Below are 57,239 nucleotides of genomic sequence, written 5' to 3' on the forward strand. Positions count from 1 at the left end.
GCTCGTCGGCCTCGGTGTCGGTGACCACCCCCGGGGTGATCTGCCAGATCCCGCGGAGCTGTTTGCCGTCGGCCGACTCCCAGACCACCTTCCCGGTGACCTCGGGTGTGCCGGAGACGATCTGTGCCGGGTCGAGCGGGTCGGGTTCGAGCTCGGCGTCGGGGATGTGCAGGGCGAAGCTGTGCGTCGTCATGCGGCGACCCTAGCGAGCCCACCGGTGCCCCGGGCGTGGACAGGATGTGCGGCATCCGGCCTGGTGGGAGGACACTTCGTCGTGCCGCGCCCGGTGGCGGCCGGGTCCGGCCCGGGCGATCGTGGAGGACATGGCTGACTCCACGGCGGCCGGGCCGCAGCCGCGCGCGCACGACACCCGCGAGGCCGTCCTGTTCGGCGGGGTCTACGGCGCCGTGCTGGCCTGCTCGATGGTGGCCGCGCTCACCCAGTACGGGCACACCTCCGCGGCCAGCCGCCGCTACGACGCCCTCTGGCTCCTGGTCACCGCCTGCGCCTCCGCCCTGGCCCACGGCTACGCCCACTACATCGCCGAGCGGGCCCCGCACCAGCGCTGGGACGCGCTGCACACCCTGGCCGACGAATGGCCGCTGGTCACCGCCGTCCTGCCCACGGTCTTCCTGCTCGCGGGTGCCGGCTGGGGCTGGTGGCCGCCGAAGGGCGTCGAGTACCCGGCGTTCGTCCTGAACATCGTCATCCTGTTCGGCCTCGGCCTCGTCACCGCCCGCTGGTCGCACCGGAGTTGGCCGGCCTCCGTGCTGATCGGCGCGCTGGACGCGCTGCTCGGGGTGATCGTGGTGGTGGCCAACGCGCTCATCAAGTAGACGGGGGCGGACGCGCGCGTGGATACGGTTCATTGAACGGTGAACGGGATTACGATCACTCAAGGTCACTGTTCCTCCGGGCAAGGAGCCGGCATGACAACCGACGACGCAGTCACCGCGGAGGCCGTCGACAGCCTCCGGGGCACCGGCGACCCCCGGCTGCGCGCACTGCTCACCGCCCTCGTCCGCCATCTGCACGCCTTCACCCGCGAGACCCGGCTGACCCGGCGCGAGTGGGAGGCGGCGATCGCGTTCCTCACCGAGGCCGGGCAGACCTGCACGGACACCCGGCAGGAGTTCATCCTGCTCTCCGACGTCCTGGGCCTTTCGATGCTGGTCGAGACGGTCAACGGGCACAGCGACCCCGGCAGCACCGAGTCGACCGTCCTCGGCCCCTTCCACATGACCGAGTCCCCGGTCCGGGAACTCGGCGCCGACATCGACCTGGTGGGAGGCGGTGAACCCTGTGTGGTCAGCGGCGTCGTCCGCTCCGCCGACGGCACCCCGCTGCCGGGCGCGGTCCTGGACGTGTGGCAGGCCGACCCGCACGGCTTCTACGACGTGCAGCAGCCCGGCGTCCAGCCGCCGGGCAACGGCCGCGGCCTGTTCACCGCCGACGGCGAGGGCCGCTTCCGGTTCCGCACCTGTGTGCCGAGTGCCTACCCGATCCCGACCGACGGCCCGGTGGGCGCCCTCCTGAGGGCCACCGGCCGGCACCCCTACCGCCCCGCTCACATCCACTTCATCGTCTCGGCCGCGGGCCACGCCCCGGTCACCACGCACATCTTCGTCGCCGGCGGGGAGTACCTGGACTCCGACGCGGTGTTCGCCGTCAAGGAGAGCCTCGTCAAGGACTTCACCCCGACCGACGACCCCGCCCTGGCCGCGGAGTACGGCGTGCCGAACCCGTTCCGCCACGCCCGCTTCGACCTCGTCCTGGAGCGTTCGTGAACCCCTTGGACTTCGTGTACGAGACCCGTCCCTCCCGCGTGGTGTTCCGGCCCGGGGCCGCGTTCACCGCACCGGCACAGGAGGCCCGGCACCTCGGTCTGCGGCGGCTCCTCGTGCTCAGCGGCGAGCGGGGCGCGGCGACGGCGCGGGCGGTCGCCGACTCGCTGGGGGACGCCTGCGCCGGCCTCCACACGGGTGCCCGGATGCACGTCCCCGTGGAGGTCGCCGACCGGGGGGTCGAGGCGGCCCGGGCCGCGGGCGCCGACGGCTGCGTGGCCGTCGGCGGCGGCTCGGCCATCGGCCTCGGCAAGGCCGTCGCGCTGCGCACCGGACTCCCGCTGATCGCCGTGCCCTCCACCTACGCGGGCTCCGAGATGACCCCGGTCTGGGGCCTGACCGAGCACGGCGTCAAACGCACCGGCCGCGACCCCGTCGTGCTGCCCCGCAGCGTTGTCTACGACCCCGAACTCACCCTCTCCCTGCCCGTCCCGCTCTCGGTGGTGAGCGGGATCAACGCCGTCGCGCACGCCGTCGAGGCGCTGTACGCTCCCGACGGCTCGCCGCTCGTCGCGCTCATGGCCGAGGAGGGCGTGCGGGCGCTGGCCGGCGCGCTGCCGGAGATCGCCGCGGCCCCGGACGCCGTACCGGCCCGCTCCCGCGCCCTGTACGGCGCCTGGCTGTGCGGGGCCTGCCTCGGCGCCACCACCATGGGCCTGCACCACAAGCTGTGCCATGTCCTCGGCGGTACCTTCGGCCTGCCGCACGCCGAGACCCACACCGTCGTCCTGCCGTACGCCCTCGCCTTCAACGCGCCCGCCGCCCCGGACGCGGCCGCCGCCGTCGCCCGGGCCCTCGGCGCGGACGACGCCCCGGCGGCCCTCAGGGAACTCGCGGCCCGGCTGGGCGCACCCGGCTCCCTGGCCGAACTAGGGCTGAAGGAAGCGGACTTGGCGGTGGCCGCCGCCCAGGTCGCCGGTGAGCCGTACGCCAACCCGAGGCCGGTCACGACGGACGACGCGCTCACCGTGCTGCGGGCGGCGTACGAGGGCGGCGCCCCGGCCCGGGTGTGACGGCGGCTCCTCGGAGCCGGAGCCGGAGACGGCGGTCAGCCGCGGCCGCTCGTGGACATCGGCGGAGCGGACGCGTCGGCCTGGCGCAGTTCGGCGAGGAGGACGTTCTGCCCGTCGAGGAGTTCGGTGAGGATGCGGCGGGCCGCGCGCAGGAGTTCGGCGACGTCCCCGCCGGCCAGTGCGTAGCGGACGGTGGAACCCTCCCGGGTGGAGACCACGATGCCGGAGCGGCGCAGCACGGCCAGTTGCTGGGAGAGGCTGGACGGCTCGATCTCGATGTCGGCGAGCAGGTCCCGTACCGGAACGGGCCCGTGCTGGAGCAGTTCCAGGACCCTGATCCGTACCGGGTGCCCGAGCATGCGGAAGAAGTCCGCCTTGGCCTGGTAGAGGGGGACTTGCATGACCGCTCGCTCTCTGCCGGGACGGGTGGGGGCGCCGAGGTGCGGCGGCGCCTTGCGACACCGCCGCACTGGCCCTGTGCGGCCGATCCTTGCCGTCCGGGGCCGTGCGCAGACATGAGTTGGGATCATGCTGATGTGGTCACTTGAAGAAGTTTTCACATCATGGGCGCACGAAGTCCCGGAACCCGGGGAATCGCTAGACCTCGAGTTCTTCCTCGACCCGCTTCAGCTGGTGGCGGGCCATGGCGAGGTTCGAGCGCCCCTTGTCGAGCACCAGGTAGAGGAACAGGCCGTTCCCGCTGCGGCCGGTGATCAGACGGATGAGGTGATACTGCTTCTCGAGTGTGATCAGGATGTCCTCGATCCGGCTCTTGAGGCCCAGCTCGCCCATCGTGCGCACCTTGGCCCGGATGACATCCGTGTTCCCGGCCGCCGCGACGGTCAGATCGAGGTCCTTGCCCCCGCCGAGTGTCCCCAGGGCCATGCCGCTGGTGTAGTCGACGACCGCGGCTCCCAGCGCCCCCTCAACCCCGGCCATCATTTCCTTCAGCGACACTTCCACGCTCGCCATACTGGCGCCTCCCCTTCGCATGCGGATGGCGACGGACCAGCGGTCGCCGGCCCGCCCGATGCAGGGACCGTAGGTGGGCGGAAGCGGCGCCGGGACGGCGTTCTCCGGGTCTGACGCATGCTGGCCGATCAGCTGCACCGCCAGATCGTCTGAGCGACGGAAACTGGTTCGATGAGGAGCGAAGTTGACTCTGCGCCCCGTGCGGCTGTTGCCGCAACGGCGCATACGGAACTCGCGAGTTGGGCAGAGGTGCCACGGTGAGAGCCGAGACGATCCGCGTTCGGTCCGGGTCCCGGATTCGGGGAGGCTGGGCGCGATGTCCGGTGCGGACCCGATCGGGGCCGTCCTCGGCGTGCGCTCGTGCCGGCAGAGGTGTGAAGATCCCTTGCCGGGGTGCCGTCATCTGCCCGCCCCACCGCCGCAGACCGGTGCTCAACCGACAGGAATCCGCCGAACGGGACGCGAAAGCAGGCCAGTTGGCGGCGCCGGGGCGCTTCGGGTTTTCCGCTGGTACCGATGGCCGGAGAACTCCCGTCTTCGCAGGTCACGCGGAACATCGCCGGTCGCCGAGGTACCCGTGGTCAGTCGCATGTCCGTTGACCCGTCTTCAAATAGCGAGCACAAATTCCACACACCCCTCTCTTCAGACGGGCCCAGATGGTCTAGATTGACCGTGCTTCGCATGCTGGGACACGGGGCGACAAATGATGATCTATGGGTCAGGCGATACGTGCGGCCGGTGGCCGCGTGCGTCCCGCCGGACGCGGCGGTGATCAACTCCTGGGGCCCTGGAGGGACTTCGAGTGCGGGGAGCACTCGCGGTGCCGACGGGTTCCCATGCGCCTCGCAAGCCCGGCAGGGCAGGCGGGTCCGCCGCACGGGCGGGTTGTTCGAGCAGCGCTGAAGTAGCCGGGATGTCAGACGCGGAGGGCGGGGGCCGTCCGTCGGAGGAACAGCGCGGCGCGGGGAGCCGGGGGGCCTCCCGGGGGCGGAAGCGTACGGGAGGCGGGGGCCTCCCGGGGGGAGGAACGGTGTCAGGGCACCATGTCGAACCACTGGGAACCGGGGGGTTTCTGTGCGGCAGGGGGGACTAGTCGGTCCTTTTCCGCCGGCGCACGCGCGTCTGGCGGACGGGGGAACCAACAGGCCGGCGATCGAATGGGAACAGCGGTACCGGCGTACCGTGATCATCAGCGACACCGTCGCCACGGCCATCGTGGTGGCGGGCATCGGAGAGTTCTTCGGGGGCCGCGACGCGGCCAACTGGCATGAGAAGTGGGGGATTCTCGCGTTCGGCACCGAACTGCTGGTGCTGTCCGCGCTCGTGGTCGGCCGCTCGTGGGCGCCGGCCGTGCTCGGCCAGGGCGCCGAGGAATTCCGCCGGCTCGGACGCTCGCTGTTCGCGGCGACCGTCGTCCTGGCGCTCGGCGGGATCGCCCTCACCTCACGCAACATCAAACTCTGGATCTTCGTGGCGATCCCCGCGATCGGGCTCGTCACCATGACCGCGCGGTACCTGCTCCGCCTCGATCTGCACAGACGGCGCAAGGACGGCCGGTGCCTGAGACCGGTGCTCGCCGCCGGGAGCCCGGCCACCGTGGGCGACCTGATCACCCGGACCCGCAAGTTCCCGCACATCGGCTGGCGGGTGGAGGCGGTGTGCACGACGGACGGCCGCGGGCTCGACGGTGACGAACTGGACGGTGTCCCGGTGGTCGGCGGACTGACGGACGTCGCCAAGCACGTCCGCCACGACGGCTACCGCGTCGTCGCGGTCACCCCGGACCCGCACTGGACGCCGGACCGGTTGCAGCGACTGGCCTGGAACCTCGAGGGCAGCGACGCCGAAATGGTCGTGGCCCCCGTGCTGATGGAGGTGGCAGGACCGCGGCTGCACGTCGACGCGGTGCTCGGGATCCCGCTGCTGCGGGTCAGCCTGCCGACCTTCACCGGGGGCCGCCGGGCCATCAAGGAAGTCGTCGACCGGGTGGGCGCGACGGTCCTGCTGGTGCTCTTCGCGCCGCTGATGGCGCTCGTCGCACTGCTCGTGCTGGCCGACAGCCGGGGCGGGGCCTTCTACCGCCAGCGCCGGGTCGGCAAGGACGGCCGCGAGTTCACGATCCTCAAGTTCCGCACCATGGTCGTCGGCGCGCACCGGGCCCGCGCCGAACTCGCCGACCGCGACGAGGGCGCGGGACTGCTGTTCAAGGTCCGCCGGGACCCGCGGGTGACCCGGGTCGGAGCCGTGCTGCGCCGGTACTCGATCGACGAACTCCCGCAGCTCTTCAACGTGCTCACCGGAGCGATGTCGCTCGTCGGCCCGCGACCCCCGCTGCCGGAGGAGTGCGCCGCGTACGACCCGGACATCCGGCGGCGGCTGCTGGTCAAGCCCGGGCTCACCGGCCTGTGGCAGATCAGCGGACGCAGCGACCTGCCGTGGGAGGAGGCGGTCCGCCTCGACCTGCGGTACGTGGAGGACTGGTCGCTCGCCCTCGACACGGTGATCTTGTGGAAGACGATGCGTGCCGTGCTCCACGGGCAGGGGGCCTACTGATGTGCGGGGGATCGCGTCCGGGCGACGTGCGGACCGCAGGCCACCAGGGCCTGCGTGGGGGGAGGGACGAGTCATGAGAGTCAGCGTTTTCGGGCTCGGCTACGTGGGCTGCGTATCAGCCGCGTGCCTGGCCAGCATGGGCCACGAGGTCATCGGGGTGGACGTCAACCAGGTGAAGGTCGACCTGGTCAACGACGGCAAGGCGCCGGTGGTGGAGGAACGTATCGGCGAACTCCTCGCCGAGGTCGTGCGGACCGGGGCCCTGCGTGCCACGGGCGACGTCCGCGAGGCGATCATGAACAGCGAGGTGTCGCTGGTCTGCGTGGGCACCCCGTCGGAGCCCAACGGCAGCCTGTGCACCACCTATCTGGAGCGGGTCACCGAGCAGATCGGCGCCGCACTCGCCGAGCGCGGCGGGCGGCAGACCGTCGTCTTCCGCAGCACCATGCTCCCGGGCACCTGCCTGAACCTGCTGGTGCCGATCCTGGAGAAGAACACCGGCGGCACCGCCGGGGTGGACTTCGGGGTCGCGGTCAACCCGGAGTTCCTGCGCGAGGGCACGAGCGTGCGGGACTTCTTCGACCCGCCCAAGACCGTCATCGGCGAACTCGACCCGGCCAGCGGCGACGCGGTCCTCGAGCTGTACGAGGGCCTGCCCGGCGAGGTGTTCCGGGTGCCGGTGCCGACGGCCGAGGCGATCAAGTACGCGGACAACGCGTTCCACGGCCTCAAGATCGGCTTCGCCAACGAGCTGGGCGCGGTCTGCCAGGCGCTCGGGGTGGACTCGCACCAGGTGATGGACGTGTTCCTGGCCGACCGCAAGCTGAACATCAGCCCCGCCTACCTGCGCCCCGGCTTCGCCTTCGGCGGCTCCTGCCTGCCCAAGGACCTGCGCAGCCTGGTCCACGCGGCCCGGCGGGCCGATGTCTCGGTGCCCATCCTCGCCCACGTGCTGACCTCCAACTCCGACCACCTGCAGCGCGCGGTGGACCTGGTGGAGCGCACCGGGAAACGCCGGGTGGGGATGTTCGGACTGTCCTTCAAACCCGGCACCGACGACCTGCGCGAAAGCCCGCTCGTCGAGCTGGCGGAGCGGCTCTTCGGCAAGGGCTACGACATCAAGATCTATGACGCCAACGTGAGCCTCTCCCGGCTGATCGGCGCGAACCGCGAGTACATCGAGACCCGGCTGCCGCACCTCGCGCAGCTGCTCGCGGACTCCGTCGAGGAGGTGCTCGACCACGCCGAGGTGTGTCTGGTCGGCACCAGGGAGCCCGCCGTGACGGCTGCGCTGCCGCACGGCGAAGGCCCCGTGATCGTCGACCTCGTCCGCCTTCCCGACGCCGAGACGCGCCGGACCGAACCGGGGTACATGGGCCTTGCCTGGTAAAGCGACAGGCGGCGCCGGCTCCGGCCGGCGCGCGCTGATCCTCGTGGAGAACCTGTCGGTGCCGTTCGACCGGCGGGTGTGGCAGGAGTGCACGACGCTGCGCGACGCGGGCTGGACGGTGCACGTCATCTGTCCGCAGGGCAGCAAGCGCGACACCGAGCCGGAGGCCGTGATCGACGGCGTGCGGATCCACCGCTACCCGCTGCGCGCCGCCACCGGAGGACCGTCCGGCTACCTGAAGGAGTACGGGTCGGCGCTCTGGCACACGGCCCGGCTGGCCCGCAGGGTCGGCCCGGTCGACGTCGTCCACGCCTGCAACCCCCCCGACCTGCTGTTCCTGCCCGCGCTGTGGCTCAAGCGGCGCGGCGCACGGTTCGTCTTCGACCAGCACGACCTGGTACCCGAGCTGTACCTCTCCCGGTTCGGCCGCGGCAAGGACCTGCTCTACCGCGCCGTCTGCGCACTGGAACGGCGGACCTACAAGGCCGCGGACATCGTCCTCGCCACCAACGAGAGCTACCGCGACGTCGCGATACGCCGCGGCGGCCGGCGCCCCGAGGACGTCTTCGTGGTGCGCAGCGCACCCGCCGTCGAGCGGTTCCAGCCGGTGCCGCCCGAGCCGGAGCTGAAGCGCGGCAGGCCTCATCTGCTCTGCTACCTCGGCGTCATGGGCCCCCAGGACGGCGTGGACTACGCCCTGCGGGCCCTCGCGAAGCTCCGCGACGACCTCGGCCGGACCGACTGGCACGCGGTGTTCGTCGGCTCCGGCGACGCCTTCGACGCGATGGTGGAGCTGTCCCGGCGGCTCGGGCTCGACGACCAGGTGCAGTTCACCGGACGCATCCCGGACGCCGACCTGGTGCGTTACCTCTCCACCGCGGACGTCTGCCTCTCGCCCGACCCGTGCAACCCGCTCAACGACGTGTCGACCATGAACAAGGTCCTGGAGTACATGGCGATGGGCCGGCCGATCGTCTCGTTCGACCTGAAGGAAGCCCGCGTCTCCGCCGGGGAGGCCGCCGTCTACGCGGCCGCCGACGACGAGAGCGAGTTCGCCGCGCTCGTCGCGAAGCTCCTCGACGACCCGGACCAGCGGGCCCGGATGGGCAGGATCGGCCAGGAGCGGGTCAGCGGGCCGCTCTCCTGGCGCAACTCGCAAGCGTCGCTGCTTGCTGCCTACACCGCCGCCTGCCGTGACCACACCCCGGTGCCGGCGGCCGATCAGGTTCGAACAAGAAAGAAGAGGCAGCGCAGTTGAGCGAGGAATCGATACGTCTGGTCACCATCGGGCGGATATTCCGCCGGCGCTGGCGGTTTCTCGCCGTCATCGCCGTCATGGGCGCGCTCGTCGGCTACGGCGCCTCGGTGGTGTTCCCGCCGCGGTACACGACGTCGGCGTCGGTCCTCCTGCCGGGACAGTGGGAAGAGCGCGAGCTGCTCACCCAGGTGGACATCGCGACCAGTTCGACAGTGGTCGACCGCGCGGCCGCGGTACTGAACTGGCGGGACGTCAGCGCCGCCGAACTTCGGGGCCGGGTGACCGCTTCGGCCGCCGACGGGAACATCATCAAGATCTCCGGCACGGCCGACACTCCCCAGCGTGCGCAGCAGCTCTCCGACCAGGTGGCCGCGCAGTTCGTCAAGTTCGCCGCGCGGGTCGCGGGCGGCGGCACCGACTCCGCGGCGGCCACCGAGGCCGCGGCGCTGCGCAAGCAGGTCGAGGAGACCAACCGCCGTATCACCGAACTGGCCGACGCGTCCGATCCGGGGCAGACCGTCGAGGGTGTGCAGGCCCGGACCGAGCTGGAGAAGCTGAGCACCTCGCTGGAGGAGGCCATGACCAAGCTGGACGAGGCCGACCCGGCGTCCAACAAGGCCGGCATGGTCGTCATGGGCCCGGCGGCCCGGCCGACCGGCGAGGCGCCCCCGACGCGCGTGCAGTTCATCGGCGCCGGAGCGCTGCTGTTCTTCCTGTTCGCGGTCGTCGGCCACCTCGCCGCCGCCCGGACGAACCGCCGGCTGCGCACCGAACCGGAGCTCTCCGCGGCGCTGGGCGCGGCGCTCCTCGGCACGGTGGAGGTGCCCGAGTCGGGCCGCGGCGCGCACCGGCCGGAGGACGGCGCCCGGCGCGGCTGGATCCGCCGCCTCCTCGGGACCGACACCCGGTGGGAACTGCCGACCCCGCCGAGGTCCGACGACGAGGCCGCCCGACGGATCCGCTACCGCCGGGTCTGCACCCGCCTCCGGGACCAACTGCCCTCCCCCCGGCGGCTGCTGGTGGTCGTACCGGACGGCGACGGTCTCGCCCGCCGCGCCGCCGCGCAACTCGCCGCCGAGGCCAAGAGCGATCCGCAGCTGCGGATCGTGGAGGTCTCCGTGGACCGGCCGATCGTGCCGGACCGCGACACCGAGTCCGGCGCGCTGGTCGTCCTCAGCGCCGGCAGCTGGACCGCGGAGGAACTCGCGGGCATCGCCGAGGCATGCGCGGACGGCCGGCACGAGGTCCTCGGCATCGTCGTCGCCGACCCCGTCCGCGCCCGTGAGACACGGCCCGCCGGCCTGCCTCCGGACGACGCCACCCTCGCCCTCGCGGTTCGCGGCCAGGCCACAGGAGGTTCAGCGTGACGACGAGCACGACCGCGGAGTCGTCGGCCGCCACTCCGCTTCTCGACCTGCAGGCCCTGGTGGTGGCGGTGCGCAGGCGCCGCCGCCTCTGGTACGCCACGGCGTTCCTCGGCCTGGTGGCGGGCTCCGGGCTGGCGGTCGCCCTGCCACCGGCGCCGACCGCGGTGACCGAGGTCCTGGTCGCGCACGAAGCGGACCAGCCGAACGACACCGGAACACTGATCCGCACCGACGTCCAGCTGCTGCAGACCACGCAGATCGCCGGCAAGGCCCTGCGGTCCCTCAAGTCCACCGCGAAACCGGAGGACTTCCTGAAGGACTACCGGGGCACCGGCCTGACCAACAACCTGCTGCAGATCACCGTGACCGGCGACACCGACGCCCAGGCGGTGGCCCGCGCCAAGGCACTGGCCGACGCGTTCGTCGCGGACCACGTGCAGCGGATGCAGCGGACCGCGCAGGCCGAGTCCCAGGCCCTGATCGACCAGCGCGACCGCATGCGGGACGAACTCGCCCAGGTCAACAAGGAGATCGGGAACCAGTCGGCGGGCAGCGACCCGAAGGCGTCGGCGACCCTCGAGTCGCTCTTCGCCCGCCGCGCCGAACTCAACTCGCGCATCTCCGACTTCGACCAGCGCGCCGCCGACGCGCGGACCGGCGCGCCCCAGGTCGTCGCCGGCACGCAGATCGTGGACACCCCGCGCGCGCTGCACCAGTCCCTGCCCAAGGCCGTCGCCACCGACGGCGCGATCGGCCTCGTCCTGGGGCTCTTCCTCGGGCTCGCGGGGGCCGCGGTCGGCACGGTGGTGGCGGACCGCCCCGTGCTGCGCCGGGACATCGCGGCGAACCTGGGCGCCTCGGTCGTCGCGGAGCTGCCCCGCCGGCCGGGCAGGCCGTGGCAGCGCCGCCGGACCCGGCTGGCCCGCGAACGGCTCACCGCCTCCCTGGCCCGCACCCTGCGCGGCTCCACGGAACCGGTGTCACTGCTGGAACTGGGCTGTGCGCGCGCCACGGGCGTGATCGCCCTGGACCTCGCCAGGAACCTGGCGGCGGAGGGGCCGGTGACCGTCGTCGACGCCCTGCCCCGCGAGCAGCTGGCCGGCCGCCGCCAGAAGCCGGGCGACCCGCCCGTGGTCGGCGCCGAGCAGGCCGCGACCGTGTCTCCCCAGGAGCGCACCATCGGCGTCGGCTCGGTCGCGCCGGGCACGGCGTGGACCGACCTGCAGTACCTCGGCACCCAGACCGTGCTCGTGGTGCGGGCCGGGCACGGCAGCGCCGCCTGGCTGCACACCGTGGCCAGGCAGCTCGCCGACCAGCGCATCCCGGTGATCGGCGTGGTGCTGATCGACCCCGATCCGCGGGACCGGACCGACGGCACCCTGTGGGACGGGCTGCAGACCGCGCTGCGCGGCCGGAGCGAGCGCCCGGCCCAGCAGTCGGGTGGGGGTACCTCCCACGCCGTTCAGGCAGTGGGGGACGGCCGGCGGCGGGCGGATCGGCAGCCGGTGTGGGCCGTCCGCGGCCCGGACAACGACCAGGAGGCGCGGTAGCACATGTGCGGCATCGCAGGTACCTACCGCTGGCCGGACGGAAAGATCGTGACCGACCGGCTCACCGACACCCTCGCCCACCGCGGTCCGGACGGCTCGGGCCGCTACAGCCACCCCGTGGGCGACGGCGAGGTGCACCTCGGGCACCGCAGGCTGGCCATCATCGACCTGTCCGACACCGGCGCCCAGCCGATGGCCTCGGACGGCCTCGTCCTGACGTACAACGGCGAGCTGTACAACGCGCCGGAACTCCGCGCCGAGCTGGAATCCGGCGGAGTGCGCTTCCGCGGCACCTCCGACACCGAGGTGCTCCTGGAGGCGTGGCGGCGCTGGGGCACGGACTGCCTGCCCCGGCTGCGCGGCATGTTCGCCTTCGGGATCTTCGACGAGCGCACCGGCGACCTGGTGCTCGCCCGCGACCAGCTCGGCATCAAGCCGCTGTTCCTGCTCCGGCGCGGCGGCGGCCTGGTGTTCGCCTCCGAGCTCAAGGCGCTCTCCGTCGCCACCGGCAGGACGTTGCAGGTGGACGACGCGGCGCTGGTGGCCTCGCTGCTGTACTACTGGGTGCCGGACTCGCGGTGCGCGTTCCGCGAGGCCGAGAAGCTGGAGCCGGGGAGCTGGCTGCGGTGCCGGGCCGACGGGCGGGTGGAGCGCGGCCGGTTCTGGAACCTGAAGGACGTCGCCGCCGAGGGCCGGGCGCGGGCCCTGGCCGGCGAACAGCCGGACCTGGCCGCGATCGTCGAGGAGTCGACCCGGCGCCACCTGCTCTCCGACGTGCCCGTGGCGACCTTCCTCTCCGGCGGCCTCGACTCCAGTTACCTGACCGCGCTGGCGGCCCGCCACCAGCCGGGGATCTCCGCGTACACGATCGGGTTCCGCGCCGAGGACGCCAGGTTCGAGGCGATGCCGGACGACCTGCGCTACGCCCGGCAGGTCGCCGAGAGGTTCGGCGTCGACCTGCACGAGATCGAGATCGCGCCGGACGTCCTCGACCTGCTGCCCCGGATGACCTACCACCTGGACGAGCCGATCGGCGACCCCGCCGCGATCAACACCTACCTGATCTGCATGGCCGCACGCGAGGCCGGGGTGAAGGTGATGCTCTCCGGGATGGGCGCGGACGAACTGTTCGCCGGCTACCGCAAGCACCTGGCCAACCTGATCGCGCTGCGCTACCAGCGGGTCCCGCGGCCCCTGCGGCGCGGGGTGTCCGCGGCCGTGGACCGGCTGCCGGTCGCGACGAGCCGCCGCGGGTACCGGTCGGTGCGCTTCGCTAAGCGGTTCCTCTCCTTCGCCGACCTGCCGGAGGAGACCGCCTTCCGGCGCAGCTACACCATGTACGACCGGGACGAGCTGCTCGCCCTGCTCGATCCCGACCTGGCCGGGACGGTCGAGGACGTGCTGACCGAGCACGCGGACGTCTACGCGGACAACGACCTCGACGACTTCGTCAACCGCATGTGCCTCACCGACGCCCGGATGTTCCTGCCGGGCCTGAACCTCACGTACACCGACCGCTCCAGCATGGCCGCCTCCACCGAGGTGCGCGTGCCGTACGTGGACGTCGAGGTGGTCAGGGCCGCGTTCGCCGTGCCCGGCGACCGCAAGATCGTCGGACGGCAGGGCAAGGCCGTCCTGAAGGAGGCGGCCACCTCGGTGCTGCCCCGGGAGATCGTGTACCGGCCCAAGGGCCTGTTCAGCGCCCCGCTGCGGGCCTGGATGAGCCGGGACCTGGCACCCCTGGTGCGCGAGGTGGTCGACGACGGCGAACTCGTCCGCTCCGGGTTCCTGCGCCGCGAGGCACTGCAGCAGCTCGTCGCCGAGGACGCCGCCGGGCAGCGGGACAACTCGAAACATCTGTGGCACGTACTGACCCTCGAGTACTGGTATCGCGACGCGACCTCCGGGTCCGGCCAGCGCACTCGGCTGACGGCTTAGGAATCAGGGGACTTCGGTGAAACAGGTCGTACAGAACTACAAGAGCGGCGAGCTGGCGGTGCTCGACGTTCCGGTCCCGGGGTGCAAGCCGGGCGGGGTGCTGGTCCGCAGCGCCTACTCGCTGATCTCCACCGGCACCGAGCTCATGAAGGTGTCCGAGGCCGGCATGTCGATGCTGGGCAAGGCCCGCTCCCGCCCCGACCAGGTGGCCAAGGTCATGCAGAGCGTGGCCACCAACGGGCTGCCGGCCACCTACCGCAAGGTGATGGGCAAGCTGGACTCCTACACGCCGCTCGGCTACTCGCTGTGCGGGGTGGTCGAGCAGGTCGGCGCCGGTATCGACGACGTGAAGGCCGGCGACCTGGTGGCCTGCGCCGGCAACGAGCACGCGCTGCACGCCGAGTTGAACTGGGTGCCGAAGAACCTCTACACCCCGGTGCCGGACGGCCTCGCACCGCGCCACGCCGCCTTCGGCACCGTCGGGTCGATCGCGATGCAGGGCGTCCGCCAGGGTGAGCCGCAGCTCGGCGAGGTGGCCCTGGTCATCGGCCTCGGCCTGATCGGGCAGCTGGTGGTCCAGCTCCTCGGCGCCTCCGGGGTCCGCGTCGTCGGTGCCGACCCCGACCCGGCGCGCTGCGAACTCGCCGAGCGGCTGGGCGCGGTGGCCTGCGGCGACCCCGCGTCCGCGGCCCTGGAGGCCGCCGTCGCCGAACTCACCGACGGGCACGGCGTGGACCAGGTGTACCTGGCTGCGGGCGGCGGCAGCAACCAGCCCGTCGAGCTGGCCGCCCGGCTCTGCCGGGACCGCGGCCGAGTCGTCGACATCGGCAAGTGCCGCCTGGACCTGCCGTGGAACGCGTACTACGAGAAGGAGCTCGACGTCCGGTTCTCGCGGTCGTACGGCCCCGGGCGCTACGACCCGGAGTACGAACTGGAGGGGCGCGACTACCCGATCGGCTACGTGCGCTGGACCGAGCGCCGCAACCTCGCGTGCTTCCTCGACCTCGTCGCCCGCGGCAGGGTCGACGTGGAGCCGCTGGTCTCCCACATCGCCGACTTCGAGGACGCGGTCGAGACGTACCGGCGCCTGAAGGACGGCGAGTTGAAGGCCGTGGCCGTGCTGTTCCGCTACCCCGAACAGACGGAGGAGGCGCGGGTGGGGGAGACGGCCCAGGCGCCGTCGGTGGCCGTGCCCGCGGTGCGCCGCAGCGGGACCGCACCCGCCCCGGCCCGGTCCGCCGGCTCACCGGTGCGCCTCGCGTTCGTCGGCGCGGGGAACTACGCGACGTCGATGCTGCTGCCGCACCTGGCCCGGCGCGAGGGCGTCGAGCTGTCGACGGTCGTCACCACGACGGCGCTCTCCGCGGCCAACGCGCAGCGCAAGTTCGGCTTCGCCGAGGCGACCACCGACCTCGACGCGGTGCTCGGCGACAAGTCGGTCGACGCGGTGTTCGTGGTCACCCGGCACAGCTCGCACGCCGAGCTGACCCGCAAGGCGCTGCTGGCCGGCAAGACGGTCTTCGTGGAGAAGCCGCTGGCCCTCACCGAGGACGAACTGGCAGGCGTCCTCGCGGCGGTGGAGGAGTCCGGCAACGACCGCCTCCAGGTGGGCTTCAACCGCCGGTTCGCACCGCTGCTGACGGAGGCCAAGGAGCGGTTCGGCGTCCGGACCGGCCCGGCGAGTCTGCGCTACCTGGTCAACGCGGGCCAGTTGCAGCACGGCAGTTGGTATCTCCGCCAGGGCACCGAGGGCTCCCGGTTCGAGGGCGAGGGCGGCCACTTCGTCGACACGGCGAGCTGGCTGCTCGACGCCGACCCGGTCTCGGTGTACGCGGTCGCCCCGTCCGGCAACGAGGACCTGCAGGTCGTACTCCGCTACCCGGACGGGTCCACCGCCACCATCAGCTACGTCACCACCGGCGCGCCGGGCTTCCCCAAGGAGACCCTGGACCTCCTCGCCGACGGCAAGGTGCTCAGGCTCGACGACTTCGTCCGCGCCTCGGTGTACGGCCGCAGCCGCTGGCTGAGTTCGCGGCTGCCCAAGGCCCGGGACAAGGGCCAGAACGCCGAACTGGCCGCGTTCGTCAAGGCCGTTCGGACCGGCGGCCCGATGCCGGTGCCGCTGGAGTCGCTGGTCGCCACGACGGCGGCCACCCTCGCGGTGCGCAGCGCCCTGGCCTCCGGCGCGCCCGTGGAGTTGGAGCGGGCCCGATGAGCATGAGCGCGGGCTGGTACCTGCGACGGCTGTCCCGGATGGGGCCGGGGGAGGTCACGGGCCGGGTGGGCGACACGGTGCGCAGACGGCGGTGGCGGTCCGTCCGGCCGGACTGCCCGGCCGTGACCGGCGCCCGGTTCACCGCGGTCCTGCCCGCCGGGGCGCTCGCGGCGGTGTCACCGGACGCCGCCAAGCGCCTCGTCGCCGAGGCCGACCGGCTGATGTCAGGGCACGCCGAGTTCTTCGGGGTGGTCCGCGACGACCTCACCGACCCCGACTGGTGGTACGACCCGAAGACCGGGCGCCGGGCTCCCCGGGGCTACGCCTTCGACGTGCCGTACCGCGACGAGGACGCGGTCGGGGACATCAAGCAGATCTGGGAGCCGTCGCGGCACCAGTACCTCACCGTGCTCGCCGCGGCCTACGCGGTCACCGGGAACGAGCGGTACGCCGAGCGCGTGGCCGAGCACCTGCGGTCCTGGTGGACGGCCAACCCCCCGTTGCACGGCGTGCACTGGGTCAGCGGCATCGAGCTGGGCATCCGGCTGCTGTCCTGGGTGTGGATCCGCCGGCTGCTCGACGACTGGCCGGGCGCGGCCGGGCTGTTCGAGGACAACCCGGTGGCGCTGAACCAGATCTGGCACCACCAGCGCTGGCTGGCCGCCTTCCCCAGCCGGGGGTCCTCGGCGAACAACCACGTCGTCGCCGAGGCCGCCGGGCAGTTCGCCGCGGCCTGCGCGTTCGGCTGGTTCCCCGCCTCGGCGCGCTGGCGGGCCGACGCGCTGCGGTCGCTGGAGCGGCACCTGCGGAGCAACACCTTCGTCTCCGGCCTCAACCGCGAGCTGGCCACCGAGTACCACGGACTCGTGCTGGAGCTCGGCCTGGCCGCGGTGGCCGAGGCGGACGCCGCGGGCGTGCCGGTCCCCGCGTCGGTCCGGCTGGTGCTGCTGCGGATGACCGACGCCCTCGCGGCCGTCGTGGACAACCGGCTGCGGCCGCCGCGCCAGGGCGACGCGGACGACGGTCACGGCCTGGTCGTGGACGGCGCGGGCACCGACCGCTGGGCCTCGCTCCTCGCCACCGGCGACGCCGTGTTCGGCCGGCTCGGCTGGTGGCCGGAGGTGACCGGCACCGACGTCCGCACCCCGCTGCTGGCCGCGCTCGTCAAGCCCACCGCACCGTCCGTGACCCGACCGGCGGACCGGCCCGCGCACTTCGCCGACGCGGGCATGACGATCCTGCGCGGGCCCGGAGGGATCTGGTGCCGATGCGACGGCGGTCCGCACGGCTTCCTGTCCATCGCCGCGCACGCCCACGCGGACGCACTGTCCGTGGAGGTCCGGCACGACGGCGTCGACGTGCTCGCCGACCCGGGGACGTACTGCTACCACGGACAGCCCGCCTGGCGGCAGTACTTCCGCTCGACCCTCGGCCACAACACGCTGCAGCTGGACGGCGTCGACCAGTCCGTCTCCGGCGGCCCTTTCCTGTGGACCCGGCAGGCCCGCACCCGCGTCCTGGCCGTGGACACCTCTGGCGAGGGGGCGGCCGACTGGTGTGCCGAGCACGACGGGTACCAGGGCTCCGTGCACCGCCGCCGGGTGGAGCTGACGGCCGCGCGCCAGGAGCTGAAGCTGGTCGACGAGGTGCGCGGCCCGCGCCGGACCGTGCGGCTGGCGTTCCACCTCGGCCCGGAGATCGCCGCGGACCTGGTCGGGGACCGGGCGGTGCTCACCTGGATCCGGGACGGCGAGGGGCGTTCCGCGGTGCTCGACCTGCCCGGGGAGCTGACCTGGCGGGCGCACCGCGGCGAGACCGGCCCGCCGCTGGGCTGGTACTCCGCGGGCTTCGGGCGCAAGGAACCCACGACGACGCTGATCGGCACCGGCACCAGCCCCGCCGACGGCGCGGGCGGGTTCACCACCGTGCTCAGGTTCGGCGGCTAGGGGGCACGTGGTGATCAAGAGGCGGCACTGGGCGCCGGCGGTGGCAGCGCCGACGCTGGCCCTGCTGCTGGCGGCGACCGGCTGCCACAGCACGTCGGGCGCCGGGGCGGCGGAGCCGACCGCCGCGCCGTCCACGGCCACGACCACGGCCACGTCCGCGGCCCGCGCCGTGGCCCGGGTGTGCGCCAACCCCGCGGCCGGGCCGGCGAAGGCGCCGGCGGGCGCGGTCACGGTCGATCCCGCGGTCGTCGGGGACCTGGCGGCGAAGACCAAGAACAGCCCGCCGCACACCACGTTCTGGCTCCGGCCGGGCAGGCACCGGCTCGACCCGGACCGCTATGCCCAGGTGATCCCCAAGACCGGGGACCGCTACGTCGGTGCGCCGGGCGCGGTGCTCGACGGCGGGAAGAAGAACCAGTACGCGTTCGCGGGCACCGCCCGCGACGTCACCATCCGCTTCCTGACCGTGCAGCACTTCGTCGCGCCGCAGAACGAGGGCGTGGTCAACCACGACTCGGCCGACGGGTGGGTGATCGAGCACGCGACGATCCAGGACAACTCCGGGGCGGGGCTGATGGCCGGTGCCCACCAGCAGGTCCGCGCCAGCTGCCTGCGCGACAACGGGCAGTACGGCATGAACGCCTACAAGGGCGGCGGCGGGATCCGCGACCTGGTGGTCGAGGACAACGAGATCGTGGGCAACAACACCGACGACTGGGAACGGCGCCAGCAGGGCTGCGGCTGCACCGGAGGCATCAAGTTCTGGGCCGTCGACGGCGCGGACGTCCGCGGCAACTGGGTGCACGGCAACCACGGAGCCGGGCTGTGGGCCGACACCGACAACAACGACTTCCTCATCGAGGACAACGTGCTCGACGCGAACGACGGTGCCGCGCTGATCTACGAGACCAGCTACAACGCGGTCATCCGGAACAACACGATCCGGCGGAACAACTGGGTCGAGGGCCGCAGGTACGCCGACCGCGGGGACACCTTCCCCTACGCGGCCCTCTACCTGTCCGAGTCCGGCGGCGAACCACGGATCCGGGCCCGCACCGCCAAGATCGACATCTACCGGAACGTGCTGGAGAACAACTGGTCCGGGATCACCCTGTGGGAGAACGCCGACCGGTTCTGCAACAGTCCGGCCAACACCTCGTCCGGTGACTGCACGCTGCTGGTGAAGAACACCCACCGCTGCGCGCAGCCGGCCATCGACAAGGCACCCCTGTACGCGGACTGCCGCTGGAAGACCCAGCGGGTGGACATCCACGGCAACCGCTTCGTGCTCGACAAGTCCGTGGTCCAGTGCACCGAGATGTGCGACCGCATGGCGGTGCTGTCCAACTACGGAACCTATCCGGACTGGTCCCCCTACAAGGGCGAGAAGGTGGCCGAGGCGATCACCCTCCAGCAGGACAACCACTGGCACGACAACGTCTACCTCGGACCGTGGCAGTTCGTCGCCCACGACCCGAGCCGGGTGCTCGACTTCGACGAGTGGCAGGGCACGGACTACCGGCAGGACGCGGGCAGCACCCTGCACGCAGGGGCCGGTGACTGAGATGGACACACGGACGGACACACAGACCGCCGCGGAACCGGCCGCGGTCGGCACTCCGCGGATCGTCGGGGTCGTCTGGGGACTGCTGGTCCTCAACACGCTCGGCTCCGCCGGGGCCAAGACCATCGTCCCGCTGCCCCGCTCCCTCATCCAGATGGTCACCATGGGCGCCCTGGTCGCCGCGTTCGCGCTGGCGCTCGCGGTCAACCTCCGGCTGCGCATCCGGCCCAGCGCCTACCTGCTCCTGCTCAGCCTGCTGCTGGTGACGAGCGTGCTCTCCAGCGCCCACCTGGAGTCGGGGTTCGGCGCGCTGTTCCGGTGCTTCCGGCTGGCCCTCTTCGTCGGCACCCTGTGGCTGCTCAGCCGCTGGTGGGACGGCAGCCTGACGTTCGTCCGGTACCACATCCGGGCGTACTTCGCGGTGCTCGGCTCGGTCGCCGCCGGCCTCGCCGTCTCACCCGGCGCGGCCCTGCCCGACCTCTACGGCGGCCGCCTGGTCGGCGCGCTGTGGCCGCTCACCCCGCCGCAGATCGGGCAGTACGCGGCGGTGATCATCGGACTCACCGTACTGCTCCTGATGGGGCGCCGGACCGACCGGACGAGCGCGGCGGTGGTCATCGTGCCGTCCTTCGTGCTGCTCGCGCTGACCCACACCCGCACGGCCACGCTCGGCCTGTTCCTCGGGCTGGCCCTGGGGATCGGCTCGCTCATGCTGACCAGCGCGGCCGCCCGCCGGTTCTTCAGCTGGGCGGTGCTGGTCGGCGCGGTGGCCGCGGTCGGGTTCGCCGGCGCCCTGCAGACGTGGTTCCTGCGCGGGCAGACCAAGGAGAACTTCTCCAGCCTCACCGGCCGGGCCAAGGTCTGGGACGCCCTCCTCGCCGCACCCCGGACGACCTCGGAGCAGCTCCTCGGCGTGGGCCTGGGCGACAAGTCGTTCGGCGGGCTGCCGATCGACAACAGCTGGCTGGCGGTCTACAACGAGCAGGGCCTGATCGGCGTCACTCTGGTTGCGATCATCATCGTCGTCCTTGGCGGGGTCGCGCTGCTGCGGCCGCCGTCGCTGCAGCGGGCCTGCGCGATCTTCCTGATCAGCTACTGCGCCATCGCCTCGTACACCGAGGCCGGTCTCGGCGACGCCTCGCCGTACCTGCTGCACCTGGCCCTGGCCGCCTCGCTGCTGGCGGCGCCCGCCGCTACGGCACCGCGCTCGACGCCCGAACTCGCCGACCGGCCGGAGGTGATCTGAGCATGCACGTCCTCGTGGTGCACAACCGCTACGGCTCCGCACAGCCGAGCGGGGAGAACAAGGTCGTCGACCAGGAGGTGGAGCTGCTGCGCGCGGCCGGCCACCGGGTCGGGGTGTTCGAGCGGCGCAGCGACGACATCGCCGCCCGGTCCCTCCTCGGCAAGGTCGCGGTGCCGCTCCTGGTGCCGTGGAACCCGGCGGTCCGCTCGGAACTCGCCGCCCGGCTGCGCACCGACCGGCCGGACGTGGTGCACGTCCACAACGTCTTCCCGCTCCTGTCGCCCGCGGTCCTCGCCGCGTGCGCCGACGCCGGGGTGCCCGTCGTCGCCACGCTGCACAACTACACCCAGGTCTGTCCGCCCGGCACACTCCAGCGGGACGGCCGGCCGTGCACCGAGTGCGTCGGCACCGCACCGCTGCCCGCCGTCCGGCACGGCTGCTACCGCGACTCCCGCCTCGCGACGGTGCCGCTGGCGGTCAGCTTGTCGGTCAACCGGCGCCGGTGGTGGACCGGTGTGGAGCGGTTCCTCTGCATCTCCGCGGCCCAGCGCGACGTCCTGGTGCGGTCCGGCATGCCGGCCGAGCGCCTGACGGTGAAGCACAACTTCGTGCCCGACCCCGGCAGTTGCCGCGAGGGCGAGGGAGAGCACCTGCTCTACCTCGGCCGGCTCGCGGAGGCCAAGGGCGTACGGCTGCTCATGGCCGCGTGGGACGAGATCGCGGCCGGCGGCGGGGTGGGCGTACCGCTCGTGATCGCCGGTACGGGGCCGTTGGAGCGGGAGGTGACCGCCTGGGCGGCGGCCCGGGACGACGTCCGCTACGCCGGTCTCCTGGACACGGCGGAGTGCCGGAAGGCCATCGCGCGGTCGGTCGCCGTGGTGGCTCCCTCGACGTGGCTGGAGGCGTTCGGCCTGGTGGTCGTGGAGGCGATGGCGGCCGGGGTGCCGACCGTCGCCGCCGGCCACGGCGCCTTCGTCGAACTCGTCGAGGACGGGGTGACCGGGCTGCTGCACCGGCCCGGTGACGCGGGCTCGCTCGCGTCCCGCATACGCCGGATCGCGGCCGACCCGGACCGCAACCGGGAACTCGGCCGGGCGGCCCGGCGCCGCTACGAGCAGGGATTCAGCCCGGCCGTCGGCCTGGAGCGCCTGCTGGAGGAGTACCGCACCGCGATCGCGGGGCGGTCGGCACAGGCTCGCGGCGGGGAGTCCCGCGCGAGCAGGGGGGATGGGGACAGCACATGACACGATGCCGACTCTGCGGCTCGGAAGCGATGGCGAGCGTCGTCGACCTGGGGGCGACGCCGCCGTGCGAGAGCTTCCTCGCCGCGGACCAACTGGACGATCCGGAGCCCGCGTACCCGCTGCATCTGCGGGTCTGCACCGACTGCTGGCTCGCGCAGATCCCGCCGCTGATCACGCCGGAGGAGACGTTCAAGGAGTACGCCTACTTCTCCTCGTACTCGACGTCGTGGGTGGAGCACGCGCGCACCTTCGTCGACGGCGCCGCGGAGCGGCTGGCGCTCGGCCCCGACGCCTTCGTGGTCGAGGTGGCGAGCAACGACGGGTACCTGCTGCGGCACGTGGTGGACCGGGGGATCCGCTGCCTCGGCATCGAGCCGTCGGTGAACGTCGGCGCCGCGGCACGGGAGTCGGGGGTGCCCACGCTCACGGAGTTCCTCTCCCCGGAGACCGGCGCCGCCGTCCGCGCCGAACACGGCCCGGCGGACCTGGTCGTCGCCAACAACGTGTACGCGCACATCCCCGACGTGGTCGGGTTCACCCAGGGGCTGCGCGCCCTGGTCGCCGACGACGGCTGGGTCTCCATCGAGGTGCAGCACCTGCTGACCCTGATCGAGGAGAACCAGTACGACACGATCTACCACGAGCACTTCCAGTACTACACGGTGGCTTCGGCGATCCGGGCCCTTGCGAGCGGCGGACTCACGCTCGTGGACGTCGAGTTGCTGCCCACGCACGGCGGTTCCATCCGGCTGTGGGCCCGGCCCGCCGAGGCGGCCGGCGAGCCCACGCGACGGGTGGCCGACGTCCTGGAGCGGGAGAAGGCCGCCGGGCTCCAGGAGCCGTCCGGGTACGCCGAGTTCTCCGCCCGGGTGGCCAAGGTGCGCCGGGACCTGCTGCGGTTCCTCGTCGACGCGGCCGAGCGCGGTGAGACGGTCGTCGGCTACGGCGCCCCGGGCAAGGGCAACACCCTGCTCAACCACTGCGGCATCCGGCCCGACCTGCTCGCCTACACGGTCGACCGCAACCCGTACAAGCACGGCAGGTTCACCCCGGGCACCCGCATCCCGATCCTGGCGCCCGAGCGGATCGCCGCCGACAAGCCGGACTACGTCCTCGTCCTCCCGTGGAACCTGCGGGCCGAACTCGTCGAGCAGCTGGCCTTCGTCCACGGGTGGGGCGGCCGGCTCGTCTTCCCCATCCCGGAACTGAGCATCGTCGAGGCCGCGAAAGAGGTCACAGCATGAAGGTCGTCCTGTTCTGCGGCGGTTACGGGATGCGGATGCGCAACGGCACCTCCGACGACGTGCCCAAACCGATGGCGATGGTCGGCCCGAGACCGTTGATCTGGCACGTCATGCGCTACTACGCGTACTTCGGGCACAAGGAGTTCATCCTGTGCCTCGGGTACGGGGCCCACCACATCAAGGACTTCTTCCTCAACTACGAGGAGACCACGTCCAACGACTTCGTCCTGCGCGGCGGGAGGACCGAGCTGCTCTCCACCGACATCGCCGACTGGACGATCACGTTCGCGCAGACCGGCATCGAGTCCCCGATCGGGGAGCGGCTGCGCCGGGTACGGCACCACCTGGACGGCGACGAGATGTTCCTCGCCAACTACGCCGACGTGCTCACCGACGCCCCGCTGCCGGAGATGATCGACAAGTTCGCCGCGCGCGACGCCGGGGCGTCGATGATGGTGGTGCCGCCGCAGTCGTCGTTCCACTGCGTCGAGCTCGGCGAGGACGGCCTGGTGGGCGGCATCACCGCGGTGAGCGAACTGCCGCTGTGGGAGAACGGCGGCTACTTCGTGCTCCGCCAGGAGATCTTCGACCACATCCCGGAGAACGGCGACCTGGTCGCCGACGGCTGCTCCCAACTGGCCAAGCAGGGACGGCTGGTGGCGCACCAGCACCGCGGCTTCTGGAAGCCGACCGACACCGTGAAGGAACGGGCCGCGCTCGACGAGGCCTACACCCGGGGCGACCGCCCGTGGGCCGTGTGGGAGCGCGACACCGCCGGAGCCAGGGCGTGATCCGGCTCGGGGCCGGCCCCCTGGACCGGATCGTCGCGGTAGGCGCGCACTGCGACGACATCGCCATCGGCGCCGGCGGCACCCTGCTGACGCTGTGCCGGGCGCGGCCCGGCATCCGGGTCGACGCGCTGGTCCTGACCGGCGGCGGCAGCGAGCGCGAGCAGGAGGAGCAGGCCGCGCTCGCCGCCTTCTGCCCGGACGCCGACCTGCGGCTGACCGTGCACAAGCTGCCGGACGGCCGGTTCCCCGCCCACTGGGAGGAGGCCAAGTCCGCGGTCGAGGAACTGCGCGGGCAGACCGACCCGGACCTGGTGCTCGCGCCGCGCACCGACGACGCCCACCAGGACCACCGCGGCCTGGCCAGGCTGATGACGACCGCGTTCCGGGACCACCTCGTGCTCGGCTACGAGATCGTCAAGTGGGACGGCGACCTCGGCCGGCCGGCCGCCTACCAGCCGCTGGCGCCCAAGACCGCCGAAGACAAGGTGCGGCTGCTGCAGGAGCACTACCCCTCGCAGCGGCACCGGCCCTGGTACGACCGGGAGGCCTTCCTCGGCCTCGCCCGGATCCGCGGCATCGAATGCCACGCGCGCTACGCCGAGGCGTTCGCCGTCACCAAACTCACGCTCAACCTGGGGGGTTGAACAACCTTGCGCGTACTACTGACCGGGCACCAGGGCTATCTGGGCACCGTGATGGCCCCGGTCCTCAAGGCCGCCGGGCACGACGTCGTCGGCCTCGACTCCGGCCTGTTCGCCGACTGCGTGCTCGGCCCGCGGCCCGACGACCCGCCGGGGCAGCGGGTGGACCTGCGCGACGTCACCGCCGAGCACGTGACCGGCGTGGACGCCGTCATCCACCTGGCCGCGCTCTCCAACGACCCGCTCGGCTCGCTGGCGCCGGAACTCACCTACGACATCAACCACCACGCGTCCGTGCACCTGGCCCGGCTGGCCCGCGACGCCGGGGTACGGCGCTTCCTGTACGCGTCCACGTGCTCGGTCTACGGCGCCGCCGGCGGCGACGACCTGGTGACCGAGGACGCGCCGCTGCGCCCGGTGACGCCGTACGCCGAGTCGAAGGTGCGGGTGGAGGACGACCTGCACGCGCTGGCCGACGACGACTTCACCCCGGTGTTCATGCGCAACGCCACCGCCTTCGGCTTCTCGCCCCGGCTGCGTGCCGACATCGTGCTCAACAACCTGGTCGGGCATGCCCTGTTGTCCGGCGAGGTCCTCGTGCTCTCCGACGGCACCCCCTGGCGCCCCCTGGTGCACGCCGCCGACATCGCGCGGGCCTTCACCGCCGCGCTGACCGCGCCCCGCGAGGCGGTGCACGACCGGGCGTTCAACATCGGCAGCGAGGTCAACAACGTCACGGTCGCCGAGATCGCCGGACAGGTCGCCGAGGCGGTGACCGGCTCCAAGGTGGTGATCACCGGGGAGACCGGTGCCGACCCGCGGTCCTACCGGGTGGACTTCTCCCGGTTCCGCACCGCGATACCCGGCTTCGACTGCGAGTGGACCGTGAAGCAGGGCGCGCTCGAACTCGCGGACGCCTACCGGAAGTTCGACCTCACCCGGGAGGACTTCGAGCAGCGCTACACCCGGCTCGCCGTGCTGCGCGCGGCCTCCGACGCCGGCACCGTCGACGACACCCTCAGGCGGCGCCGGTGACCGACGTGAGCAAGGAGATGTACGCGCTGGTGGAGCGGATGTACCCGCTCTGCCGGAGCATCACCGGCGACGGTGTGCGCGCCACCCTGGACATCGTCGGGGAGTACATCCCGCTGCAGGTGCACGAGGTGCCGACCGGCACGCAGGTGCTCGACTGGACGGTGCCGCAGGAGTGGAACATCCGGGACGCCTACATCGCCGACGGCGCCGGCCGGCGGGTCGTCGACTTCGCCGCGTCCAGCCTGCACGTGCTCGGCTACAGCGTGCCGGTGTCGGCGACCATGCCCCTCGCCGAGCTGCGCCCGCACCTGCACACGCTGCCCGAGCACCCGTCGTGGGTGCCGTACCGCACCAGCTACTACAAGCCGGACTGGGGGTTCTGCCTGGCCCAGGAGACCCTGGACGCCATGCCCGACGGCGACTACGAGGTCCGCATCGACTCCACGATCGCCGACGGCCACCTCACCTATGCCGAGTACGTGGTCCCCGGCCAGGTCCCCGACGAGGTCATCGTCTCCTGCCACGTCTGCCACCCGTCGCTGGCCAACGACAACCTGGCCGGCATCGCGGTGGCGACGTACCTGGCCCGCGCCCTCGCCGAGCAACCGACCTATTACACCTACCGGTTCCTGTTCGCCCCCGGCACCATCGGCGCGATCACCTGGCTGGCCCGCAACGCGGAACGGGTGGACCGGGTCAAGCACGGCCTGGTGCTGGCCTGCGCCGGGGACCCGGGCCAACTCACGTACAAGCAGAGCAGGCGGGGCGACGCGGAGATCGACCGGGTGCTGCAGCACGTGCTGACCGCGTCCGAACGCCCGCACCGCGTCACCGAGTTCACCCCGTACGGCTACGACGAGCGGCAGTTCTGCTCGCCCGGGTTCAATCTGGGCGTGGGTTCGCTCACCCGGACCCCGTACGCCGGCTACCCCGAGTACCACACCTCCGCGGACAACCTGGACTTCGTCTCCCCGGCGGCGATGGCGGACACCCTCGCCGTCTGCCGCGAGGCGTTCGCCGTCCTCGACCGCAACCGGCGGTACGTGAACCTCAGTCCCTACGGCGAGCCGCAGCTGGGCCGGCGCGGCCTGTACGACGCGCTCGGCGGCCGCAGCGACACCAAGCAGGCCCAGATGGCCATGCTCTGGGTGCTCAGCCTCTCCGACGGCGAGCACAGCCTGCTGGACGTCGCCGAGCGGTCCGGGCTGCCGTTCGACACCGTGGCCGCCGCGGCCGACGCCCTGCGCGGCGCCGACCTGGTCAAGGAATGACGCCCATGACCGTCCAGGGGGAGAAGACGGCAGCACCGGCCGGGTCCGCCAGACGGGCCCTGGTCGGCAGGCTGTCCTGGGGCCTTGCCGACCAGGCGGCCTCCAGCATCAGCAACTTCGCGGTGGGCCTCTACGTGGCCCGCTCGCTCGGGGTGACCGCGTTCGGCGTGTTCAGCCTGGCCTGGGTGACCTACGGCGTGGTGCTCAACGTCTCCCGGGGCCTCGCCACCGACCCGCTCACGGTGCGCTTCAGCGGCGTGCCGGAGGCGGCCTGGCGCGGGGCGGTGGCCCGGTCGACGGGCACCGCGCTCGGCGTCGGCTCGGCCCTCGGCGTGGTGTGCCTGGCGGCCGGGCTCGGACTCGGCGGCCGGGTGGGGCCCGCGTTCGCCGCCCTCGGTGTCCTGCTGCCGGGGCTGCTGCTCCAGGACGCCTGGCGGTTCGCGTTCTTCGCCGCCGGCAACGGGCGGAAGGCGTTCGTCAACGACGTCGTGTGGGGCGTCGCGCTCGTCCCCGCCATGGTGGTCGCGGCCCACGTGGACACCGTGGCCGCCTTCGTGCTCGCCTGGGGCGCGTCCGCCACGGTGGCCGCCGGATACGGCTACCTCCAGTCCGGCATCCGGCCCCGCATGGCCGAGGCCCGCGGCTGGCTGCGCGAACAGCGCGACCTCGGCTACCGGTACCTGGTCGAGAACGTCAGCCTCAGCGGCGCCAGCCAGGTGCGGGCGTACGGGCTCGGCGTGATCGTCGGGGTCGGCGCGGTGGGCGCGGTGCGCGGCGCGGAACTCCTGATGGGGCCGTTCCTCGCGGTGCTGATGGGGCTCTCGCTGGTCACCGTCCCGGAGGCGGCCCGGGTGCTGCGGCGGGCCCCGCATCAACTGGGCAGGTTCTGCCTGCTCCTGGGCGGGGGACAGGCCGCCGGAGCACTGCTCTGGGGCTCGGCGCTGCTGCTGATGCCGGGCCGGCTCGGCGACCTCGCGCTCGGCGACGTCTGGCACTCCTCCTCGCACCTCATCGTGCAGATCACCCTCAGCGTCGCGGGAGCCGGCCTCGGCACCGGCGCGGCGGCCGGACTGCGCGCCCTCGGCGCGGCCCGGCGCAGCCTGCGCTGCCAGCTGTTCGCCTCCGCCTGCTACGTCGGCGGCGGGCTCGGCGGCGCGGCCGTCGCCGGCACGGCCGGCTCGGCCTGGGGCGTCGCCGCCGCGACCCTCAGCGGCTCGGCTGTCTGGTGGCTGCAACTGCGGTCCGCGCTGCGCGAGCGCCACCGCAATCCCATCCCCGAAGTGAGGACCGCATGACCGACCGACCCAGGCTGAGCATCGGCCTGCCCGTGTACAACGGCGAGGAGTACCTGGCCGAGTCGTTCGACGCCCTGCTCGGCCAGACCTACGAGGACTTCGAACTGGTCGTCTCCGACAACGCCTCCACCGACGGGACCGAGGACGTCTGCCGCAAGTACGCCGCGCAGGACTCCCGCATCCGCTACCACCGGCTGCCCCGGAACATCGGCGCCACCCCGAACCACAACCACGTGTTCGCCGAGTCCCGCGGCGAACTGTTCAAGTGGGCCTCGCACGACGACCTCTACGGCCGCGACCTGCTGCGGCGCTGCGTGGAGGCGCTGGACGAACGTCCTGACGTGATCCTCGCCCACACCGACCAGGCCGTCATCGACGGCGACGGCCAGGTGACCGTCCCCTACGAGTACACCCTCTCCACCGGCTCGCCGCACGCCCCGGAGCGCTTCCGCAGCCTGCTGTTCGAGCCGGGCGGCGACGACTTCTACGGGGTGATGCGCGCCGACGTGCTGCGCCGGGTGAAGCCGATGGACAGCTACCACCACGCCGACCGCACGTTCGTCGCCGAGATCACCCTGCACGGGCGCTTCCACCAGGTGCCGGAACTGCTCTACTTCCGCCGCGACCACCCCACCCGCGCCGAGCGGGCGAACCCGTCCAAGCGCTCCCGGTGCGTCAACCTGGACCCGCGCCGGGCAGGCCTGCTGCACCCGACGCCCCGGCTGCTCGCCGAGTACGTCTGGGGCTTCGCCTCGGCCATCCGGCGGGCGCCGCTGTCCGCGGCCGACCGGCGGGAGTGCTACCGCCACCTGGCCGCCTGGATGACCAGCCGGGTCCGGCCGAACGCCGGCGAGCGGGTCGAGGACCGCGCCCCGGTCGACCCGGCCCTGCTCACGGTCTCCGTCGACGACCTCGTCGCCGGCCGTGAGGGGAGGAGGCAGGCATGACGTCCGCGGACGCAACTCCGGTGCGCGTCGGGGTGTTCGGCCTGCTCGGCTCCGGCAACCTCGGCAACGACGGCTCGCTCGAAGCCGTCCTCGGGTACCTGCGCGCCGAGCACCCGGACGCCGTCGTGGACGCGCTGTGCGGCGGGCCCGAGGCCGTGACCGCCCGGTTCGGCATCCCCGCCACGCGCATGCACTGGAACCGCGCGGAGTACCGGACCGCGTCCCGTGCGGGCGCGATCGCCTCGAAGGGACTCGGCAAACTCGTCGACGTCTTCCGCACCGCGGCCTGGGTGCGCCGGCACGACGTGGTGATCGTGCCGGGCATGGGCGTCCTGGAGGCCACCCTGCCGCTGCGGCCCTGGGGCTTCCCGTACTCCCTGTTCCTGCTCTGCGCGAGCGGCCGGCTGGCCGGCACCCGGGTGGCGCTGGTCAGCGTCGGCGCCGCCGAGATCCGCAACCGGCCCACCCGGGCCCTGGTGCGCTGGTCGGCGCGGCTGGCCGCTTACCGGTCCTACCGGGACGCCCAGTCCCGAGACGCCATGCGGGCGATGGGCGTGGACACCAGCCGCGACGAGGTCTACCCCGACCTCGCGTTCTCCCTCCCGACACCACGGGCGAGCGCGCCCACCGGCACACCGGGTCCCGTCTGCCTCGGCGTCATGGACTTCCACGGCGGCAACGACGACCGCGCCCGAGCCGAGGAGATCTACCGGCGCTACCTCGACGGGACGATCAGGTTCGTCCGCACTCTGGTCGACGAGGGCAGGCCCGTGCGGCTGCTCACCGGCGACCAGTGCGATCTGGCGGTGGTCGCCGCCGTCCTCGACGCGGTCGGCTCACCGCTGGTCACCGCGGCCGAACCGGCCTCCCTGGCCGACCTGATGAACGAGATGGCGGCCGCCGACACCGTGGTGGCCGTCCGCTACCACAACCTGATCTGCGCGCTGAAGACCGGAACGCCCGTGCTCGCCCTCTGCTACGCGGCGAAGAGCGACGCGCTCATGGACCGGATGGGTCTGGGCGCGTACTGTCACCCGGCCCGTGAGGTCGACGCCGACCGGCTCCTCGAACAGTTCCGGGACCTGGAGAAGCACGCGGCGGAGCTACGGCAGACCCTCGCCGAGCGGAACCGGGTCGCCGCAGAGCAACTCACCCAGCAGTTCACCGCCTTGACCACGACCCTGTTCCCGGCGAACCACCACGCCCACGCCCCACGGAAGGCTTCATGAAAGCGACAGAAGTCCCGGAGATCGACGGCGCGTTCCTCTTCGAGCCCACCCCGTACACCGACGAACGCGGCTTCTTCTGCCGCACCTTCGACGCCGAGGTGGTCCGCTCGGTGGGCCTGGACCCGGACGCCTTCGTCCAGGACAGCGTGTCCCGCTCCGTCCGCGGCGTGCTGCGCGGCCTGCACCTGCGCTCCGGCGCCGGCGAGGCCAAGCTGGTGCGGTGCTCGTACGGGCAGATCTTCGACGTCGTCGTGGACCTGCGGCCGGACTCGCCGACCTACCTGAACCGGGCCTTCTTCGAACTGTCCGGCGAGACGCAGAAGACCGTGTACATCCCGGCGGGATGCGCGCACGGCTTCCAGGCTCTTACCGAAATCACAGATACCTCTTACCGTATTGACCGTCAGCACGATCCGTCCGAGGACGTGACGATCGCCTTCGACGACCCGGAACTCGCCATTCCCTGGCCGCTCCCGGTCACGTCGATGTCCCGGCGGGACCGGGAGGCGCCGAGCCTCGCCGAGGTCCTGAAGCACCAAGGAAGATGAGGTCGGCGTGCACAGCCAAGACACCGAGGGGCTCCCCCTGTCCCGCTCGCGGCAGGCCAACGAGCGGCTGCACGCTCTGATCCCGGGAGGCGCGCACACCTACGCCAAGGGCGACGACCAGTACCCCGAGAACCTGGCCCCCGTCATCAGCCACGGCAGCGGTGCCCACGTGTGGGACGTCGACGGCAACCGCTACATCGAGTACGGCTCCGGCCTGCGGTCGGTCAGCCTCGGCCACGCCCACCCGCGCGTGGTCGAGGCGGTACGGCGGGAACTCGACCGGGGCAGCAACTTCGTCCGGCCCTCCATCGTCGAGGTCGAGGCCGCCGAACGCTTCCTGGCCACCGTGCCGACCGCCGACATGGTGAAGTTCGCGAAGAACGGCTCCGACGCCACCACCGCCGCCGTGCGCCTCGCCCGCGCCGTCACCGGGCGCTCGCGGGTGGCCCTCTGCGCGGACCACCCGTTCTTCTCCGTCGACGACTGGTTCATCGGCACCACGCCGATGAACGCCGGCATCCCGGCGGCGACCACCGAGCTGACCGTGTCCTTCCCCTACGGCGACCTGGCCGCCACGGAGGACCTGCTCACCCGGTACCAGGACGAGATCGCCTGCCTGATCCTCGAACCCGCCACCCAGACCGAGCCGCCGCCCGGGTACCTCGCCGGCCTGCGCGACCTGGCCGACCGGCACGGCTGCGTCCTGGTCTTCGACGAGATGATCACCGGCTTCCGCTGGTCCGAGGCCGGCGCCCAGGGCCTGTACGGCGTGGTCCCCGACCTCTCCACGTTCGGCAAGGCGCTCGGCAACGGATTCGCCGTCTCCGCGCTGGCCGGGCGCCGTGACCTGATGGAGCGCGGCGGACTGCGCGACTCCGGCGACCGGGTGTTCCTGCTGTCCACCACGCACGGCGCGGAGACCCACTCGCTGGCGGCCGCGATGGCCGTGCAGGCCACCTACGTCGAGGAGGGCGTCACCGCGCGCCTGCACGCCCTCGGCGAGCGGCTGGCCGCAGGTGTCCGCGACGCCGCGGCCGCCATGGGCGTCGGCGACCACGTCGTGGTCCGGGGCCGGGCCAGCAACCTGGTCTTCGCCACCCTCGACGAGAACCTGCAGCCGTCGCAGCAGTACCGCACGCTGTTCCTGCGCCGGCTCCTCGCCGGTGGGGTGCTCGCCCCGTCGTTCGTGGTGAGCAGCGCACTCGACGACGCGGACATCGACCGCACCGTCGACGTGGTGGCCGAGGCATGTGCGGTGTACCGGAAGGCGCTGGACACCGCCAACCCCACCGCCTGGCTGGGCGGGCGACCGGTGAAGCCCGTGTTCCGCCGCCTGGCGTGACGTGACGTCAGTGTGCCGTGCCGGGCCTGCGCGCGGCGCTCCGGTCGGCCGTCCGGTCGACCAGCCACGCGCTCGCCGGCGTCACCACCAGCGCGGTGCACCAGCCGCCGAGGGCGTCGGTCGGGTAGTGGGCGCCCAGGCCGACCTCCGCCCAGCCCATGGTGGCGCCGGCGACCAGCGCCGCGGCGAGCACGAGTGACAGGCCGGCCGTCCTGCCGAGGCCGAGCCGGCCGGCCGCGAGCAGCGCCGCCATCAGGGCGAGCGAGGTGAAGAAGGCGGTGTGCCCGCTCGGGTAGGACAGGTTGCCCGGACCGTGGATGGTGCGCCCCACCACGTGCTTGAGCAGCGTGGTCGTCCCCACGGTCAGGCCGGAGCCGACGGCGACGAGCACCGCCGCGCGGGGCCGCCGCAACAGCAGGCAGCCCGCCACCCCGGCCACGACCACCAGCACCGACCCCGCTGGTTCCCCCAGGAAGTCCAGGGCCAGGGCCACGTGCCGCCACGGCCCCCGCACACTGTCCGCCGTCGGCCGGACCAGCCACCGGTCCACCCCGCCCGGCTCGCTGCCCCCGGCGTACCGGACCCCGAGGACGACGACCACCAGCGCGGCGAACGCCGCAACCGGCCCCAGCCACGCGCGCAGCGACCGGGGCAACAGCGCGTGCGACGCGGACCGGGCCGGACCGGTCTCCCGCTCCGCTCCTGCCAGACGATGCAACGTGAGCCCCCCCGTCATGTCCGAACGCCCCTCAGCGACCATAGCCGCCCGGCGCCGAACCGGTGGCCTGACCGGGGGCACGGTTCAAGCCGGTCGGGTCCGAGGGCACGGCCGCCGGCGTCGGCCATCCCGATCACGGTGCCGCCGCTCCCGCCGGCCGCCGGGTTCAGCGCGGCGCCGAGGACCCGGTCGTGCGCCGCCGGCCGGGCCGGTTCGGCGCCGGGCAGCACCAGTGCGTCGCCGAACCTCAGCAGCCCGCGCGGCCCCGTGCCCCCGTTCCCCGTGCGCGGCCTCCGCGCCGTCACGGGCGGGTGTCCGGCGGGGCGCCCGCGACCCGACCGACGCCGCGCGGCTCTCCGCCGGACGGTACCGACCGCCTTATGCCCAGCAGCCGTTGACCGTGGCTGCCAGGCCGTCGAGGGCGTCCTTGGTGGCGGCCGGATCGGCGGTGGAGTTGTTCTCGATGAACGAGAAGATCTTCCAGCGGCCGTCCCCGGCCTTGGTCAGCCCGCTCAGTGCGATCGCACCGGTGAGCGTGCCCGTCTTCGCGCGGACCTTGCCGACGGCGCACTGCGAGTCCGCGGTGTCGAAGCGTCCCCATTCCGGCCCCAGGGTGGAGCCCGCCTCTCCGGCGACGGGCAGGCCCTCGACGATGTACGCGAGGGTCCCGGCGTTGCGCGCGTCGTCGGCGACGTCGAGGATGCCGGCGATGGTCCGTGCCGGGATACGGTTGGCGCGGGACAGACCGCTGCCGTCGTGGATCTCGTAGTTGTCCAGCGAGATGCCGTACCCGCGGAGCACCTCGCGTACGACCGCCGTGCCGTCCTCGAAGGTCGGCTGCCGGCCGGCGCCGATCGCGGTCATCCGCAGCAGGGTCTCGGCGATATCGTTGTCACTCACCTTGAGCATGTGCTCCACGATGGCGGACAGGCGGTCGGACCGGTGCTGGGCGACCGGCACGTCGCCCGTGCCGGCCGTGCCGTGGGTGACGCCGCCCGTGACGGTGACGCCTTGCTGGGCGAGGAACCCGGCGAAGACCTGGCCCGCGTCCAGGGACGTGTCCGTGACCTGGTGGCCGTCGACCACCAGCGCCCGTACCGGTGCCACGGAGTCCGGGTAGTAGCCGTCGTTCCAGCCGGTCGCGAGCGTCGGCTCGGGGAAGAGGCTGTCGTCGACCTGGACCTTGACCGAGGTGAGACCCGCGCTCCTGAGTCCCGCGACGGCGGTTTTCGCCATCGCCTCGAGGCCGGCGGCGGTCAGGGTGCGGTCGCCGCCGCCGACAAGGGTGAGCGTGCCGTTGCCGTAGACGGCTCTGGTGGTGAACCGGTGGTCGGGGCCGAGCACCGTCAAGGCGGCGGTGGCGGTGCCGAGTTTGGTGTTGGACGCGGGCATCAGCGCGGTGCTCGCGTCGTGGCCCCAGACGGCCTTGTCGGACGTGGCGTCGATGACGACGCCGCTCAGGGTGGGGCCGAGACGGGTGTCCTTCACACGGGTGTCGAGATTGTCCGCGATCTTCTGTTCGGCGGGGTCGAGTGCCGTGGCCGTGGCGGGGGAGACGGTCTCGTCGGCGGCGAAGGCGCTCGTGCCGAACAGGAGCGTCCCGGCGATGGGCGCGGTCACGGCGACGACGGCCACCCGGCGGAGCGCGGGGTGGCGGGTTCCGGCCCTGCCGCGGCGGTCGGCCGTACGGACGGAGGATGGGGGGTTGGACATGCAAACCTCGTCAAGTGCTCTTGGAACAAGTGGAGTTGGCAGATGAATCCGGAGTTCTCAAGAGAGAAAGCTACAGCCGTGATCCGGTTCTTCCGCCGCAACACAAGGGCACCCCGCCTCCTGGCGAGACGGGGTGCCTTTCGTCCTCCGGCTTGAACGGGGCACCTGGCCGACGATCCCGGTCTGCCGTCAGGGACAGTCGTAGTCGGCCGTCAGGGACAGTCGTAGGAGAAGCGGGCGGCGGCCGCCCGGTGGCCGGGAGACAGGATGCGCAGTTCCGCCCGTGCCGCACGGTGGCCCGGTCCCTGGTAGGTCCATCGAAGGTGCAGGCGCGCGTGTCGCTCCCCCCGGACCATCACCTCGTGCAGGACGCCGGACGCGGTGCCGTCGCTTCGGACCCATCGGTAGGAGAGGGTGCCGGGACGGCCGTTGGTGGTGACCAGGCCGACGATGTCCGCGGTGCCGTCGCATCCCAGAACCGTCGGCCTCGCCGTGACGGCAACCTGGGTGACCGCCACGGACTGCCCGAAGCGCTGCCAGGCCAGGAAGGCGAGGACGGCCACCACCAGCAGCGTCGGGAGGGCGTTCTTGCGCAGCCTCCGGCCGGAGGGGGCGGGAGCCGACGACGTGGCGGGTTGTGTCTGGACGGTGCGGTGCGCGACGGCGGCCGTCACACCGGGGCCGAAACGCAGCACGCTGCCCTCGACGCGGTCAGGCCGGGTCGGGGAGGCGCTCGCCGGGACCGGTTCGACGAGGGTGTCGTCCGTTTCGGGTCGCTGGATCCAGTGGCTGGCCAGCACGGTGGCGCTGTACTCGCTGTCGGGGCCGGCGGGCGGGTCGTCGGGGACGTGGTCTGCGGTGGGCCCGAGACGGAGTGTGGCGCCGTGCGCGTCGGCGGGTGCGAGCCCCCGTGTGGGCTCCTCACCCGGCACCGTCGGCGTGGGCGTGTCGTCGCTCTGAGCGGTCATCCGATCTCACACTGCCTTGTCAGGATCTGCTGCGAGGCGCCGCCGGAGGCCGGCGCCGGAGTGGTCGTGGCCTGGACCGTCCAGTAGCAGCCGTCGTTCTGGAAGGTGTGGTCGACGGGGATCGTGTACTGGGTGGCTCCGCTGCGCTCGAAGGTCTGTGACGTACCGTCGGGGGAGCCGGCCCCTCCGCTCGCGTTGTCCGTGAACCACGAGACGGTGACGGAGATCGGCCCGCTGCCGTCCGTGGTGACGGTGATGGTCGCCGTGGAGGTCGTGGGGCCCGTCTGCCGGAAGGCCGATACCGCGACGTTCTTGACGGCGGGAGCGACAGGCGGCGAGGAAGAGGCGGTCGTCGGTGTTGCCGGCGTGGACGTGGTCGCCCCGCTGGGCGTGGTCGCCTCGCTGGGGGTCGTCGACTGCGTGGGTGAGTCGGTGGCGGAGGCGGAGGCCCGACCGGTCGGGGTGGCCGGCGGGCCCGAGGGGGAGACACCGGGTGTCGGCGACAGGCCGCCTGACGGGGTGGGCGCCGTGGGCGGGGCGGTGGGCGGCGCCGCTTCGGTGCCGGCCCGGGCCGTGGTGGTGGCCAGGGCATCGGCGGCCGGCTCGCCGGCGCCTGCCGAAGCGTGCTGCATTCCGTAGGTGAGCAGGAGGCCCAGGAGAACGGCGGCGGCCGAGACGAGCATGCCGGGTCGGCCAGGTCGCCATGACCGGGCCCAGTGCTGGCGTGGTGCCTGGCTCAGGACCGTACGTGCGGTGTCCGTGGTGGACCGGGGGGAGCGGGCCGAGGGCAGCAGCAGCGTCAGAAGGGCCACCAGGGCGGCGAGCCGGGCGCGGCCGCGTTCCTCCCAGTCGGCCCCGTAGCCGGCGCCGGCGGTCGCCTCCAGTTCCGTCACGAACGCCTGGGCCTGTGCCGGCCGCTGGTCCGGTTCCTTGGCCAGACCACGACGGACCAGCTCGCGCACCGCTGCGGGGACCTCCTCCACGGGGACGGGGGCGTCGACGTGCTGCAGGGCCAGTTCGGCGATGTTGTCGCCCGAGTACGGCTTGTGCCCCGTCAGGCACTCGAAGAAGGTGGCCGTGGCCGCGTACACGTCCGCGGCGCAGGAGGCGGGGCCGCCGGTCCACTGCTCGGGGGCCATGTAGGACGGGGTTCCGGCCACACCCGCGCTGGTGCCGGCGTCCACCGCGATACCGAAGTCGACGAGCTTGGACGATCCGTCCGTCTCGACCAGGACGTTCTCCGGCTTGTAGTCGCGGTGGACGACTCCGATGCGGTGCGCGTCGGCGAGCCCGAGCAGCGATCCCTTGAGAAGGACGAGCGCGGCCTCGGGATCGAGTGGCCCCTGACGGGTCAGCAGCGTCCGCAACGAGACACCGTCCACCAGTTCCATGACGATGGCGGCGCCCTGCGGGCTCTCCACGTACTCGTACAGGCCGGCCACGTACCGGCTCTGCAGTCCGCCGAGCAGGCGCGCCTCCGCCCGGAAATCGTGCACGAAACCAGGCCGCGTGCGCAGGGACTCGCTGAGGTACTTCACAGCGACCCGTACGCCGGTGTCCGCGTGCACGGCCAGCACGACGCGACCGCTCGCCCCCGACCCGAGTTCGAGAGACTCGGTGTATCCGGGCACCACCCATGTGCTCACGTCATCCCCCCAGACGCCGTGCCGCCCTGCCTGACCGACTCCCGAGGCGGCTGGACCACGCGTTGAGAGACACTTTTTCCGCCACGGCGGTTGCGGAACAGGACAATGCCGGTCCCCCGTCGTCGGCGCGAGCGGTCGGGCCTGCAGGTGGCGACAGAACAGTCAACCAAGGGCGCTCGCCACTCGTCCCCATTGATGACCCGTACCGCTTCGCCGACCCTTGTCGCGCATCGCCTCGGCCACCCCCCCACCACCAGGAAAGAGGCCTGCATGCTCCGCATCCACTTCACGCCGCTCGACTTACAGAGCATCCGCGTGGCCCGGCGTCCCGATCCGCTGTGGGAACTCGTCTGCGCCGCCTGCCGGCTGGTCACGAATCAGGGGCCGCTCGAGTTCGGGGCATGGCGCCGCGCCGTCCTGGAGCGGACGGTACGGGACCTGGAGGCGCGCCGTGCGCTGCGCCTGCTGGGTACGCTCGTCCCGCCCGTCGGCTACATCCCCGACTTCCTCACCCCGTCCGTCCCGGACGAGGGCCTGCCCGCCGCCCTCGCCCAGGTACGCGCGACGCCCCGCCGCCGACTGCAGCAGGAGTTGGGCGTCCTCGCCGGCACCCGCCGTCTCCCGGCCTGGACGACGGCGCTCGGCAGGCCGGGAGACCGCGGGATGGGATCGCTGGTCAGGGCGTTGGAGATCTCCTCCAAGGCGCTGCTCGAACCGCGGTGGGGCCAGGTTCGCAGGGCCGTGCAGGACGAGGTCGACCTGCGGGCCCGCACCCTCCTGGACGGCGGCGTCCGCGCTCTGCTGGAGAGTCTCCCGTTCGCCCGATGGCGTCCCCCCGTGCTGGAGGTGGACTACCCCGTCGACCGGGACCTGCATCTGGAGGGCCGGGGTCTGCTGCTCCTGCCCTCCTACTTCTGCTGGCGCAGGCCCACCGCGCTCGCCGACCCCACCCTCGGGCCGGTCCTCGTCCATCCGGTCGCCGTACGGCCGTTGGAGACGATGGCACCCGAGGGTGGCGGGCTGGAGCGGCTGCTGGGCCGTACCCGGGCCACCGTGCTGGTGCAGGTGGCACGTGGCCGTACCCGCACCACGTCCGAGGTGGCGCAGGCCGTGGGCATCGCCCTTCCCAGTGCCAGCTACCAGCTCGCCGTCCTGCGGGACGGAGGACTGGTGGCGAGCCACCGGGAGGGCCAGTTCGTACGGCACTCGGTGACGTCCGTGGGCCACCGGCTGCTGGGCGCGGACACCGGACGACGGACGGAGACTGATCCGGCCTACGGTCCCTGAGTCCTGCCCCGTTCGCCGGGCCGCAGAGGCCGTCCGGCTCAGCAGTTGCGGATCGAGTACACCGGTGACCAGTTGACGGCGTAGACCGCGTTGTCGGCCGGGACGGTCTGCAGCAGACCGCCTCCGGAGCCGTAGAGACCGGCGACGGCACCTCCGGTCTGGCTGTTCTGGGCCTCGGCCCAGTCGATCCAGTTCGAGAGGGTGTAGCGGTTGCAGGAGTAGAAGAAGAAGATCTTGAACTTGCCGGCCGTCGGATCCCAGACCGAGGCGCAGAAGTACCCGCTCTGGCAGTACACGCCCCCGCCGGCACCGGCGTAGGCCGTGCGGACGGCCGGCGAGGTGGAGGGGGCGGCGGCCAGGAGCGGCGCAGGGCGGCCCGTCTTCGGCGCTGCGGGCATGGTCATGATGTGACCGTGGAAGGCGCCGGGCGAGGCCGGGGTGGCCTGCGCGGTTCCGGTGGCGAGGAGGGCCGCCCCCATCGCGAGGGCGGCGCACAGTCCGGCAAGTGAGCGCTTGGTAGGCACGGTTCGGCAGTCTCCCGTCCGGCATGGCGGTGTTGTGCGTGGCCGGACCACCGTGACGTCCGGTACGGGCGACGTCAACGCCGCCCGTGGGCCGCACCGATGCCGTCCTGTGGGCCGATCGCGCCTCAACGGGCGTTCGGCCTGCAGCAGTTGGCCGCCCGTGGGCGTGATGCGGCGGTGTCCGGGGGCGGCGGCCTTTCGAGGACGTTCGAAAGGCTTCTGCCGGGCCCGGGCGATCGGCGATCGTCGGCGCCAGGGCACGTTCCGTGCCGCTGTCCCCGATGTCCCGCTGTCGTCCCGACGGAGGTCTCATCCATGCGCGCGAAGCGCTCGCTGCTCGGCATCACCGGCGTGCTGGCCTGCACGCTGACGGCCGTCCTCGCCACCGGTCCGGCACAGGCGGCAACCGCCTCCGGCCCTCGTACCAGTCACCACACACAGGCCGCGGCCGCCGTCTCCCCGACGATCTCTCCGTCCACCACCGTCAGCTACCGCACCGACGACCAGACGTTCACCTGTGGACCGGGGAACCTCTGCCTCGAGGTGTGGGATCCGACCGTGTCCAAGTGGAAGATCTTCTACCTCTACACCTGCAACCGTTACTACCTGTCCAACTGGTACGGCAACGGCTACTACCTCAACAAGCAGACCGGGTCGGTCACTTCCTACCTCTACGACGCCAACGGGAACGTGCTGCGCGCCTTCTCCCCGCCGCAGGTGGGTGACCAGAACTGGGACCCCGTCTGGTCCGTCCGCAACTGCTGACACGCGTGTCGCGGCCGGCCCCTTCCGACAGTGGCCGGCCCCGACGCGTTCCTCTTCGGCCCCGTCCGAACCAGGGAGTCGCCTCGGTGAACACCCAACGGTTCGGGTGCGGTCCGCCGACGTGGCGGCAGTCGAACCGGCTGGGGACGGCGGTTGGCGCACCACCGGTGGCGCTGCACGGCCGTCACCGATCACCGGTAGCAGTCGGGGAGCGGGTCCGTCTCGCTGGAGATCGCCGTGTCCTTCATGAAGCCGAGCTGCCCATTGTCCGCGACCGTCATCTCCCAGCGTGTGGAGTGCGGCCCGCCCACCCATGCCTGGTCGTCCTCCTTGCACCAGAACCAGCTCGGGTTGGAGTACATGTAGCCGACGACGGTGTTCGGGTCCGGGTAGATGTGGTTGTCCCCGACCGTGCCGTACACCCGCGCGCCGGAGACGTTGTTGCACCACCACTTGGTGGAGCCGTCGTTCCAGCACGGGCTGGCGGCGGCCGCGGAGGGCGCGGTCGCCACCGCGACCCCCACGGTGAGCGCCGTGGCCGCCAACAGAGCCGCCACCCTCCTGGCCTTCGTGCCCCTGCCCGGCCGATTTCCCTTGCGCATGTGCTCCCCCTCGGTTTCACAGGCTGAGTCCGTCCGTCCGAGTCTGGAGTGCTCACCGCACTCCGGTCACACCTTTCGACCACGGTCGAAAGGCTCCGGCCTTTCGGGAGCAACGCGTCTTTTCGCTTGCCTTTCCGCGCCTCTGGAAAGGAGGGAACCTGGCCGCGCAGAACGGCGTCGGACGGGCATGCCTCACCCCTTGCTGACTCCGGCGGTGATACCGGCGACGATGTGCCGTTGCAGCACGAGGAAGACGACGAGCAGTGGGACGGTGCCCAGCACTACCGTGGGCAGGAGCTGGGACGTGCTGTAGGCGTGGGTGCCGATCGTGGAGTACACGTCCAGCGTCATCGTCTGCTTGCTGTCGGAGGTCAGCAGGACCAGGGGAATGACCAGGTCGTTCCAGATGGCCAGGGTGAGGGTGATGACGAGGGTCGCGGTGGCCGGGCGCAGGACGGGCAGGATGACGTGCCAGTACGTGCGCAGCGGACCCGCCCCGTCGATGGCGGCGGCCTCCTCGAGCTCGACGGGTACGGATCTCAGGAAGCTGGTGAAGAAGAGCACGGCGAAGGGGAGGCTGATCGCGGCCTCCGCGAGGATCACCGAGGCGTAGGAGTCCAGCAGCCCGAGGTCCCGCATGAACATGTACAGCGGAGTGATCATGACGAAGACGGGGACCGTGAGGCCGGCCACGAAGAGCTGGTAGACCGTCTTGGTCCAGCGGCGGGAGATGCGGGCCATCGGCCAGGCGGCGAGTGATCCGGTGAGGATGACCAGGACGGCGGCGCCGCCGGTGATCAGGACGGTGTTGCAGAGGGTGCGCCCGTAGTTCATGGCCCGCACCGCGGCCACGTAGTTGTGCAGGCTCCAGTGGCTGGGCCAGGACAGCGGATGGGCGGCGACGTCGGCGTCGGACTGCAGTGAGACCTTCACCATGAGCAGGATCGGGGCGACGACGACCAGGGTGACCAGGAGCAGGCCGACGTGCGAGGCGGTGCTGCGCAGCCTGCGCCGGCGCAGCGGGGCGGTGTCCGACGGGGCGGGGCTGAGGGCTCTTGTGGTGCTGGGGGCGGTGAGAGTCATGCGGCGACCTCCCGGCGGCGCAGGACGGTCGTGAGGAGCACGCCGACGATGACGGTGATGACGAGCAGGAGGACGGCCACCGCGGTGCCGTAGGCGAAGCGGAAGTCCTTGAAGCTGTCCTGGAAGACGACGTAGCTCAGGGTCTGGGTCGAGTTGGCGGGGCCGCCGTCGGTCATGATGAAGGGCAGGTCGAACACGCGCAGGGAACCGATCGTCGACAGGGTCATGTTCACGGTGAGGGACGGGGCGAGCAGCGGCCAGTCGATGCGGCGGAACCGGGTCCACCCGCGGGCGCCGTCCAGGGCCGCCGCCTCCATCAACTCCGCTGGGATGGAGAGGTAGTTGGAGAGATAGATGGTGGCGGTGTAGCCGAGGTACATCCACATGTAGGACACGGCGATCGCCATCAGGGCGGTGTGGGTGTCGCCGAGCCAGGAGGTCTCCAGGCCGTGCAGGCCGAGGGCGTCCATGACGGCGTCGAGCGGGCCGTCGACCGGCGAGTAGATGAACGACCACAGGTAGGAGACGGCGACCAGGGCCATCATCGCGGGCATCAGCAGCCCGGTGCGGGCGATGGTGCGGACGGCCGGCGAGTTGTACAGCCAGTAGGCGATACCCAGGCCGAGCGCGTTCTGTACGACGACCACCACGACCGTGTAGACGAGGGTGTTCTCGAGCGCGGCGAGCACCTGCGGGTCCTGGAAGGCCTCGCGGTAGTTGGCCAGGCCGACGAACGAGCCGCCGATGACGCCGTGGGCGTCGGTGAGGCTGAGCAGGACGGACCTGGTGGTGGGGTAGATGACGAAGAGGGCGTACAGGGCGGTGGCCGGAAGCATGAGCAGCGCGGCGGATCGGGTGGTGAGTCTCACGGCGACCTCATCGGGGGCGCGGACCGCGGGGCCTGTCGCATGCACGGCAGGCCCCGCACTGGTTCGGGGAGCGGCTGGGGTGCTACTTCTTCGAGGGGGTCTTCGGGATGTCCTTGTCGAGTTGCTTCAGCAGCGCGCCGGTGTCCATGGACGGGTTGTTGAAGAGCGCGTTGAGCTGAGCGGTGAACTTGTCCTCGGCGTTCGGGAAGGTGGGCACCTCGACCTGGGAGGGGCTGGTGCTGCCGGCGGCGAAGGCGGCGGCGACCGGGGCGGACTGGGCGACCTTGGGGCTCGGCACGTCGGTCAGCGTGGTGAAGCAGCTCTCGGCCTTCAGGTAGGCGCTGTCCTGCTTCGGCTGTGACATGAAGTCGACGTAGCTCTCGGCCGCGCTCTTGTGCGAGGTGGCGCCGTTGACCGACCAGCCCGAGCCGATGAAGGTGAAGGTCTTGGGCTTGCTGCCCGCCGGGCCACCGGGGAAGGGGTTGAGCGTGAAGTCGAACCTGGCGCTCTGCTGGTAGTGACTCAGGTCCCAGGCGCCGTCGACGTAGAAGGCCCACTTGCCCGCGGTGAACTGCGAGACACCCTGGCTGAACGGGTCCAGACCGTTCATGGTCCTGCCGTCGACGAGGCCGCTGGTCAGCAGCTCCTTGAGGTGGTCGATCACCGGGCTCCAGCTCGCGGCCCAGGTGGAGCTGCCGTTGTCGTAGCCGCTGCCCCAGTTCGGGTCGACGAGGTTGGCGGCCAGGGCGAGGGAGACCTGTTCGGCGTTCCAGCCCTTGAGGTTGGGTATCTCCAGGCCGCCGATGTTCTTCGCCTTCAGCGTCTTGAGGTCGCTGATCAGTTCGGGCCAGGTCTGCGGGACCTGCTTGATGCCCGCCTTCTTCAGCAGGTCCTGGTTGGCGTACAGGCCGATCGGGATGTTCTGCTGGACGAAGTCGTACGTCTTGCCGTCGACCTGGGTGTACGGGGCCAGGTTGGGCAGCATCCGCTTGACCCAGGGCTGGTCGCTGAGGTCGGCGAGGAAGCCCTGCTGCTGCCAGGTGGTCAGGCGGCTCTTGTTGACCATGAGGACGTCCGCGGCGGTTCCCGCGGCGAGCCGGGTGTTGTTGTAGGCGTCGTACTCGGTGTTGGCGACGTACTTGTAGTCGACCTTGATGTCGGGGTGGGCCTTTTCGAAGGCCGCGTTGATGGCCGGGATGTCGGCGATCTCGTTGCCGCCGCCCTCGAATCCGACCACGGTGAGGATGGTCTTTCCGTCGGCGGTGGTGCCGGAGGAGGAGGACGAGCAGGCGGCCAGGACGAGGGCGAAGGCCGAGGCGGCCGCCGTCGTGGCCAGTCGGCGAAGGCGAGTTCTCACTGCGGGCTCCTTGGATGGAGGGCGGGGCGGGGGAGAGGGGTGCTTCGGCGCAGGGGCACGTAGGTGCTGTCGCCGGTCAGGGCCGGCCGAGTTCGTAGGCCGCGGTCCGGGTCTGGATCTTCCGGATGCGTGCGACGTCGAGCTTCGACGTCCGGTCGAACCGGTAGACGCCGTTCTGCTCCTGGAAGACGTCGGTGAGCTGCGTGTAGCAGTAACCGAACATCAGGGGGTCGTCGATCAGGGCGCCCACCAGGCCGGCGAAGCGCTCGTACCAGGCCTCCTCGGTCGCGGGCGTGCTGCCGTAGCCCCACGAGCCGGTGTCGGGCAGCCCCGCCCGGTCGGTCGGCCAGTGGATGCCGCCGAACTCGCTGCAGAAGTAGGGCTGTCCGGCGTACGGCAGGGACCAGGCGCTGCCGTCAGGTGCCGTGTTCACGAACGGTCTGCCGTCGGCGAGGCCCGCCATGTCCCGGGCGAAGCGGCCGGGGTCCTGCTCGTAGTTGTGGGAGTCGTAGATGTCGGTCTCGGGCACGCGGTGGGAGTATCCCGAGCTGTCGATCACCGGCCGGGTCCGGTCGGCGGCCTTGGTGGCGAGGAACATGCCCCGGGTGACGTCGTCGAGGACGGTGAGCCGGTCGGTGATCTTCTGGAAGGTCTCGTTGAGGGGGCACCAGCCGACGATCGAGGGGTGCGAGTAGTCCCGCTGGAGGACCTCGAGCCACTGGGTGATGAACGAGGCGGTCGGAGCCTGCCGTTCGGGCCGTGCTCCGGCCCTGGCGCCCCAGTCGCCGAACTCCCCCCACACGAGGTAGCCGAGACGGTCGGCGTGGTGCAGGAACCGCTCCTCGAAGACCTTCTGGTGCAGGCGCGCGCCGTTGAAGCCGGCGGCCATCGACAGTTCGATGTCGCGTACGAGGGAGTCGTCGTCCGGCGCCGTCATCAGGCCGTCGGGGTACCAGCCCTGGTCCAGGACAAGACGCTGGAAGACGCGCCGCCCGTTGAGCAGGACGGCGTGGCCGTCGATCGTCACGGACCGCAGGCCCGCGTAGCTCGCGACCGAGTCGACCAGTTCACCCTCGGCCGTGCGGATTTCGAGGGCCAGTGTGTACAGGTGCGGGTCACCCGGCTGCCAGAGCCGGCGACGGTCGGCCGGGATGTCCAGGACGACGCGTGCCGTGCGGTCCGCGTCGAGCGGAGCCGTCGCTTCCACGATCGTTCCGTCGTCGTCGCCGAGGACGGCGCGGCAGTGGTGGCCGGGGGCGTTGGCGGAGACCGGGAGGTCCAGCAGGAACCGGCCGCCGGCCGTGTCCGGGGTGAGCCGCGGCCGGAGCAGATGGACCTGGGGGACGGGCTCCAGCCAGACGGTCTGCCAGATGCCCGTGGTCCGCGGGTAGAACGCCTCGTAGGTCTCGTACCGGTTGGACTGCTTGCCACGGGCCTGGACGGCGGCTCGGCTGTCCCGTGCCCGCACCACGAGGTCCGGCGTGGTGCCCGGGGCGGCGAACTCGGTGATGTCGAGGGTGAAGCCGCTGAAGCCGCCCCGGTGGCGGCCCGCCTCGTGCCCGTCGACCCACACCGTGGTGTCGTGGTCGACGGCCTGGAAGTGCAGCAGGATCCGCCGGCCGGTCCACTGGTGCGGGATCCGAAGCGTGCGGCGGTACCAGACGGCCTCCAGGAAGTCCTGGCAGCCGATGCCCGACAGGGGCGCCTCGGGTGCGAAGGGAACCGTGATGGCGGAGGCGAGTTCCCGGTGCAGCAGGCCGCGTTCCAGACCGGTGTCGGCCTGGTCCATCTCGAACTGCCAGGTGCCGTTGAGGCAGAGCCAGTCCCGGCGCACGAACTGCGGTCGGGGATATTCCGGCCGGGGCGGGTCCGCGGGAGCGGCCGGGGCGGGACCGCACTCCTCCCGGGGACCGGGACCGCGTCCCGCCAGCAGCCCGCCGCTTTGCATCGATGCAAAATCGTTCACGCCACGGAGTATCAGACCATTCTTTGCAACGATGCAATCCGCCGTTCATAACGAAACGGCATCGAGGTCACACGGGTCGTCGGACCGCGTCTCCGGCCGTGCTCTCCCGGACCACCAGCTGATGGGAAGCGGTGATCTCCACGGGCGCGTCGTGCGCGCCGGACTCGATCCTGGCCAGGATGCCCTCCACGGCGGCACGGGCCAACTGCTTCTTGTCGGGGGCGATGGTGGTCAGGGTGGGGCTGCTGTAGCGGCCGTCCTCGATGTCGTCGAAGCCGGCCAGCGCCAGGTCCTCGGGGATGCGCAACCCCCGCGAGAGGGCCACGCGCAGGGCGCCCAGGGCCAGCAGATCGCTGAAGCAGAACACCGCGTCCGGCGGTTCGGGACGGTCCAGGAGCCGCGCCATCGCCATGGCTCCGTACCGGCGTTCGTAGTGCGGGATGGACACCATGAGCGACTCGTCCACGGTGAGGCCGGCCTCCGCGAACGCCTCCCGGTAACCACGGGTGCGCAGGACGGCGGTGCCGTCCGTGGGGTCCTGGTGGACGCCGATGGCGGCGATGCGCCGGCGCCCCAGGCCGATGAGATGGGCCGTCATCTCCCGTGCGGCGGTGACGTTGTCGATGGCGACGTGGTCGGCGCCGGAGTCGAAGATCTTCTCACCGAGCAGGAGTATCGGCGCCGAGTCGTGCCGGGATTCGAGATCGGCCGCGGTCAGGGCGAGCGGGCTGGCGATCACGCCGTCGAAACTGACCGCGTGCGACGCCTCCATGATCAGTTCCCGCTCCCGTTCGACGTCGCCGTCGGTCTGGTCGATGAGGACGGCGTATCCGCGGGCCCGTGCCTCGCCGATGATCAGGCGCACGAGTTCGGCGAAGTAGGGCACGTCGAGCGCCGGTACCACCAGCGCGATGATGCGCGTACGTCCCTGTTTCAGGTTGCGGGCCATCAGGTTGGGGCGGTATCCGAGCGCGTCGATCGCCGCCTGGACCCGCACCTTGGTGGCGTCGGTCACCCGGGCGTAGCCGTTGACCACATTGGACACCGTGCGGATCGAGACGCCGGCACGCTCGGCGACGTCTCGGAGCGTGGGGGCCGTCATGACGTGTTGACCTCTCTGGCCGAGCGGTGCGCGGTGGGGATGCCGTGCCACGGATACCGCCGTGCCGGCACCGCGGCGTCGCCACTGCGGTTCACGGCGCGGACGGTGCCGTGCGCGGTGCAAACAGTCTAGGCGGTTTGCATCGATGCAAAAACCTGCTGCCGAAGCATTGCGAAGGGTCGACGTACGGCTCCATACTCCCCGACTGCGGGCATTTACATCGTTGCAAGCGATGTCCGCCGCACCTGCCGTCTCCGCACGGACGGGCCGCGTCCCCATCCGTCACCGCACAAGGAGCCGCCATGGCCACCTCGCCACCGCACGACCGTCGCAGACGTCGTGCGCGCCTCCTGCTCAGCCTGCTCGCCTCGGTCCTCCTCTGTCTGCTCGCCCTGCCGACCAACGCCTTCGCCAACACCCCGGGCAACGTCCTCTACAGCCCGGCCTCCAGTACGGAGGGCATGGCCTACACCCGCATGATCCGCCTGCAGAACAGCGGATCGGCCAACGGGACACTGCTCGCGAGCTTCGAGCACTGGAGCACCGACGGCAGCTCCAGCTCGTATGTCATCCGCCGCAGCACCGACGACGGTGCCTCGTGGTCCACCCTGTCGACGACCGTCGGCGACACCTTCTCCTACCAGCCCTTCCTCTTCGAATATCCGCGGACCCTCGGGGCCTACCCGGCCGGAACCCTGCTGCTGGTGGGCGCCACCCTGCCGGCCGACCGGTCCGGCGTGACGTTCCGCGAATGGCGCAGCACCGACCACGGCGCCACCTGGACCTACGTGGGGGCCCCGCAGACCTCGCACGGAGCCGACGGCAGCGGAATCTGGGAACCCTTCGTCGGCCTGGACTCCGCGGGCAAGATGCTCATGTACTTCTCCGACGAGCGCCAGAACACCACCTACAGTCAGTTCCTCGGGCACATCGTCTCCACCGACGGCGGCGACACCTGGAGCGCCAACCCCGACGGCAGCACACGTGTGGCTCCCGGTGAGGTCAAGGACGTCGCCAGCACCGTTCAGGCCGACCGGCCCGGCATGATCACCATGGCCCGCATACCGTCCACCGGGACCTACGTGGCGAGCTACGAGGTGTGCGGCCCGCAGAACTGCCTGGTGCACACCAAGACGTCCGCCGACGGCGACACCTGGGGCAGCGGCCCCTCCGACCTGGGCACCGTCCCGAAGACCGACGACGGCAGAGAGCTCTTCAGCACCCCCGTCATCGCCTGGAGCCCGGCCGGCGGGCCCCAGGGCGAGCTCATGCTCACCGGTCGCAGCGAGTCACGTGTGGCCGGCGGGGCCCCCGAGAACCAGCAGGTGGTCCTTCTCAACACCGCCGGCGGCAGCGGGTCCTGGTCCTGGATGCCCTCTCCCATCGCGGTGCCCACCAGTGGAGCACCGTCCAACTGCGGTACCAACTACAGTCCTGAGCTGCTGCCCTCGGCCGACGGCAGGAGCGTGCGCTACAGCGCGGCGGGTGTCGCCGGTCCGTACAACTGCCAGGAGCTCACCGGTTCGGGCAACGCCGGCGTCCTCCCTTACACCGCCGACTTCGCCTCCAACGACGGCGGTTGGACGCAGTACGGCGGCACCTGGTCGGCTTCCGGTGGGACCTACTCCGAGTCCGCCGCGGGCACCGGCGGCAACAAGGCCGTCACCGGCTCCACCGGCTGGACCGACTACACCCTCCAGGGCGACGTCCGCCTCGGCGGTACGGGCGGCAACGGCAACGCCGGCTTCCTGGTCCGCGCCACCGACCCGACCACCGGAACGGACAACGTCGACGGCTACTACGTGGGCGTCACCGGCTCCAACCTCGTGATCGGGCGCGAGAACTACGGCTGGACCCAGTTGGGCAGCACGCCGATACCCGGCGGCCTGTCCGCCGGCTCCTGGTACCACCTGACCGTCCAGGTCTCCGGCTGCGCCATCTCCGTCCAGGGGGCGCCGTCCGGTTCCTGGAGCAACCCCGCCTACCTCAGCCTGAGCGACTGCGCCTTCTCCCACGGCTCCGTCGGGGTCCGCGACTACGGCACCACCGCCTCCTGGCGCAACGTCACCGTCCGCACGGCGGGCGCGGTCACGGGTCCGGGCACCACCGGCAAGTGCCTCGACGTCGACACCAACACCAACACCAACCAGAACGCGGCCCAGCTCTGGGACTGCAACCAGGCCACCGGACAGCAGTGGACAGCCGCCGCCGACGGCACCCTGCGCGCCTTCGGCAAGTGCCTCGACATCGACAAGAACGCGACCGCCGACTTCAGTAAGGTCCAGCTCTACGACTGCAACGGCGCGGGCGGCCAGCAGTGGGTCCCCCGAGCTGACGGCAGCCTGTACAACCCCCAGTCCGGACGTTGCCTGGACGACCCCCAGGGCAACACGGCGAACGGAACACAGCTGCAGATCTACGACTGCAACGGGCTGTCCACCCAGGTGTGGCACCTGCCCTGAGCCCACAGGCGCGAACGAGCACAGGGGCGGGCCCTGCTCAACGCCCGCCCCTGCGCAGCACACGGCAGGAGGTGCCGCGCCGCAATGACCCGGGAACAGGGCTCCAGTGGTTCGAGCCCGGCATCCCGCATGATCAGCACCCGATCGCGTGGATCCTTCCGCGGACGTCCCGTCGCAACCCGGCCTCCTTCTGAAGTGGCCGCTTCCGGGGTGAGGATCGCTTGCGGCACTGACAACGGCCTTGTTCACGTCATGAGCTTGGGGGCGAGCTTCCTCGCGGCGGCCTTCTTGCCCGGCCCTTTCCGGGCTGCTGTCCGCTTCGTGGACTTCGGCAGCTCATGGACGTCGGCGGGCCCGTTCTCGCCGCGAGGAGTGTTTCTGAGGCAGGTCCGGCTGTCGTTCCTCGGCTGAGCGGCGCGGCCACGGGAGGCCCGGGCAGCGTGCCTCGTGCTACTGTTGCGGTTTTGCAGCGTCGCTGTGTTGGTGCTCCGTTCGGTGTCTCTGGCTGGCGGCGGTGTCCCTGCCGCGCCTTCCTCGGTACGGTCCCTTCGGAGGAAGGCTCTCTGTGAGCGAATCACCACGCGCCGACGCCCGGCAGCAGGACGATGTGTCCGAGGCGTCGGGCGCCACTTCGGCAGTGCCCACGGTGACGTCCTTCGCGCAGCTGGGGCTGCCGTCCGAGGTTCTGCGCGCGCTCGACGAGCACGGTGTGACTGTGCCCTTCCCCATCCAGGCGGCGGCGCTGCCGAACGCGCTCGCGGGACGGGACGTCCTGGGCCGGGGCCGCACAGGATCCGGCAAGACGCTCGCCTTCGGCCTGGGGATGCTCGCCCGGACGGCCGGGCAGCGCGCGCAGCCGAAAGAGCCGCTGGCGCTCGTTCTGGTGCCCACCAGGGAGCTGGCGCAGCAGGTCGGTGAGGAGCTCACCCCGTACGCCGAGGCGCTGCGGCTGCGGCTTGCGACCGTGGTGGGTGGAGTGTCCATCGGACGGCAGGCCGCCGTGCTGCGGGATGGTGCCGAGATCGTCGTCGCCACACCCGGTCGGCTGCACGACCTCGTCGAGCGCAAGGGCTGTCGCCTGGGACGGGTGCGTATCGCGGTCCTGGACGAGGCCGACCAGATGTGTGACATGGGGTTCCTGCCGCAGGTCACCGAGGTCCTGGACCAGGTGCGTCCCGACGGGCAGCGGATGCTGTTCTCCGCCACCCTCGACCGCGATGTCGACCAGCTGGTGCAGCGCTACCTGCACGACCCCGCTGTCCACTCCGTGGACCCTTCGTCCAGCGCGGTCTCCGTGATCGAGCACCACGTCCTCGTCGTGCACGGCCCGGACCGGTACGCCGTGACCACGGAGATCGCCGCTCGGGACGGCCGCGTCCTGCTGTTCCTGGACACCAAGCACGGCGTCGACCTGCTCACGCGGCATCTGCGGGCCAGCGGTGTGGCCGCCGCCGCCCTGCACAGCGGGAAGGCCCAGCCGCAGCGCACCCGGACCCTGGCCCAGTTCAAGAACGGGCAGGTCACCGCGCTGGTAGCGACGAACGTCGCCGCACGCGGCCTGCACGTCGACGACCTCGACCTCGTGGTCAACGTCGACCCGGCCACCGACCCGAAGGACTATCTGCACCGCGCCGGCCGCACGGCCCGGGCCGGCCGCTCCGGCACCGTCGTGACACTTGTCCTGTCGGGACAGCGCCGCGAGACGAGCCAGGTGATGGCAGACGCCGACGTCGCCCCCAAGGTCACCCATGTGCGGTCCGGCGAGGCGGAGCTGAGCCGGATCACTGGAGCCAAGGCCCCCTCCGGAAAGCCTCTCGACGGCGAGCCGGCCGTACCGCGGCCCAAGAACCACAACGCCCCGTTCCGCGGCCTGGGCAGCACCAAGGACGCGAAGGGCGGCTCCGGCGGCAGGCCGTCCCGCAAGAGCAGCGAGGCCCGCAAGCTCGCGGAGGCCCGCAAGGCGGCCCGGGTGCGGCGCGGCGGCTGAGACCGGCTTCCCGGACTGCCGCGGTGTCTTTGCCTACGCTGCCGGACGGATACGCGGGACCACGGATCGGCAGGGGTGCACCGGACGGCGTCACGTACGGGTGACCGCGCGCAGGGGGGCGTGCAGGCGACGGAGAACGGCGCGGACTGGCCGACGACGGCCCACGCGTCCTCGATTTCGGCGTCGCCCGGGCCGTGGAGTCCACCCGGCCGACCGCCACCGGGGCGACCTTCGGCACTCCCGGACATCTTGCGCCCGAGCAGGCGCAGGGCGACGAAGCCGGTGCAGTGGACGTGGCCGATCGGGGCCTGGGCGAGTGGACGAGCCGGCCGACCGCGCCTTCGCCGAGCACCACGTTCCCGGGAGCGGTGCGGGAACGCCCGCCCGAGCAGCCGACCCGCCGTGAGAAGGCACTCACCGGTGCGAAATACTCTCCCGATGAGTTCACGCACTTCCCGGATCAGTCAGCCGATCACGATACGGAGGGCCGTCGCGCGGGATGCCAAACGGCTTACGCGGCTCGTGCGTGGCTCAGGCGCCTACGAGGGTAAGTACGCATCTGCAGTCGCGGGCTACCAGGTCGGTCCTGATTACATCGAAACCCACCGCGCCTTTGTGGCCGTCGGCGCCGACGAGCATGGAGGCCGGGTCCTCGGGTTCTACTCGCTCGTCCTCACGCCACCGGAGCTCGACCTGCTGTTCGTCGCCGACGAAGCGCAAGGACGGGGCATTGGACGGCTGCTCGTGGCGCACATGCAGTCCGAGGCCCGTGCCGCCGGGCTCGACCGGGTCAAGGTCGTGTCGCATCTTCCCGCCGAGGGCTTCTACCACCGCGTTGGTGCGGTGCGGACGGGGACCGCGTTCGCGAACCCGCCCGCCGTGCCGTGGGACCGTCCCGAATTCGAGTTTCGCATTCCTTCGGAATGACGCGGTGTGCCCTTTGGCGGGGCACCGGCTTCGCCTGCATGGTGGCCGGCATGCAGGCGCCGCTGGACGCCGCGCGCTCCGTGTGCCGTCGCCTCTGCCCTGGCGGGGTCGGCCGCTTGCGCCAGCGGCCTGGGTGGCCGGGCTGCGAAACACTGCGCACCCACTCGAAGATGATCCGCTTCCTCACGGGCCTTGCCGCCGTCCCGCAGTGGCGAGCCGCAACCGACATCTACGGTCCCTGAGCCCTGGAGGTCGGCGCGACGCCGCGTGCACTCGGGCCGCGGCCGGAACCGGGACCGGGCTGCCGGGCTGTGGTTCAGGCGTCGATGATGACGGGGATGATGAGGGGCTTGCGGCGGTGGGTGCGGAACGCCCAGTTCGCGACGGCGCGGGCGACGAGTTGTTCGAGTAGGCGCGCGTCGCCGACACCTTCCTCGGCCGCGGTGGCCAGGGTCTTCTCGATGACGGGGATGACCGGCTCGAAGGTGGTGTCGTCGTGGACGAAGCCCCGGGCCAGGAAGTCGGGCGCCTCGGCGAGGGTGCCTGTGTCTGCGTCGACGATCGCCACCACCGTGACCACGCCTTCGGCGGCGAGAGTGAGGCGGTCCTTGAGGGACGCTTCGGTGGCGCCGCCGACTTCCATACCGTCCACGTAGACGTTGCCGGCGGGGACCTTGCCGGTGATGGACGCGCGCCCGTCGACCAGGTCGACGACGACGCCGTCCTCGGCGATGACGACCCGGTCGGGGTCGACACCGGTGCGGATGGCGAGGTCGCCGTTGGCCCGCAGGTGGCGCCATTCGCCGTGCACGGGCATGACGTTGCGGGGTTTGACGATGTTGTAGCAGTAGACGAGTTCGCCGGCGCTGGCGTGCCCGGAGACGTGCACCTTGGCGTTGCCCTTGTGGACCACGTGGGCGCCCCACCGGGTGAGTCCGTTGATCACCCGGTAGATGGCGTTCTCGTTGCCGGGGATGAGGGAGCTGGCGAGCAGGACGGTGTCGTCCTTGCCGATGCGGATCATGTGGTCGCGGTTGGCCATCCGTGACAGCGCGGCCATGGGTTCGCCCTGGGAGCCGGTGCACACCAGAGTGATCTTGTGGTCCGGGAGCTTCTCCAGCTCCTTCGTGCTCACGACCAGACCGGAGGGGACCTTCAGATAGCCCAGGTCACGGGCGATGCCCATATTGCGGACCATCGACCGGCCGACGAAGGCGACCTTACGCCCGTACTGATGGGCGGCGTCCAGGACCTGCTGGATGCGGTGCACGTGGCTGGCGAAGCTGGAGACGATGATGCGGCGCGGCGCGGTGCGCATCACCTGCTCGATCGCCGGATTCAGCTCACGCTCGGAGGTGGTGAAGCCGGGTACTTCGGCGTTGGTGGAGTCGGTGAGGAACAGGTCCACGCCCTCTTCGCCGAGGCGGGCGAAGGCGCGCAGATCGGTGATGCGGTCGTCGAGAGGGAACTGGTCCATCTTGAAGTCGCCGGTGTGCAGCACCATCCCGGCCCGGGTGCGGATCGCGACCGCGAGGCTGTCGGGGATGGAGTGGTTGACCGCCACGAACTCGCAGTCGAAGGGCCCGAAGCCACGCCGGTCGCCCTCCCGCACCCGCACCGTGCGCGGCCGGATGCCGTGTTCCTTGAGCTTGGCCTCCAGGAACGCCAGCGTCAGCTTGGAGCCGACGACGGGAATGTCGGACCGCTCGCGCAGCAGGTACGGCACGCCGCCGATGTGGTCCTCGTGGCCGTGGGTGAGGACCACGGCCACGATGTCGTCCAGCCGGTCCCGGATCGAGGTGAAGTCCGGCAGGATCACGTCCACGCCGGGCTGGGTCTCCTCGGGGAACAGCACACCGCAGTCGACGATGAGCAGCTTGCCCGCGTGCTCGAAGACGGTCATGTTGCGGCCGATCTCACCTAGGCCGCCCAGGGCGGTGACCCGCAGCCCTCCTTCGGGAAGGGGCGGGGCGGCTTTCAGCTCGGGGTGCGGATGGCTCATACCCTGACGGTACCCGGAGAGCGGGACGGGGTGATCCATTGCCTGTGCGGTCTCCTTCTCCCGACGGAGCGGGATACCCGCAGCGGGTGCCTCGTGGGCCTCGGCGTTGGTCCACTGGCGAGGCCCCATGAACTCGCCGACGAGGTCGCGCAGGTGCGCCTCGGCCGTGGTCTCACGCCGGGCCCGGTAAGTCGAAGGTGACGTCCGTGACGGCGAGGGTTGGTCACAGAGTGTAGTCGAGGACGAGCTGCCGGTGGACCTGCCGCCGGCACCGACCGGCGTCCGTCGCTTTGCCGGGCGTGGGTTGCCGGCGACGGCCAACGCCGGCCCGAGCACGAACGGTTCGCAGTTCGTCATCGTCTACGGCATCTCCGCGCCGCGACCGGACTACACGGTGTTCGGCACGGTCGGTGCCGCCGGCCTGAAGGCGCTCGACAAGATCGCTGCTGGCGGTATCGAGCCAACTTCGCGGGCCCGTCGCCTCTCGACGCCATGCCCGTGCTGCGGACCGACTGCTCAGCGTCCGGCCGTCCTGCCGGCCGTGATGAACTGTGGTGCGGTCACCATGGGGCCGGCTATGTGCCTGGTCTCACGGTGACGTGAAGTCGCCGTTGCTGACCGACTCATGCTGCATTGGCGCCAGCATGAGTCGGAGAGCACGCCCCTGGACGGGCTTGGCCAGGCCCAGCGGCTGACGTTCGTTCTGCATGACCCGACCAAGGGGTGCGGCCGCACGAGCCGCGAGGCTGACCCACAAGCAGTCGCTCCCAACGGCCCCGGACCGGTTTCCGGACATGTCTCGCCGGTGGGGGACTCCGACACTGTCGGAGTCCCCCACCGGTGGCCAAGCGGTCGCCGGTACCTACGGCGGCGGACCACCGTAAGCCTGCTCGGCCTCCTGGTAGCGCTCCGCCAGGAGCGCGTCCATCACGGTGGACCCCGGTCCGAAGAACTTGCCGAACCGCTCCCGGTACTGCTGGAACCAGTGCGGTCGCTCGGACAGGAAGAAGACGTCGTGCAGGGCGATGGCGCGGATGGCGAACAGGGGCAATGGTGCCTTGCTCACCGTGAAGCGGGGGTTGCGGGCGGCCGTCACCTCACAGTTCTCGTGGAACTGGCCGATCATGAGCCCCTGTGCCACGAAGGCGTCCTTCACCCGGGCATGGGCCTGGTCGAGCAGTCCGGTGTCCTCGCTGCGCAGGTCGGGAAGGGCGACCACCATGGCCCGCAGCATGGGATTGCGGCCCTGCCAGGTCGTCAGCTCGTACTCCCGCAGACTGCTGAGGGCGATCTCCTCGACGAGGTCGAGGGTCGGCGCGTGACCGGCCAACCGCAGGCGGATCTCCATCGTCCGGTTCTTGCGCGAGGGGGCCACGAAGGGACAGATGGGCCCTGTGCGGCCGATCTCGGGGTGGCTCGCTGAGATGTACTCGGTGAGCCATTCCTCGACGGTCTCCAGCGTGGACGCGAAGTCGACCAGGGATGCCGTGGACATCATGACGCACCGGTCAGTTCGGCGACGCGGTCGACGGCGACACGTGCGAGCCGCTGGATCTCCGACTCATCCGGGACACGGGCGTTGACGAAGGTGAGAATGTCGTCCTTGGCGACGATCACCCAGGCGGTCTCGATGCGGAAGTGGTCGACGGTGGACAGCCACCGCACGAGAAAGCCGCCGTCTCCCAGCTCGACAGGGCCCAGATCCACCCTTGAGATGTCCAGCTGCACGCCGTCGTTGAGTTCCATCCGATACTGCGCGCAGGCGTGCACCGCGTCGAAGAGCTCCTGGTAGATCTGCCGGCAGGTCCCGTGGCCGAACTCGGCGACATGGTGGAACACCACCGACCCCACCACGTTCGTGAACAACGCGGACGCGTGGTGCACCGTCTCGGGATGTGTGCCGTGCGTGAGCATGTTGGTCAGGTCGACGATGGCCCGCCCCGACTCGTCGCCGGAGACGTAGACGGGATCGTAGGCGGCGCTCGGCTCCTCGCCGTAGAACGACTCCTCGAGGTCCTCCTCCCGTAACAGCAGCTGCTGGAATGCGGCGTCGTCCATCGAGGTCTCCTATCGGCGCACGAGGCTCAGTGGGCGCATGTCGGTCCAGTGCTCCTCGACGTAGGCGAGGCAGGTCTGGCGGTCGCTCTGGCCGAGCGCGACCGTCCAGCCCGCGGGCACCTCGGCGAACGAGGGCCACAGCGAGTGCTGGCCCTCGTCGTTGACGAGCACCAGGAAGGTGCCGTCGGGGTTCTCGAAGGGGTTGCTCATCATCGCTCCCTGCGCAATGCCGTCGGATGAGGGACGGGTGTGCCGATCAGTGCTCCCGCGCGACCCTGGTCACGTAGGTGTGGATGCCGTCGATCGAGGTGAACTGGGCCATGTCGTCGAACTGCGGCTCGATGACCACGCCGTGCCGCTCCTCCAGGACGTGCTGAAGGACCACCAGCGTCAAGGAGTCGATCACCAGCTCGGCGTCGTCGGTCAGCTCCTCGGGCGGCCCGAATCCTGCGTTCTCGGTCAATATCGCTCTGAGGTCGTCTTTCGAGATCATCGGTCCCCCTGCGCCCGCGAGGGCGATTCCGACAGGACGCGTCGTCCGTGCATCAGCGCACGGTCGCGGATCAGCTTCCCCATGGAGTTCCGCGGCAGCAGCCGCGTGATGTGGAACCGCTTGGGGATCTTGACAGGGCTCAGCCGCTCCCGGCACCAGACCGTCAGCTCGTCCGCGCCGACGGCGGGATCGGCGCCCACGAACGCCTCGATGACCTCTTGGTGCGTCACGACGGCCTCCGTCACCCGCTCGTGGGCCAGGAGGAC

Annotated in this window: 50 protein-coding genes and 1 pseudogene (2 of these 51 running past the window's edge); 31 read left to right on the forward strand and 20 right to left on the reverse strand. The window is 71.5% G+C overall.

Translation table 11 applies throughout. The features are described from left to right. Positions 1–193 carry the 5' portion of a cupin domain-containing protein gene (locus ACFY0K_RS24815; protein WP_390641696.1) on the reverse strand. Its footprint begins 155 nt before the window's first position, so only the first 193 of its 348 coding nucleotides appear in the window; its start codon is at positions 191–193; the stop codon falls past the left edge of the window. 130 nt (positions 194–323) lie between these two features. Between ACFY0K_RS24815 and ACFY0K_RS24820 the strand changes: the two genes are divergently transcribed. From ACFY0K_RS24820 to ACFY0K_RS24830, 3 genes are all read left to right on the forward strand, one after another. Beyond that, positions 324–836: a hypothetical protein gene (locus tag ACFY0K_RS24820; RefSeq protein WP_382732568.1), complete on the forward strand. Its 513-nt coding sequence runs from the start codon at positions 324–326 to the stop codon at positions 834–836. Between the two features lie 93 nt (positions 837–929). After that, the gene (locus ACFY0K_RS24825) at positions 930–1,787 is read left to right on the forward strand and encodes a dioxygenase (protein ID WP_390641697.1); all 858 of its coding nucleotides are present in this window, start codon (positions 930–932) and stop codon (positions 1,785–1,787) included. 5 nt (positions 1,788–1,792) lie between these two features. After that, positions 1,793–2,857 carry a maleylacetate reductase gene (locus tag ACFY0K_RS24830; RefSeq protein WP_390641752.1) on the forward strand — a complete coding sequence of 355 codons (1,065 nt, stop codon included), beginning with the start codon at positions 1,793–1,795 and terminating at the stop codon, positions 2,855–2,857. A gap of 35 nt (positions 2,858–2,892) precedes the next feature. Here the strand turns inward: ACFY0K_RS24830 and ACFY0K_RS24835 are convergent, their stop codons facing one another. Beyond that, on the reverse strand, positions 2,893–3,258 hold the full coding sequence (locus tag ACFY0K_RS24835) for a metalloregulator ArsR/SmtB family transcription factor (RefSeq protein WP_351710316.1): 366 nt from the start codon (positions 3,256–3,258) through the stop codon (positions 2,893–2,895). 196 nt (positions 3,259–3,454) lie between these two features. Next, complete coding sequence (locus ACFY0K_RS24840) at positions 3,455–3,829, reverse strand: hypothetical protein (RefSeq protein WP_351485866.1); 375 nt, start codon at positions 3,827–3,829, stop codon at positions 3,455–3,457. Positions 3,830–4,904: 1,075 nt separating this feature from the next. Between ACFY0K_RS24840 and ACFY0K_RS24845 the strand changes: the two genes are divergently transcribed. The 21 genes from ACFY0K_RS24845 to ACFY0K_RS24945 all read left to right on the forward strand — a co-directional run bounded on the left by ACFY0K_RS24845 (position 4,905) and on the right by ACFY0K_RS24945 (position 32,444). Continuing rightward, positions 4,905–6,383: a sugar transferase gene (locus ACFY0K_RS24845; protein ID WP_390641698.1), complete on the forward strand. Its 1,479-nt coding sequence runs from the start codon at positions 4,905–4,907 to the stop codon at positions 6,381–6,383. Between the two features lie 73 nt (positions 6,384–6,456). Further along, positions 6,457–7,773: a nucleotide sugar dehydrogenase gene (locus ACFY0K_RS24850; protein ID WP_390641699.1), complete on the forward strand. Its 1,317-nt coding sequence runs from the start codon at positions 6,457–6,459 to the stop codon at positions 7,771–7,773. Next, entirely contained in the window at positions 7,763–9,031 is a 1,269-nt protein-coding gene (locus tag ACFY0K_RS24855) for a glycosyltransferase family 4 protein (protein ID WP_390641700.1), read from the forward strand. Before ACFY0K_RS24850 ends, ACFY0K_RS24855 begins: the two co-directional genes overlap by 11 nt. Continuing rightward, positions 9,028–10,398 (forward strand): Wzz/FepE/Etk N-terminal domain-containing protein, encoded by a 1,371-nt coding sequence (locus tag ACFY0K_RS24860; protein ID WP_390641701.1) that lies wholly within the window; start codon positions 9,028–9,030, stop codon positions 10,396–10,398. The genes ACFY0K_RS24855 and ACFY0K_RS24860 overlap by 4 nt, the downstream gene beginning before the upstream one ends. Continuing rightward, complete coding sequence (locus tag ACFY0K_RS24865; protein ID WP_390641702.1) at positions 10,395–11,948, forward strand: Wzz/FepE/Etk N-terminal domain-containing protein; 1,554 nt, start codon at positions 10,395–10,397, stop codon at positions 11,946–11,948. The genes ACFY0K_RS24860 and ACFY0K_RS24865 overlap by 4 nt, the downstream gene beginning before the upstream one ends. A gap of 3 nt (positions 11,949–11,951) precedes the next feature. After that, complete coding sequence (asnB, locus tag ACFY0K_RS24870; protein ID WP_390641703.1) at positions 11,952–13,886, forward strand: asparagine synthase (glutamine-hydrolyzing); 1,935 nt, start codon at positions 11,952–11,954, stop codon at positions 13,884–13,886. Between the two features lie 16 nt (positions 13,887–13,902). After that, positions 13,903–16,101, forward strand: coding sequence for a bi-domain-containing oxidoreductase (locus tag ACFY0K_RS24875; RefSeq protein ID WP_390641704.1), 2,199 nt, complete (start codon positions 13,903–13,905; stop codon positions 16,099–16,101). Next, positions 16,098–18,047 (forward strand): alginate lyase family protein, encoded by a 1,950-nt coding sequence (locus ACFY0K_RS24880; protein WP_390641705.1) that lies wholly within the window; start codon positions 16,098–16,100, stop codon positions 18,045–18,047. The genes ACFY0K_RS24875 and ACFY0K_RS24880 overlap by 4 nt, the downstream gene beginning before the upstream one ends. 7 nt (positions 18,048–18,054) lie before the next feature. Next, positions 18,055–19,611 carry a right-handed parallel beta-helix repeat-containing protein gene (locus ACFY0K_RS24885; protein WP_390641706.1) on the forward strand — a complete coding sequence of 519 codons (1,557 nt, stop codon included), beginning with the start codon at positions 18,055–18,057 and terminating at the stop codon, positions 19,609–19,611. Between the two features lies 1 nt (position 19,612). Beyond that, complete coding sequence (locus ACFY0K_RS24890) at positions 19,613–20,857, forward strand: O-antigen ligase domain-containing protein (RefSeq protein ID WP_390641707.1); 1,245 nt, start codon at positions 19,613–19,615, stop codon at positions 20,855–20,857. A 2-nt stretch (positions 20,858–20,859) separates the two neighbouring features. Continuing rightward, complete coding sequence (locus ACFY0K_RS24895) at positions 20,860–22,101, forward strand: glycosyltransferase (RefSeq protein WP_390641708.1); 1,242 nt, start codon at positions 20,860–20,862, stop codon at positions 22,099–22,101. Beyond that, positions 22,098–23,345 carry a methyltransferase domain-containing protein gene (locus ACFY0K_RS24900; RefSeq protein ID WP_390641709.1) on the forward strand — a complete coding sequence of 416 codons (1,248 nt, stop codon included), beginning with the start codon at positions 22,098–22,100 and terminating at the stop codon, positions 23,343–23,345. Before ACFY0K_RS24895 ends, ACFY0K_RS24900 begins: the two co-directional genes overlap by 4 nt. Further along, on the forward strand, positions 23,342–24,136 hold the full coding sequence (locus ACFY0K_RS24905; RefSeq protein WP_351956036.1) for a sugar phosphate nucleotidyltransferase: 795 nt from the start codon (positions 23,342–23,344) through the stop codon (positions 24,134–24,136). The genes ACFY0K_RS24900 and ACFY0K_RS24905 overlap by 4 nt, the downstream gene beginning before the upstream one ends. Further along, positions 24,133–24,780: a PIG-L deacetylase family protein gene (locus ACFY0K_RS24910; RefSeq protein ID WP_390641710.1), complete on the forward strand. Its 648-nt coding sequence runs from the start codon at positions 24,133–24,135 to the stop codon at positions 24,778–24,780. The genes ACFY0K_RS24905 and ACFY0K_RS24910 overlap by 4 nt, the downstream gene beginning before the upstream one ends. Before the next feature lie 6 nt (positions 24,781–24,786). Further along, positions 24,787–25,812: an NAD-dependent epimerase/dehydratase family protein gene (locus ACFY0K_RS24915; protein ID WP_390641711.1), complete on the forward strand. Its 1,026-nt coding sequence runs from the start codon at positions 24,787–24,789 to the stop codon at positions 25,810–25,812. 17 nt (positions 25,813–25,829) lie between these two features. Continuing rightward, positions 25,830–27,083, forward strand: a complete 1,254-nt coding sequence (locus ACFY0K_RS24920) for a DUF4910 domain-containing protein (RefSeq protein ID WP_390641753.1) — start codon at positions 25,830–25,832, stop codon at positions 27,081–27,083. Continuing rightward, positions 27,080–28,378: a hypothetical protein gene (locus ACFY0K_RS24925; RefSeq protein ID WP_390641712.1), complete on the forward strand. Its 1,299-nt coding sequence runs from the start codon at positions 27,080–27,082 to the stop codon at positions 28,376–28,378. Before ACFY0K_RS24920 ends, ACFY0K_RS24925 begins: the two co-directional genes overlap by 4 nt. Further along, positions 28,375–29,325: a glycosyltransferase family 2 protein gene (locus ACFY0K_RS24930; RefSeq protein ID WP_390641713.1), complete on the forward strand. Its 951-nt coding sequence runs from the start codon at positions 28,375–28,377 to the stop codon at positions 29,323–29,325. Before ACFY0K_RS24925 ends, ACFY0K_RS24930 begins: the two co-directional genes overlap by 4 nt. Continuing rightward, positions 29,322–30,554, forward strand: coding sequence for a polysaccharide pyruvyl transferase family protein (locus ACFY0K_RS24935; protein WP_390641714.1), 1,233 nt, complete (start codon positions 29,322–29,324; stop codon positions 30,552–30,554). Before ACFY0K_RS24930 ends, ACFY0K_RS24935 begins: the two co-directional genes overlap by 4 nt. Beyond that, positions 30,551–31,102 carry a dTDP-4-dehydrorhamnose 3,5-epimerase gene (gene rfbC, locus ACFY0K_RS24940; RefSeq protein ID WP_390641715.1) on the forward strand — a complete coding sequence of 184 codons (552 nt, stop codon included), beginning with the start codon at positions 30,551–30,553 and terminating at the stop codon, positions 31,100–31,102. Before ACFY0K_RS24935 ends, rfbC begins: the two co-directional genes overlap by 4 nt. A 7-nt stretch (positions 31,103–31,109) precedes the next feature. After that, positions 31,110–32,444: a glutamate-1-semialdehyde 2,1-aminomutase gene (locus ACFY0K_RS24945; RefSeq protein ID WP_390641716.1), complete on the forward strand. Its 1,335-nt coding sequence runs from the start codon at positions 31,110–31,112 to the stop codon at positions 32,442–32,444. A gap of 7 nt (positions 32,445–32,451) precedes the next feature. On the opposite strand, the gene ACFY0K_RS24950 is transcribed toward ACFY0K_RS24945, so the two are convergent. The 4 genes from ACFY0K_RS24950 to ACFY0K_RS24965 form a co-directional block, all read right to left on the reverse strand. Continuing rightward, a complete protein-coding gene (locus tag ACFY0K_RS24950) occupies positions 32,452–33,180 on the reverse strand; it encodes a phosphatase PAP2 family protein (protein WP_390641717.1) in 729 nt (242 codons plus the stop codon). Positions 33,181–33,540: 360 nt separating this feature from the next. Continuing rightward, positions 33,541–34,875, reverse strand: coding sequence for a D-alanyl-D-alanine carboxypeptidase/D-alanyl-D-alanine-endopeptidase (gene dacB, locus ACFY0K_RS24955; protein ID WP_390641718.1), 1,335 nt, complete (start codon positions 34,873–34,875; stop codon positions 33,541–33,543). Between the two features lie 212 nt (positions 34,876–35,087). Beyond that, positions 35,088–35,843 (reverse strand): hypothetical protein, encoded by a 756-nt coding sequence (locus ACFY0K_RS24960; RefSeq protein WP_390641719.1) that lies wholly within the window; start codon positions 35,841–35,843, stop codon positions 35,088–35,090. Further along, on the reverse strand, positions 35,840–37,489 hold the full coding sequence (locus ACFY0K_RS24965; RefSeq protein ID WP_390641720.1) for a serine/threonine-protein kinase: 1,650 nt from the start codon (positions 37,487–37,489) through the stop codon (positions 35,840–35,842). Before ACFY0K_RS24965 ends, ACFY0K_RS24960 begins: the two co-directional genes overlap by 4 nt. Before the next feature lie 270 nt (positions 37,490–37,759). On the opposite strand from ACFY0K_RS24965, the gene ACFY0K_RS24970 reads away from it, so the two are divergent. Beyond that, entirely contained in the window at positions 37,760–38,776 is a 1,017-nt protein-coding gene (locus ACFY0K_RS24970; RefSeq protein WP_390641721.1) for an ArsR/SmtB family transcription factor, read from the forward strand. A gap of 38 nt (positions 38,777–38,814) precedes the next feature. Here ACFY0K_RS24970 and ACFY0K_RS24975 read toward each other — a convergent pair whose 3' ends face one another. Further along, positions 38,815–39,300 (reverse strand): hypothetical protein, encoded by a 486-nt coding sequence (locus ACFY0K_RS24975; protein ID WP_390641722.1) that lies wholly within the window; start codon positions 39,298–39,300, stop codon positions 38,815–38,817. A gap of 315 nt (positions 39,301–39,615) precedes the next feature. Here ACFY0K_RS24975 and ACFY0K_RS24980 point away from each other — a divergent pair, with 315 nt between their 5' ends. Further along, positions 39,616–40,065 carry a hypothetical protein gene (locus ACFY0K_RS24980; protein ID WP_390641723.1) on the forward strand — a complete coding sequence of 150 codons (450 nt, stop codon included), beginning with the start codon at positions 39,616–39,618 and terminating at the stop codon, positions 40,063–40,065. A 191-nt stretch (positions 40,066–40,256) separates the two neighbouring features. Here the strand turns inward: ACFY0K_RS24980 and ACFY0K_RS24985 are convergent, their stop codons facing one another. The 6 genes from ACFY0K_RS24985 to ACFY0K_RS25010 form a co-directional block, all read right to left on the reverse strand. After that, positions 40,257–40,667: a hypothetical protein gene (locus ACFY0K_RS24985; protein WP_390641724.1), complete on the reverse strand. Its 411-nt coding sequence runs from the start codon at positions 40,665–40,667 to the stop codon at positions 40,257–40,259. A gap of 192 nt (positions 40,668–40,859) precedes the next feature. After that, positions 40,860–41,750, reverse strand: a complete 891-nt coding sequence (locus ACFY0K_RS24990; RefSeq protein WP_390641725.1) for a carbohydrate ABC transporter permease — start codon at positions 41,748–41,750, stop codon at positions 40,860–40,862. Then, complete coding sequence (locus ACFY0K_RS24995) at positions 41,747–42,619, reverse strand: carbohydrate ABC transporter permease (RefSeq protein WP_390641726.1); 873 nt, start codon at positions 42,617–42,619, stop codon at positions 41,747–41,749. Before ACFY0K_RS24995 ends, ACFY0K_RS24990 begins: the two co-directional genes overlap by 4 nt. 82 nt (positions 42,620–42,701) lie before the next feature. Continuing rightward, a complete protein-coding gene (locus tag ACFY0K_RS25000; RefSeq protein ID WP_390641727.1) occupies positions 42,702–43,976 on the reverse strand; it encodes an ABC transporter substrate-binding protein in 1,275 nt (424 codons plus the stop codon). Positions 43,977–44,052: 76 nt separating this feature from the next. Beyond that, on the reverse strand, positions 44,053–45,924 hold the full coding sequence (locus ACFY0K_RS25005; RefSeq protein ID WP_390641754.1) for a glycoside hydrolase family 2 protein: 1,872 nt from the start codon (positions 45,922–45,924) through the stop codon (positions 44,053–44,055). Between the two features lie 85 nt (positions 45,925–46,009). Further along, positions 46,010–47,044 carry a LacI family DNA-binding transcriptional regulator gene (locus ACFY0K_RS25010; RefSeq protein ID WP_390641728.1) on the reverse strand — a complete coding sequence of 345 codons (1,035 nt, stop codon included), beginning with the start codon at positions 47,042–47,044 and terminating at the stop codon, positions 46,010–46,012. A gap of 302 nt (positions 47,045–47,346) precedes the next feature. Here ACFY0K_RS25010 and ACFY0K_RS25015 point away from each other — a divergent pair, with 302 nt between their 5' ends. The 4 genes and pseudogenes from ACFY0K_RS25015 to ACFY0K_RS25030 all read left to right on the forward strand — a co-directional run bounded on the left by ACFY0K_RS25015 (position 47,347) and on the right by ACFY0K_RS25030 (position 52,420). Continuing rightward, the gene (locus tag ACFY0K_RS25015) at positions 47,347–49,506 is read left to right on the forward strand and encodes a ricin-type beta-trefoil lectin domain protein (RefSeq protein ID WP_390641729.1); all 2,160 of its coding nucleotides are present in this window, start codon (positions 47,347–47,349) and stop codon (positions 49,504–49,506) included. Positions 49,507–50,071: 565 nt separating this feature from the next. Then, the gene (locus ACFY0K_RS25020) at positions 50,072–51,493 is read left to right on the forward strand and encodes a DEAD/DEAH box helicase (protein ID WP_382732635.1); all 1,422 of its coding nucleotides are present in this window, start codon (positions 50,072–50,074) and stop codon (positions 51,491–51,493) included. Between the two features lie 146 nt (positions 51,494–51,639). Continuing rightward, positions 51,640–51,789: pseudogene (locus tag ACFY0K_RS25025) on the forward strand (serine/threonine protein kinase); the annotation flags it as partial. Positions 51,790–51,931: 142 nt separating this feature from the next. Then, entirely contained in the window at positions 51,932–52,420 is a 489-nt protein-coding gene (locus ACFY0K_RS25030; protein ID WP_390641730.1) for a GNAT family N-acetyltransferase, read from the forward strand. Between the two features lie 316 nt (positions 52,421–52,736). On the opposite strand, the gene ACFY0K_RS25035 is transcribed toward ACFY0K_RS25030, so the two are convergent. Then, a complete protein-coding gene (locus ACFY0K_RS25035) occupies positions 52,737–54,422 on the reverse strand; it encodes a ribonuclease J (RefSeq protein ID WP_390641731.1) in 1,686 nt (561 codons plus the stop codon). Positions 54,423–54,675: 253 nt separating this feature from the next. Between ACFY0K_RS25035 and ACFY0K_RS25040 the strand changes: the two genes are divergently transcribed. Next, a complete protein-coding gene (locus tag ACFY0K_RS25040) occupies positions 54,676–55,020 on the forward strand; it encodes a peptidylprolyl isomerase (RefSeq protein WP_390641732.1) in 345 nt (114 codons plus the stop codon). 264 nt (positions 55,021–55,284) lie between these two features. Here ACFY0K_RS25040 and ACFY0K_RS25045 read toward each other — a convergent pair whose 3' ends face one another. The 5 genes in view from ACFY0K_RS25045 to ACFY0K_RS25065 are tightly spaced (at most 46 nt apart) and all read right to left on the reverse strand, a layout consistent with a single transcriptional unit that may run on beyond the window. Continuing rightward, positions 55,285–55,920: a DUF6875 domain-containing protein gene (locus ACFY0K_RS25045; RefSeq protein ID WP_390641733.1), complete on the reverse strand. Its 636-nt coding sequence runs from the start codon at positions 55,918–55,920 to the stop codon at positions 55,285–55,287. Then, positions 55,917–56,480: a hypothetical protein gene (locus ACFY0K_RS25050; RefSeq protein ID WP_390641734.1), complete on the reverse strand. Its 564-nt coding sequence runs from the start codon at positions 56,478–56,480 to the stop codon at positions 55,917–55,919. The genes ACFY0K_RS25045 and ACFY0K_RS25050 overlap by 4 nt, the downstream gene beginning before the upstream one ends. Before the next feature lie 9 nt (positions 56,481–56,489). After that, complete coding sequence (locus ACFY0K_RS25055; protein WP_043382691.1) at positions 56,490–56,690, reverse strand: MbtH family protein; 201 nt, start codon at positions 56,688–56,690, stop codon at positions 56,490–56,492. 46 nt (positions 56,691–56,736) lie between these two features. Beyond that, positions 56,737–56,973: an acyl carrier protein gene (locus ACFY0K_RS25060; RefSeq protein ID WP_390641735.1), complete on the reverse strand. Its 237-nt coding sequence runs from the start codon at positions 56,971–56,973 to the stop codon at positions 56,737–56,739. Then, positions 56,970–57,239, reverse strand: the end of a protein-coding gene (locus ACFY0K_RS25065) for a class I adenylate-forming enzyme family protein (protein WP_390641736.1). The gene runs 1,137 nt beyond the window's last position; 270 of the gene's 1,407 nt are visible here — the last part of the coding sequence; its start codon lies beyond the right edge, outside the window; its stop codon occupies positions 56,970–56,972. The genes ACFY0K_RS25060 and ACFY0K_RS25065 overlap by 4 nt, the downstream gene beginning before the upstream one ends.

Origin of the sequence: Streptomyces sp. NPDC001507, from assembly GCF_042894765.1 — a bacterium.
Lineage (GTDB): Bacteria > Actinomycetota > Actinomycetes > Streptomycetales > Streptomycetaceae > Streptomyces.

What these genes read in the sequence shown, in the direction of transcription:
- ACFY0K_RS25010 (WP_390641728.1), bottom strand. Translation starts at nt 47,044, where the DNA reads ATGACGGCCCCCACGCTCCGAGACGTCGCCGAGCGTGCCGGCGTCTCG.
- rfbC (WP_390641715.1), top strand. Translation starts at nt 30,551, where the DNA reads ATGAAAGCGACAGAAGTCCCGGAGATCGACGGCGCGTTCCTCTTCGAG.
- ACFY0K_RS25035 (WP_390641731.1), bottom strand. Translation starts at nt 54,422, where the DNA reads ATGAGCCATCCGCACCCCGAGCTGAAAGCCGCCCCGCCCCTTCCCGAA.
- ACFY0K_RS24925 (WP_390641712.1), top strand. Translation starts at nt 27,080, where the DNA reads ATGACGCCCATGACCGTCCAGGGGGAGAAGACGGCAGCACCGGCCGGG.
- ACFY0K_RS24985 (WP_390641724.1), bottom strand. Translation starts at nt 40,667, where the DNA reads ATGCGCAAGGGAAATCGGCCGGGCAGGGGCACGAAGGCCAGGAGGGTG.
- ACFY0K_RS24905 (WP_351956036.1), top strand. Translation starts at nt 23,342, where the DNA reads ATGAAGGTCGTCCTGTTCTGCGGCGGTTACGGGATGCGGATGCGCAAC.
- ACFY0K_RS25005 (WP_390641754.1), bottom strand. Translation starts at nt 45,924, where the DNA reads ATGCAAAGCGGCGGGCTGCTGGCGGGACGCGGTCCCGGTCCCCGGGAG.
- ACFY0K_RS24970 (WP_390641721.1), top strand. Translation starts at nt 37,760, where the DNA reads ATGCTCCGCATCCACTTCACGCCGCTCGACTTACAGAGCATCCGCGTG.
- ACFY0K_RS25060 (WP_390641735.1), bottom strand. Translation starts at nt 56,973, where the DNA reads ATGATCTCGAAAGACGACCTCAGAGCGATATTGACCGAGAACGCAGGA.
- ACFY0K_RS25050 (WP_390641734.1), bottom strand. Translation starts at nt 56,480, where the DNA reads ATGGACGACGCCGCATTCCAGCAGCTGCTGTTACGGGAGGAGGACCTC.
- ACFY0K_RS24920 (WP_390641753.1), top strand. Translation starts at nt 25,830, where the DNA reads ATGTACGCGCTGGTGGAGCGGATGTACCCGCTCTGCCGGAGCATCACC.
- ACFY0K_RS24950 (WP_390641717.1), bottom strand. Translation starts at nt 33,180, where the DNA reads ATGACGGGGGGGCTCACGTTGCATCGTCTGGCAGGAGCGGAGCGGGAG.
- ACFY0K_RS24890 (WP_390641707.1), top strand. Translation starts at nt 19,613, where the DNA reads ATGGACACACGGACGGACACACAGACCGCCGCGGAACCGGCCGCGGTC.
- ACFY0K_RS24825 (WP_390641697.1), top strand. Translation starts at nt 930, where the DNA reads ATGACAACCGACGACGCAGTCACCGCGGAGGCCGTCGACAGCCTCCGG.
- ACFY0K_RS24990 (WP_390641725.1), bottom strand. Translation starts at nt 41,750, where the DNA reads ATGACTCTCACCGCCCCCAGCACCACAAGAGCCCTCAGCCCCGCCCCG.
- ACFY0K_RS24980 (WP_390641723.1), top strand. Translation starts at nt 39,616, where the DNA reads ATGCGCGCGAAGCGCTCGCTGCTCGGCATCACCGGCGTGCTGGCCTGC.
- ACFY0K_RS25015 (WP_390641729.1), top strand. Translation starts at nt 47,347, where the DNA reads ATGGCCACCTCGCCACCGCACGACCGTCGCAGACGTCGTGCGCGCCTC.
- ACFY0K_RS24880 (WP_390641705.1), top strand. Translation starts at nt 16,098, where the DNA reads ATGAGCATGAGCGCGGGCTGGTACCTGCGACGGCTGTCCCGGATGGGG.
- ACFY0K_RS24930 (WP_390641713.1), top strand. Translation starts at nt 28,375, where the DNA reads ATGACCGACCGACCCAGGCTGAGCATCGGCCTGCCCGTGTACAACGGC.
- dacB (WP_390641718.1), bottom strand. Translation starts at nt 34,875, where the DNA reads ATGTCCAACCCCCCATCCTCCGTCCGTACGGCCGACCGCCGCGGCAGG.
- ACFY0K_RS24850 (WP_390641699.1), top strand. Translation starts at nt 6,457, where the DNA reads ATGAGAGTCAGCGTTTTCGGGCTCGGCTACGTGGGCTGCGTATCAGCC.
- ACFY0K_RS24835 (WP_351710316.1), bottom strand. Translation starts at nt 3,258, where the DNA reads ATGCAAGTCCCCCTCTACCAGGCCAAGGCGGACTTCTTCCGCATGCTC.
- ACFY0K_RS24960 (WP_390641719.1), bottom strand. Translation starts at nt 35,843, where the DNA reads ATGACCGCTCAGAGCGACGACACGCCCACGCCGACGGTGCCGGGTGAG.
- asnB (WP_390641703.1), top strand. Translation starts at nt 11,952, where the DNA reads ATGTGCGGCATCGCAGGTACCTACCGCTGGCCGGACGGAAAGATCGTG.
- ACFY0K_RS24895 (WP_390641708.1), top strand. Translation starts at nt 20,860, where the DNA reads ATGCACGTCCTCGTGGTGCACAACCGCTACGGCTCCGCACAGCCGAGC.
- ACFY0K_RS24900 (WP_390641709.1), top strand. Translation starts at nt 22,098, where the DNA reads ATGACACGATGCCGACTCTGCGGCTCGGAAGCGATGGCGAGCGTCGTC.
- ACFY0K_RS24820 (WP_382732568.1), top strand. Translation starts at nt 324, where the DNA reads ATGGCTGACTCCACGGCGGCCGGGCCGCAGCCGCGCGCGCACGACACC.
- ACFY0K_RS25030 (WP_390641730.1), top strand. Translation starts at nt 51,932, where the DNA reads ATGAGTTCACGCACTTCCCGGATCAGTCAGCCGATCACGATACGGAGG.
- ACFY0K_RS24840 (WP_351485866.1), bottom strand. Translation starts at nt 3,829, where the DNA reads ATGGCGAGCGTGGAAGTGTCGCTGAAGGAAATGATGGCCGGGGTTGAG.
- ACFY0K_RS24935 (WP_390641714.1), top strand. Translation starts at nt 29,322, where the DNA reads ATGACGTCCGCGGACGCAACTCCGGTGCGCGTCGGGGTGTTCGGCCTG.
- ACFY0K_RS25055 (WP_043382691.1), bottom strand. Translation starts at nt 56,690, where the DNA reads ATGAGCAACCCCTTCGAGAACCCCGACGGCACCTTCCTGGTGCTCGTC.
- ACFY0K_RS25045 (WP_390641733.1), bottom strand. Translation starts at nt 55,920, where the DNA reads ATGATGTCCACGGCATCCCTGGTCGACTTCGCGTCCACGCTGGAGACC.